58 protein-coding genes (2 of these 58 only partly in view) are annotated in these 54341 nt (G+C 73.4%); 29 read left to right on the top strand and 29 right to left on the bottom strand.

Annotated features, from left to right (window positions below):
* A protein-coding gene (locus tag IF04_RS0112960; RefSeq protein ID WP_030255166.1) for a pyridoxal-phosphate dependent enzyme crosses the window boundary here: on the top strand, positions 1-198 show its final stretch. Its footprint begins 765 nt before the window's first position; only the last 198 of its 963 coding nucleotides appear in the window; the start codon falls outside the window, past its left edge; its stop codon occupies positions 196-198.
* Between the two features lie 29 nt (positions 199-227).
* On the opposite strand, the gene IF04_RS0112955 is transcribed toward IF04_RS0112960, so the two are convergent.
* From IF04_RS0112955 to IF04_RS0112890, 14 genes are all read right to left on the bottom strand, one after another.
* Positions 228-1412: a zinc-dependent alcohol dehydrogenase gene (locus IF04_RS0112955; protein WP_030255162.1), complete on the bottom strand. Its 1185-nt coding sequence runs from the start codon at positions 1410-1412 to the stop codon at positions 228-230.
* 45 nt (positions 1413-1457) lie between these two features.
* Positions 1458-2006, bottom strand: coding sequence for a type 1 glutamine amidotransferase domain-containing protein (locus tag IF04_RS0112950; RefSeq protein ID WP_030255159.1), 549 nt, complete (start codon positions 2004-2006; stop codon positions 1458-1460).
* 145 nt (positions 2007-2151) lie between these two features.
* The gene (locus IF04_RS0112945) at positions 2152-3111 is read right to left on the bottom strand and encodes a glycosyltransferase family 2 protein (RefSeq protein ID WP_078600243.1); all 960 of its coding nucleotides are present in this window, start codon (positions 3109-3111) and stop codon (positions 2152-2154) included.
* Positions 3108-4061, bottom strand: a complete 954-nt coding sequence (locus IF04_RS0112940) for a glycosyltransferase family 2 protein (protein ID WP_051831187.1) — start codon at positions 4059-4061, stop codon at positions 3108-3110. The genes IF04_RS0112945 and IF04_RS0112940 overlap by 4 nt, the downstream gene beginning before the upstream one ends.
* Positions 4058-5185 (bottom strand): glycosyltransferase family 9 protein, encoded by a 1128-nt coding sequence (locus tag IF04_RS0112935; protein WP_063829474.1) that lies wholly within the window; start codon positions 5183-5185, stop codon positions 4058-4060. The genes IF04_RS0112940 and IF04_RS0112935 overlap by 4 nt, the downstream gene beginning before the upstream one ends.
* The gene (gene rfaE2, locus IF04_RS0112930) at positions 5185-6666 is read right to left on the bottom strand and encodes a D-glycero-beta-D-manno-heptose 1-phosphate adenylyltransferase (RefSeq protein WP_030255146.1); all 1482 of its coding nucleotides are present in this window, start codon (positions 6664-6666) and stop codon (positions 5185-5187) included. The genes IF04_RS0112935 and rfaE2 overlap by 1 nt, the downstream gene beginning before the upstream one ends.
* Positions 6663-7289 carry a D-sedoheptulose-7-phosphate isomerase gene (locus tag IF04_RS0112925; protein WP_051831186.1) on the bottom strand — a complete coding sequence of 209 codons (627 nt, stop codon included), beginning with the start codon at positions 7287-7289 and terminating at the stop codon, positions 6663-6665. The genes rfaE2 and IF04_RS0112925 overlap by 4 nt, the downstream gene beginning before the upstream one ends.
* A complete protein-coding gene (locus IF04_RS0112920; RefSeq protein WP_030255139.1) occupies positions 7286-8515 on the bottom strand; it encodes a glycosyltransferase in 1230 nt (409 codons plus the stop codon). The genes IF04_RS0112925 and IF04_RS0112920 overlap by 4 nt, the downstream gene beginning before the upstream one ends.
* Positions 8512-9474: a glycosyltransferase gene (locus tag IF04_RS0112915; protein ID WP_030255136.1), complete on the bottom strand. Its 963-nt coding sequence runs from the start codon at positions 9472-9474 to the stop codon at positions 8512-8514. Before IF04_RS0112915 ends, IF04_RS0112920 begins: the two co-directional genes overlap by 4 nt.
* A complete protein-coding gene (locus IF04_RS0112910; protein ID WP_030255134.1) occupies positions 9471-10478 on the bottom strand; it encodes a glycosyltransferase family 9 protein in 1008 nt (335 codons plus the stop codon). The genes IF04_RS0112915 and IF04_RS0112910 overlap by 4 nt, the downstream gene beginning before the upstream one ends.
* Positions 10475-11101, bottom strand: a complete 627-nt coding sequence (locus tag IF04_RS0112905; RefSeq protein WP_051831183.1) for a D-glycero-alpha-D-manno-heptose-1,7-bisphosphate 7-phosphatase — start codon at positions 11099-11101, stop codon at positions 10475-10477. The genes IF04_RS0112910 and IF04_RS0112905 overlap by 4 nt, the downstream gene beginning before the upstream one ends.
* Complete coding sequence (locus IF04_RS0112900) at positions 11098-12156, bottom strand: glycosyltransferase family 2 protein (protein ID WP_078600241.1); 1059 nt, start codon at positions 12154-12156, stop codon at positions 11098-11100. Before IF04_RS0112900 ends, IF04_RS0112905 begins: the two co-directional genes overlap by 4 nt.
* Complete coding sequence (locus tag IF04_RS0112895; protein WP_030255127.1) at positions 12153-13796, bottom strand: carbamoyltransferase family protein; 1644 nt, start codon at positions 13794-13796, stop codon at positions 12153-12155. The genes IF04_RS0112900 and IF04_RS0112895 overlap by 4 nt, the downstream gene beginning before the upstream one ends.
* A gap of 12 nt (positions 13797-13808) precedes the next feature.
* Positions 13809-14855, bottom strand: a complete 1047-nt coding sequence (locus IF04_RS0112890) for an NAD-dependent epimerase/dehydratase family protein (RefSeq protein ID WP_078600239.1) — start codon at positions 14853-14855, stop codon at positions 13809-13811.
* Between the two features lie 159 nt (positions 14856-15014).
* Between IF04_RS0112890 and IF04_RS0112885 the strand changes: the two genes are divergently transcribed.
* From IF04_RS0112885 to IF04_RS0112875, 3 genes are read left to right on the top strand one after another with little or no spacing between them, the layout of a single operon-like run.
* Positions 15015-15956: a polysaccharide pyruvyl transferase family protein gene (locus IF04_RS0112885; RefSeq protein WP_051831181.1), complete on the top strand. Its 942-nt coding sequence runs from the start codon at positions 15015-15017 to the stop codon at positions 15954-15956.
* A gap of 41 nt (positions 15957-15997) precedes the next feature.
* Positions 15998-16120, top strand: coding sequence for an LPFR motif small protein (locus tag IF04_RS40115; RefSeq protein ID WP_281179659.1), 123 nt, complete (start codon positions 15998-16000; stop codon positions 16118-16120).
* Between the two features lie 24 nt (positions 16121-16144).
* A complete protein-coding gene (locus IF04_RS0112875; protein WP_030255118.1) occupies positions 16145-16795 on the top strand; it encodes an HhH-GDP family DNA glycosylase in 651 nt (216 codons plus the stop codon).
* 81 nt (positions 16796-16876) lie between these two features.
* On the opposite strand, the gene IF04_RS0112870 is transcribed toward IF04_RS0112875, so the two are convergent.
* A complete protein-coding gene (locus IF04_RS0112870; RefSeq protein WP_037959372.1) occupies positions 16877-18190 on the bottom strand; it encodes an MFS transporter in 1314 nt (437 codons plus the stop codon).
* A 692-nt stretch (positions 18191-18882) separates the two neighbouring features.
* Between IF04_RS0112870 and IF04_RS0112865 the strand changes: the two genes are divergently transcribed.
* Genes IF04_RS0112865 through guaD form a run of 3 tightly spaced genes read left to right on the top strand, consistent with a single transcriptional unit; the run spans position 18883 to position 21331 of the window.
* A complete protein-coding gene (locus IF04_RS0112865) occupies positions 18883-19377 on the top strand; it encodes a DUF5709 domain-containing protein (RefSeq protein ID WP_030255112.1) in 495 nt (164 codons plus the stop codon).
* 27 nt (positions 19378-19404) lie between these two features.
* The gene (locus IF04_RS0112860; protein ID WP_030255108.1) at positions 19405-19914 is read left to right on the top strand and encodes a MarR family winged helix-turn-helix transcriptional regulator; all 510 of its coding nucleotides are present in this window, start codon (positions 19405-19407) and stop codon (positions 19912-19914) included.
* Positions 19915-19954: 40 nt separating this feature from the next.
* Positions 19955-21331 (top strand): guanine deaminase, encoded by a 1377-nt coding sequence (gene guaD, locus IF04_RS0112855; RefSeq protein WP_037959256.1) that lies wholly within the window; start codon positions 19955-19957, stop codon positions 21329-21331.
* 4 nt (positions 21332-21335) lie between these two features.
* Here the strand turns inward: guaD and IF04_RS0112850 are convergent, their stop codons facing one another.
* The 8 genes from IF04_RS0112850 to IF04_RS0112815 all read right to left on the bottom strand — a co-directional run bounded on the left by IF04_RS0112850 (position 21336) and on the right by IF04_RS0112815 (position 31568).
* Positions 21336-21668 (bottom strand): hypothetical protein, encoded by a 333-nt coding sequence (locus tag IF04_RS0112850; RefSeq protein ID WP_030255102.1) that lies wholly within the window; start codon positions 21666-21668, stop codon positions 21336-21338.
* Positions 21669-21737: 69 nt separating this feature from the next.
* The gene (locus IF04_RS0112845; RefSeq protein ID WP_051831179.1) at positions 21738-23624 is read right to left on the bottom strand and encodes a glycoside hydrolase family 15 protein; all 1887 of its coding nucleotides are present in this window, start codon (positions 23622-23624) and stop codon (positions 21738-21740) included.
* Between the two features lie 47 nt (positions 23625-23671).
* Positions 23672-24799 carry an enolase C-terminal domain-like protein gene (locus IF04_RS0112840; RefSeq protein WP_030255097.1) on the bottom strand — a complete coding sequence of 376 codons (1128 nt, stop codon included), beginning with the start codon at positions 24797-24799 and terminating at the stop codon, positions 23672-23674.
* On the bottom strand, positions 24799-26622 hold the full coding sequence (locus IF04_RS0112835; protein ID WP_037959366.1) for a thiamine pyrophosphate-requiring protein: 1824 nt from the start codon (positions 26620-26622) through the stop codon (positions 24799-24801). The genes IF04_RS0112840 and IF04_RS0112835 overlap by 1 nt, the downstream gene beginning before the upstream one ends.
* 18 nt (positions 26623-26640) lie before the next feature.
* Entirely contained in the window at positions 26641-29763 is a 3123-nt protein-coding gene (locus IF04_RS0112830) for an FAD-binding and (Fe-S)-binding domain-containing protein (protein ID WP_078600237.1), read from the bottom strand.
* Between the two features lie 127 nt (positions 29764-29890).
* On the bottom strand, positions 29891-30307 hold the full coding sequence (locus tag IF04_RS0112825; RefSeq protein WP_030255088.1) for a CBS domain-containing protein: 417 nt from the start codon (positions 30305-30307) through the stop codon (positions 29891-29893).
* A 45-nt stretch (positions 30308-30352) separates the two neighbouring features.
* Positions 30353-30913 carry a hemerythrin domain-containing protein gene (locus tag IF04_RS0112820; RefSeq protein WP_030255086.1) on the bottom strand — a complete coding sequence of 187 codons (561 nt, stop codon included), beginning with the start codon at positions 30911-30913 and terminating at the stop codon, positions 30353-30355.
* 268 nt (positions 30914-31181) lie between these two features.
* Entirely contained in the window at positions 31182-31568 is a 387-nt protein-coding gene (locus tag IF04_RS0112815; protein WP_051831177.1) for a DUF2267 domain-containing protein, read from the bottom strand.
* A gap of 174 nt (positions 31569-31742) precedes the next feature.
* Between IF04_RS0112815 and IF04_RS0112810 the strand changes: the two genes are divergently transcribed.
* From IF04_RS0112810 to ku, 4 genes are all read left to right on the top strand, one after another.
* Entirely contained in the window at positions 31743-33287 is a 1545-nt protein-coding gene (locus tag IF04_RS0112810; RefSeq protein ID WP_030255080.1) for an FAD-dependent oxidoreductase, read from the top strand.
* A gap of 80 nt (positions 33288-33367) precedes the next feature.
* On the top strand, positions 33368-34408 hold the full coding sequence (locus IF04_RS0112805; RefSeq protein WP_030255078.1) for an NAD-dependent epimerase/dehydratase family protein: 1041 nt from the start codon (positions 33368-33370) through the stop codon (positions 34406-34408).
* Positions 34409-34607: 199 nt separating this feature from the next.
* The gene (locus IF04_RS0112800) at positions 34608-35021 is read left to right on the top strand and encodes a DUF2795 domain-containing protein (protein WP_030255075.1); all 414 of its coding nucleotides are present in this window, start codon (positions 34608-34610) and stop codon (positions 35019-35021) included.
* A gap of 241 nt (positions 35022-35262) precedes the next feature.
* On the top strand, positions 35263-36087 hold the full coding sequence (gene ku, locus IF04_RS0112795; protein WP_030255074.1) for a non-homologous end joining protein Ku: 825 nt from the start codon (positions 35263-35265) through the stop codon (positions 36085-36087).
* 5 nt (positions 36088-36092) lie between these two features.
* Here the strand turns inward: ku and IF04_RS0112790 are convergent, their stop codons facing one another.
* Positions 36093-37250, bottom strand: a complete 1158-nt coding sequence (locus IF04_RS0112790) for an FUSC family protein (RefSeq protein ID WP_030255071.1) — start codon at positions 37248-37250, stop codon at positions 36093-36095.
* A complete protein-coding gene (locus tag IF04_RS0112785) occupies positions 37250-38179 on the bottom strand; it encodes an SDR family oxidoreductase (RefSeq protein ID WP_051831173.1) in 930 nt (309 codons plus the stop codon). The genes IF04_RS0112790 and IF04_RS0112785 overlap by 1 nt, the downstream gene beginning before the upstream one ends.
* A gap of 257 nt (positions 38180-38436) precedes the next feature.
* Between IF04_RS0112785 and IF04_RS0112780 the strand changes: the two genes are divergently transcribed.
* The 10 genes from IF04_RS0112780 to IF04_RS0112735 are packed head-to-tail and all read left to right on the top strand — an operon-like array spanning position 38437 to position 43389.
* On the top strand, positions 38437-38745 hold the full coding sequence (locus IF04_RS0112780; RefSeq protein WP_030255065.1) for a gas vesicle protein GvpO: 309 nt from the start codon (positions 38437-38439) through the stop codon (positions 38743-38745).
* A gap of 2 nt (positions 38746-38747) precedes the next feature.
* Complete coding sequence (locus IF04_RS0112775; protein ID WP_030255062.1) at positions 38748-39194, top strand: gas vesicle structural protein GvpA; 447 nt, start codon at positions 38748-38750, stop codon at positions 39192-39194.
* Positions 39194-39946, top strand: coding sequence for a GvpL/GvpF family gas vesicle protein (locus tag IF04_RS0112770; protein ID WP_030255060.1), 753 nt, complete (start codon positions 39194-39196; stop codon positions 39944-39946). The genes IF04_RS0112775 and IF04_RS0112770 overlap by 1 nt, the downstream gene beginning before the upstream one ends.
* Positions 39946-40194 carry a gas vesicle protein GvpG gene (locus tag IF04_RS0112765; protein WP_030255056.1) on the top strand — a complete coding sequence of 83 codons (249 nt, stop codon included), beginning with the start codon at positions 39946-39948 and terminating at the stop codon, positions 40192-40194. Before IF04_RS0112770 ends, IF04_RS0112765 begins: the two co-directional genes overlap by 1 nt.
* 24 nt (positions 40195-40218) lie before the next feature.
* Entirely contained in the window at positions 40219-40803 is a 585-nt protein-coding gene (locus IF04_RS0112760) for a hypothetical protein (RefSeq protein ID WP_030255053.1), read from the top strand.
* The gene (locus IF04_RS38685) at positions 40796-41584 is read left to right on the top strand and encodes an SRPBCC family protein (RefSeq protein WP_030255051.1); all 789 of its coding nucleotides are present in this window, start codon (positions 40796-40798) and stop codon (positions 41582-41584) included. Before IF04_RS0112760 ends, IF04_RS38685 begins: the two co-directional genes overlap by 8 nt.
* Positions 41585-41595: 11 nt before the next feature.
* Entirely contained in the window at positions 41596-41973 is a 378-nt protein-coding gene (locus tag IF04_RS0112750) for a gas vesicle protein (protein WP_030255048.1), read from the top strand.
* Positions 41970-42860: a GvpL/GvpF family gas vesicle protein gene (locus IF04_RS0112745; protein WP_051831171.1), complete on the top strand. Its 891-nt coding sequence runs from the start codon at positions 41970-41972 to the stop codon at positions 42858-42860. Before IF04_RS0112750 ends, IF04_RS0112745 begins: the two co-directional genes overlap by 4 nt.
* Complete coding sequence (locus IF04_RS0112740; protein WP_030255043.1) at positions 42857-43108, top strand: gas vesicle protein; 252 nt, start codon at positions 42857-42859, stop codon at positions 43106-43108. Before IF04_RS0112745 ends, IF04_RS0112740 begins: the two co-directional genes overlap by 4 nt.
* Positions 43105-43389, top strand: coding sequence for a gas vesicle protein K (locus IF04_RS0112735; RefSeq protein ID WP_030255039.1), 285 nt, complete (start codon positions 43105-43107; stop codon positions 43387-43389). Before IF04_RS0112740 ends, IF04_RS0112735 begins: the two co-directional genes overlap by 4 nt.
* Positions 43390-43477: 88 nt before the next feature.
* Here IF04_RS0112735 and IF04_RS0112730 read toward each other — a convergent pair whose 3' ends face one another.
* On the bottom strand, positions 43478-44032 hold the full coding sequence (locus IF04_RS0112730) for a hemerythrin domain-containing protein (RefSeq protein ID WP_030255036.1): 555 nt from the start codon (positions 44030-44032) through the stop codon (positions 43478-43480).
* A gap of 90 nt (positions 44033-44122) precedes the next feature.
* The gene (locus IF04_RS0112725) at positions 44123-45931 is read right to left on the bottom strand and encodes a glycoside hydrolase family 15 protein (protein WP_030255034.1); all 1809 of its coding nucleotides are present in this window, start codon (positions 45929-45931) and stop codon (positions 44123-44125) included.
* A 162-nt stretch (positions 45932-46093) separates the two neighbouring features.
* Here IF04_RS0112725 and IF04_RS0112720 point away from each other — a divergent pair, with 162 nt between their 5' ends.
* The 8 genes from IF04_RS0112720 to ligD all read left to right on the top strand — a co-directional run bounded on the left by IF04_RS0112720 (position 46094) and on the right by ligD (position 53510).
* Complete coding sequence (locus IF04_RS0112720) at positions 46094-46903, top strand: SAM-dependent methyltransferase (RefSeq protein ID WP_030255032.1); 810 nt, start codon at positions 46094-46096, stop codon at positions 46901-46903.
* A complete protein-coding gene (locus IF04_RS0112715) occupies positions 46900-49038 on the top strand; it encodes a putative bifunctional diguanylate cyclase/phosphodiesterase (RefSeq protein ID WP_051831169.1) in 2139 nt (712 codons plus the stop codon). Before IF04_RS0112720 ends, IF04_RS0112715 begins: the two co-directional genes overlap by 4 nt.
* Before the next feature lie 325 nt (positions 49039-49363).
* Positions 49364-49699, top strand: a complete 336-nt coding sequence (locus IF04_RS0112710) for a hypothetical protein (protein ID WP_030255028.1) — start codon at positions 49364-49366, stop codon at positions 49697-49699.
* 12 nt (positions 49700-49711) lie between these two features.
* Positions 49712-50548, top strand: a complete 837-nt coding sequence (locus tag IF04_RS0112705; protein WP_030255025.1) for a polysaccharide deacetylase family protein — start codon at positions 49712-49714, stop codon at positions 50546-50548.
* A 113-nt stretch (positions 50549-50661) separates the two neighbouring features.
* Complete coding sequence (locus IF04_RS0112700) at positions 50662-51102, top strand: SPW repeat protein (RefSeq protein ID WP_030255023.1); 441 nt, start codon at positions 50662-50664, stop codon at positions 51100-51102.
* A gap of 243 nt (positions 51103-51345) precedes the next feature.
* Entirely contained in the window at positions 51346-51753 is a 408-nt protein-coding gene (locus tag IF04_RS0112695; protein ID WP_211259797.1) for a VOC family protein, read from the top strand.
* Between the two features lie 93 nt (positions 51754-51846).
* Positions 51847-52491 carry a DNA polymerase ligase N-terminal domain-containing protein gene (locus IF04_RS0112690; protein WP_030255017.1) on the top strand — a complete coding sequence of 215 codons (645 nt, stop codon included), beginning with the start codon at positions 51847-51849 and terminating at the stop codon, positions 52489-52491.
* A 2-nt stretch (positions 52492-52493) separates the two neighbouring features.
* The gene (gene ligD / locus IF04_RS0112685) at positions 52494-53510 is read left to right on the top strand and encodes a non-homologous end-joining DNA ligase (RefSeq protein ID WP_030255014.1); all 1017 of its coding nucleotides are present in this window, start codon (positions 52494-52496) and stop codon (positions 53508-53510) included.
* Positions 53511-53532: 22 nt separating this feature from the next.
* On the opposite strand, the gene IF04_RS0112680 is transcribed toward ligD, so the two are convergent.
* Entirely contained in the window at positions 53533-54204 is a 672-nt protein-coding gene (locus IF04_RS0112680; protein WP_051831168.1) for a chemotaxis protein CheB, read from the bottom strand.
* Positions 54205-54229: 25 nt separating this feature from the next.
* Positions 54230-54341, bottom strand: partial view of a cytochrome P450 gene (locus IF04_RS0112675; RefSeq protein ID WP_030255008.1) — the 3' end only. 1121 nt of this gene lie beyond the right edge of the window; only the last 112 of its 1233 coding nucleotides appear in the window; the start codon falls outside the window, past its right edge; the stop codon is at positions 54230-54232.

The following is a 54341-nucleotide window of genomic DNA, read 5'->3' as shown; positions in this document are numbered from 1 at the left end:
GCGGTACGGGGCGTCCTGGACCTCGCGGAGCATGCGAAGGTCTGGGCCGAGCCGGCCGCCGGCGCTCTGCTGCCGGCGGCCCGTCAGGTGATCGAGCGGGCCGGGGACGAGGCCCGGATCGGGCTGGTGCTGTGCGGCGGGAACGCCGCGACCGGGGACGTCATGCGCTGGGCCGGGGAGTTCGGCCTCTTGGACTGACGCCACCAGCGCGTTGTGACTTCACCGCCTCACGGCTGCAGCAGCGTCTTGACCATGCCGTCCCGCTTGGCCTGGAACGTGGCGTACGCGTCCGGGCCCTCCTCCAGCGGGAGCCGGTGGGTGGCGAAGTCCTCGACGCCGAGGACGTCCGCGTCGTCGAGGAGCGGCAGGATCTCGTCCACCCAGCGGCGGACGTTCGCCTGCCCCATCCGGATCTGGAGCTGCTTGTCGAACATGGTCAGCATCGGCAGCGGGTCGACGTTGCCGCCGTAGACCCCGGAGATGGAGAGGGTGCCGCCCCGGCGGACCGCGTCGATCGCGGTGTTCAGGGCGGCGAGCGGGTCCACTCCGGCGCGTTCGGTGATCTTCTCGGCCACCGCGCTCGGCAGCAGCCCGACGGCCTGCTGGGCGAGTTTCGCACCGGGCGTGCCGTGCGCCTCCATGCCGACCGCCTCGATGACGGCGTCGGTGCCCCGGCCGTCGGTGAGCCGGCGGATCTCGTCGGCGGTGTGCTTGCCGAACTCGTTGAGGTCCAGGGTGTGCACGCCACGGTCCCGCGCCCGCGCGAGGCGGTCCGGTACCAGGTCCACGCCGATGACTCTCGACGCGCCGCGGTGCAGCGCGATCCGGCAGGCCATGTCACCGATCGGCCCGAGGCCGAGGACCGTGACGGTGCCGCCGGTCGGGATGTCCGCGTACTCCACCGCCTGCCACGCGGTGGGCAGCACGTCGGAGAGGTAGACGAAGCGGTCGTCCGGCGGCCCGTGCGGGACCTTGATCGGCAGCTGGTCGGCGAAGGGGACGCGCAGGAACTCGGCCTGCCCGCCCGGCACTTGGCCGTACAGCTTGGTGTAGCCGAAGAGCGAGCCACCCTTGCCGCGCTCGCGGTTCTGGGTGGTCTCGCACTGCGACTGCAGGCCCTGGGAGCACATCCAGCAGGTGCCGCAGGAGACGTTGAAGGGCACGACGACCCGGTCCCCCGGCCTGAGTGTGGTGACCTCGGGGCCGATCTCCTCGACGACGCCCATCGGTTCGTGGCCGAGGATGTCACCGGGCTCCAGGAAGGGGCCGAGTACTTCGTACAGATGCAGGTCCGAACCGCAGATGCCGGTGGAGGTGATCTTCACCAGCACATCGGTCGGATCCTGGATCTTCGGGTCGGGGACGGTGTCGATCCGTACGTCCCGCTTCCCGTGCCAGGTGAGGGCGCGCATCGCTGCCTCCTGCTCGGAAAGAGCTGTGTCAGGAGTGGGGGACGCTCAGGACTGGTGGTCCTGAGCGGTGAATTCCTTGACCAGCGCGCCGTTGAAGGCGCTCAGGTCGTCCGGCTTGCGGCTGGTGATCAGTGTGTTCGGGCCTCCGGTGCAGACCTTGACCTGCTCGTCGACCCAGGTGCCGCCCGCGTTGCGGATATCGGTCCGCAGGCTGGGCCAGGAGGTCAGGGTGCGGCCGCGCAGCACGTCCGCCTCGACCAGCGTCCAGGGCGCGTGGCAGATGGCGGCGACCGGCTTGCCCGCGTCGAAGAAGCCCTTGACGAAGGCGACCGCCTGCTCGTCCATGCGCAGGAAGTCGGGGTTGGCGACGCCGCCGGGCAGCACGAGGCCGCCGTAGTCCTCGATCCGCGCGTCGGCGACGGCGGAGTCCACTTCGAAGGTGTCCGCCTTGTCGAGGTGGTTGAACGCCTGGATCCGCCCGGACTTGGTGGAGACCAGCCGCGGGGTGTGCCCGGCGTCCTTCACGGCCTGCCACGGCTCCGTCAGCTCGACCTGCTCGACGCCTTCGGGGGCCACCAGGAATGCGACCTGCATTGCGCTCACGTCCTCACGGAATGATCGGAATAAGAGGGTGATATGGGGGGTGTTATGGGTGCCTTGTCCAGGGTTCCACGCTGGTGACGGACCATGCGTGTCCTGCTGGGCCGAACGCGCCGCGCCGCCGCTGGGACGGGCCGTTTCACCCCACGTACCGCCGCGCCCCGGATCCCCGCCGCGCCTCCTCCAGTGCCGCGATCCGCGCCTCCGTACCGGCGGAGACGGCGGCCCGCTCCCGCAGCACCCAGGGCAGCCCGGCCAGGGCACGGCCGAAGGCGCGCAGCGAGGCGCGGTCGTGCGGGACGGTGCGCGCCAGATGCGCCGTGCGCCGCACCGCGGGCAGCAGCGGCCGCCGCAGCCAGGTGAACCACAGTGTGTTCCGCAGCCCCAGCACCCGCCGCTCCGTGCTGTCCCGGGCGGTGGACGCCGCATGATGGATCGTCAGCCGCTCGTCGTACGCGAGCCACCAGCCGCGTTCGATGAGGTCCGTGGCCAGCAGCTCCTCCTCGCCGCCGAGCCACAGCCCCGGGTGGAAGCCGCCGCCCTCGCGGAACGCTTCGGTGCGCAGCACGGTCGCGGCCGCGAGGAACGAGCCGAGCGCGGGGCCCGGCAGCCAGTCGGGTCCGGACAGCGGGGAGTCGCGCAGCTCGGCGACCACCGGGTCTTCGGTGCCGTCCGGTTCCACGACGATTCGGGCGGTGACCGCCGCCAGCCGCGGCCGGGCGTCGAGGACGTCCGCCGCGTGCCGCAGCGCGCCGGGGTCCCACCAGGTGTCGTCGTCGCAGAACGCCACGTAGGGCGTGTCGGCGAAGTGCACGGCGAGGTTGCGGCCGATGGCACCGAGGTTGCGGCCCGGGCGCAGCAGCCGTACCTCGGGGAACTCGCGCGCCACCGCCTCCGCGGTGCCGTCGGTGGAGGCGTTGTCCGTGACGATGACGGGCGGCCGCTCCGGCAGTGCGCGCAAGGAGCGGAGCGTACGCAGGAGTTCGGTACGGCGGTTGTGGGTGATGACGACGACGGTCGTGCGGCCGTCCGGCCCGGCTTGCTGCTTGGCCAGGTCAGCGGGCGCGGTCACTGTGTTCGGCCCCTCGTGCTGTGTCATGGCTGATGTGTCCCTGGTCGTACGGCGGACGGAGTGCGGGCCGGGCGCTCCAGGAGGCCGATGGCGTGCTCCACGTCGGCGGGCAGCGGCCGGCGCTTGGCGAGCGCGGGCGGGATGCGGGCGAGCAGGCCCAGGAGAGCGGCCGCCGCTCCCGGTTCGCCGCGCGCGGCCGCGCCGGCCAGCGTGCCGGTGCGCCGCAGGGCGACGCGCAGCGGGCGGCGCAGCCAGCCGGTGAGCGCTTCGTTGCGCTGCAGCAGCGGGGAGCGGCCGGGCCGCGCGGTGGCGTCCGGGTGGTGGTGGGCGGTGAGTTCAGGGATGTACGTCACGCCCCAGCCCGCCGCCGTCAGGTCGTAGGCGAGCAGCGTCTCCTCCGCGCCGAAGAAGAGCAGCGGGTGGTAGCCGCCGACGTCGAGATACGCGTCGCGGCGGACGACGACGGCGCAGGCCAGGAAGCCGAGGACGGGACGGCCCGGGAACCGGTCGGAGGGCGGCAGCGGCGAGTCGGCGAGTACGGCGTTCAGCGGGTCCTCGGCGTTGTCCGGCCCGACGAGGGTGCGCGCCGCCACCAGCCCGAGGTCCGGGTGGTCGTCCAGCAGCCGCGCCGCGGTGGTCAGGGCTCCGGGGGCCCACCACGAGTCGTCGTCGCTGAAGGCGACATAGGGGGTACGGGCGTGCCGCACCGCGAGGGTCCGGCCGAGCGCGCCCGTGTTGCGGCCGGGGCACAGTACTTCGGCGCCGGCCGGATGTGCGCGGACGGCGTCGGCCGTGCCGTCGTCGGAGCCGTTGTCCACGACGATCACCGGGGGCCGTTCGGGGAGTTCGGCCAGCCGGTCCAGGGTGTGCAGGACGCCGTCGCGGCGGTTGCGGGTGATGATCGCGACGGTGGTGCGGGAGGTGGGCGGCGTGTTGTCCCCCGTGCGCCCGGAGACGGCGTGTTGGTCAGTGGTCATGGACGGGCCTCCCCGGTGGTCCGGGGCCGGGCCGCGCCGGGTGCGCTGTGGTACGGGACCGCGCCGGGGGCCCGCAGCCTGCGCCGCAATCGGGAGCGGCCGGACGGCGCGCCGCCTGTCTCGGTGACGCGGGGCATGGGGGCGATCTCGCGGTCGTGCCAGAACACCGCCTCCAGTACCTCGTCCACGCCGATCCGCAGCAGCAGCGGGTCCGGCTCGGTGCCGTGCGGGTCGCCGGGCGGGCCCGGGTGCCACAGCGCGGTGTGCCGGTCGCTGGGCGGCGGGCCCCACAGGCGCGGCGGGACCGGGCCGAAGAGGGTGACCGAGGGCGTGCCGTGGGCGACGGCCAGGTGGGCCGTGCCGGTGTCGCCGCTGACGAGCACGGCGGCGTGCGCGACCAGCGCGGACAGCTCGCCGAACGGCAGCCCGCCGGTGAGGACTTCGCCGGGGCCGAGCCCCGCGGCCTCCGCGACGCTCAGCGTCAGGTCCTCCTCCCCCGGGCCGCCGAGCACCACCACGCGCCGACCGGCGGCGCGCAGCCGCGCGGCGACGGCGCCGAAGCGGCGGGCCGGCCAGCGGCGGGAGCCGGCGTCGGCCCCGGGATGGATGACCACGGCACCGGGCGCCGGGGAGGGCTCCTCCGGGGCCGGGACGCGGTAGTCCTCGGGGTCGGCGGCGATGCCGTACGCGCCGAGAACGCTGCACCAGCGGGTACGTTCGTGTTCGCCGCGCTCCCAGATCTCCAGCGCGGCGGCGGGCGAGTCCCGCGCGGCGTAGGCGATGAGCCGCCCCGGGTGCAGTTCGGCGAGCACATCGGCGCTGGCCGGGCCGTTGCCGTGCAGGTCGACGGCGACGTCGGGGGGCGCGCCGGGCCAGTGCCGCAGGGAGGGCACGCCGCGGGCCGGCGCCTGCGCGGCGAGCACGGCGTCCACGGCGCCGGTGGCCAGCGCCGCGTCGGTAAGGCCCGGCGGCGCGGCCAGCACGATCGCGTGGCCGGGGAAGTGCCGGCGCACGCCGCGCAGCGCGGGCACCCCGGCCAGCAGGTCGCCCAGGCCCAGCGCGCGCAGCACCAGCAGGCGGGGGCGGGGCGAGGCGGGTCCGGTCGGTACGTCGGCGGAGGTCATCACACCACCCTGTCGGCCGCGGCGCCGGGCAGCGGGTCGCCGTGCGGCTCGGCGAGCCGGCCGGCGGCGCGCTCGGCCAGCTTGGTGCTGGACCGTCCGTCGAGGTACGGCAGCAGCATGACCTGGCCGCCCCAGCCCTCCAGTACCTCCGTCTCCGGCATCCGGGTCAGGGCGTAGTCGCCGCCCTTGACCCAGATGTGCGGGCGGAGTTCCTGGAGTACCTGTTCGGGCGTGTCCTCTTCGAAGACGGTGACGGCGTCGACGCAGCCCAGCGCCTGGAGGACGCGTACCCGGTCGGCCTCGGGCACGATGGGCCGTTCGTCGCCCTTGCGACGGCGTACGGACGCGTCGGAGTTCAGGCACACGATGAGGCAGTCGCCGGCCCGGCGTGCGGCCTGGAGCAGCGCGACGTGGCCGGCGTGCAGCAGGTCGAAGCAGCCGCCGGCCGCGACGACGGTGCCGCCCGCGGCGCGTACCCGGGCCGCGAGTTCGGCCGCGCTCTCGCCGCCGCCCTGTGGTGCGGCCGCGGCGGTGAAGTGGGTGGTGAAGCCGTGTGCGCCGCCGTCCTCGACGAACCGGGTGGCCGCGTGGACCGCGCCCTGTACGGCGTCCTCGGGCAGCGCGTCGTCGGCCAGCAGCCCGGCGGCGCAGGCGGCGAAGCAGTCCCCGGCGCCGCAGGCGTCGCCCTGCGCGTTCCACGGTGCGGGCACCAGCATGGGCGCCTCACCGTGCGTCAGCAGCGCGCCGCGCTCCCCCATCGTCACCGCCACCGAGGCGGCCTTCCAGGACCGCAGCAGCGAACGGGCGTCGGCCGCCGCCTGGGCGAGCTGGACGCGCGCGCCGTCGGAAGCCGGCTCGTCGCGGCCGGACCGGGCACGGGTCACCGGACGGGCGTCCTCGGCGAGCGCGGTGGCGAAGGTGCGCGCCTCGGCGGCCGCCGGGGTGGCCAGCTTCACGCCCGGGACGGGCGGCTGCCCGTTGGGGTGCGGGTCCCAGACGAGGGGCACGTGCCGGGCGGCGCGGGCGAGCGCGCCGCGTACGGCGTCGGCGGTGCCCCGGCCGTAGTCCGCGACGAGCACGGCGCCGGCGGCGGCGATGGCCTGCTCGGCCTCCTCCGTGGCGCCGCCCGCCCGGCCGTCGCCCTCGTCCAGGCGGAGCAGCGGGCGGTCCCGTGCCATCAGCCGGGTCTTGCTGGACAGCGCGCCGGACAGCGGGAGTTCGACGAGCCGGACCCGGTCGGAGAGCAGCCGGCGCAGGGTACGGCTGGTCTCGTCGTCGCCGAGCGCGGTGACGAAGGTGACCTCGCGGCCGTCCTCGGCGGCCAGGCAGGCGGCGAGCGCCGCGCCGCCCGGCCGGACGGTGCGGCGCAGTCCCTTCAGCACGGGTACCGGCGCGTCGGGCGCGAGGCGTTCGGCGCGTCCGGAGAGGTCGTGGTCGAGCAGACTGTCGCCGACGACGAGCAGTGGGGCGTTACGGCTCATGCTTCCTCCACCCGTACGGTGTCCAGGACCGGTTCCTGGCGTACGGCGCCCTCCTGCCGGGCGACGGTCCGGTCGAACGCCTCGCAGATCATGTGGACGGCGACCAGGTGGAGTTCCTGGACGGTGGCGGGCACCGGCGCGTCCACGCACAGCGCCTCGTCCCCGGCCGCCTCCAGCGGGTTGGGGGCCGGTCCGGTCAGTGCCCAGACGGTCATGCCGATGCGGCGGGCCTCGGTGGCGGCGGTCAGCAGGTTGGCGCTGGCGCCGCTGGTGGACATCAGCAGCAGGACGTCGCCGGGGCGGCCGTGGGCGCGGGTCTGCCGGGCGAACACCTCCTGCACGCCGTAGTCGTTGGCGATGGCGGTGGTGGAGGAGGTGTCGGCGTGCAGTGCGAGCGCCGAGTAGGCCGGGCGGTCCTCGCGGTACCGGCCGACGAGTTCGGCGGTGAGGTGCTGGGCCTGGGCCGCGCTGCCGCCGTTGCCGGCGACCAGCAGCCGGGCGCCCCGGCCGAGGCGGTCGGCGAGGCGGCTGCCCCAGGATTCGATGCGGGAGGCGGAAGCGCGGAAGCGGGCCAGCGCGTCCTGCAGTTCGTCGCAGTGCCGGCCGTCGTCGAGTGCGGTCATCGGGCCACCCCCGAGAGTGCGGGTACGGAGAGCAGGCCGTCGTAGACGGCGGAGACGCCTTGCGCGACGCGCTCCCAGGTGTAGCGGTCCAGGGCGCGTTCGCGGCCCGCGGCGCCGAGGCGGGCGAGCAGTTCGGGGTCGGCCAGCAGGTTCCGGATGATCCGGTCCAGGCCGTGCTCCTCGACGGGCGGTACGAGGACGCCGGTGACGCCGTCGACGACCGTGTCGAGGTGCCCGCCGACGGCGGTGGCGACCACCGGGGTGCGGCAGGCCATCGCCTCGATGGGGACGATGCCGAACGGCTCGTAGCGCGGCAGGGAGAGCACCAGGTCGGCGCTGGACATCAGGGCGGGCATCTCCTCGTGCGAGACCCGGCCCAGCAGCCGTACCCGCTCGCCCACGCCGTGCTCCTCGGCCACCTTGCGCAGCCGGTTCGCCTCGGGGTCGTCGAAGAGCAGCGGCTCGTCCGGCCCGCCGGCGATGAGGAGTTCGGCGTCCGGGATGCCGGCCAGGGCGCGGATGGCCCGGTCGAAGCCCTTGCGGGGGACGAGCCGGCCGACGGCGAGCAGCCGTTTGGGGGCGTCCGGGCGCCGGGCTCCGGGGACGGGCGCGAAGTGGGTGGTGTCCACGCCGCACGGCACGACGCGTACGTGGTCGCGCGGGATGCCCATCGCGAGCAGTTCGCCGACCTCGTCGGAGCAGGTCGCGAGGACGCGGCGGCAGCTTCTGCCGATCCGGGCCTCGGTCTCGATGCGCTCGGGCGGGCTGGTGTCGTCCGAGCCCTGATAGCGCCGCTTGACGGTGCCGAGCGCGTGGTACGTCTGGACGACGGGGATGCCCAGGTCGCGGGCGCCGGCCAGGGCCGCCGTGCCCGACATCCAGAAGTGCGCGTGCACGAGGCCGGGCGGCGCGGCGGCCCAGGTGCGCGCCAGGTAGCGGCCGAACTCCGGCATGTGGGCGGGGAGTTCGTCCTTCGGCACGGGGGCCGGGGGGCCGGCCGGTACGTGCACGACCTTGAAGCCGTCGTGGGTGGTGACCGTGTGCGCCAGTGCGGGATCGTCACGCCGGGTGTAGACCGTGACGTCGTGCCCGCGGCGGACGAGGTGCCGGGCGAGCTGTGCCACGTACACGTTCTGACCGCCCGCGTCCGGACCGCCGAGTGCGGCCAGCGGGCTGGCGTGCTCGGAGACCATGGCGACGTGGGGGGCGGATGCTTCGTGCTTCATCGCGTGACCTCTTTCATGAGTTGATCCCAGTCGTCCAGGAAGCGCCCCACCCCATAGCGGGCCTGTACGGCGGCCCTCGCTTCCCGGCCCGTCCGTTCGGCGAGGTCCCGGTCGGCGGTGAAGGCGCGGACCGCGTCGGTCAGCGTCTCCAGCCGGTTCGAGACCACGCCGGCCCCCTCGGGGACGGCCTCGCGTACCTCGGTGGTGTCCAGTGCCACGACGGGCATCCCGAGGAACATGGCTTCCAGCAGGGAGAGCCCGAGCGAAGTCCACCGGATCGGGTGCACATACACCCGGCAGCGGGCCAGCACCGTGTGGAGCTCGTCCTGCGGCAGGTCACGGGTGCGGCACCGGTCCGGTGCCAGGCCCAGGTGGCGGGCCAGCCCGTCGGTGCGCATGCCGAAGACGTCCAGCGGCGCCGCGGCGGCGAACCGCGGCAGCAGGTCGGTGCCGGTGGTACGGCCGCGCCGCACCGGTTCGTTGACGACGACGGCGGCCCGCCGCTCCGCGCCGGTCCAGCGCGGGCCCGGGTCGATGATGCCGTGCTCCACGACGGTGGTCGGGGCGCGGCCGTTGTCCCACATCAGCCGGTTGAAGTGGGTCACGTGGACGAGCGGGATGTCGTCCCGGTCGGCGAGCGGATGACGGGTGTCCACGGGCGTCTCGTGCGGGCTGTTGTGCTCGACGTAGACCGCGGGGACGTCGCGTCCCGGGCGCCGCCCGGTCCATTCGTACGCCAGCTCCACCTCGTGCGGGCGTTGCAGGACCATCAGGTCGATGTCGGCCTCGCGCAGCTGCTCCGGGGAGAGTTCCTGGACGGAGGCCGGCCAGTCCCAGGTCCGGGCGCGGCCCAGGCCGTCCGGGCCGCGGTCCGGTGTCACCGGGACCAGGTAGGTGTGCGCCCCCTGGACGAATGCGGTGATCCAGGAGCCGTGCACATGCCAGATGAGGATGTTCATGTGCTCTCCTTGAGCAGTTTCTGCACGGCGAGCACCACGTCCGTCGCGGTGACGTCGTCCAGACAGGGGTGTCCTGGCTGCGGGCAGTGCCGCGCGCGGGTCCCGGCGCACGGCGCCTGCTGGTCGCCGAGGAGGATCGTCGGCACTCCGTACGGCGCCCACCGCTCGGCGGGTACCACGGGAGCGAACAGCGACACGACGGGCGTGCCGACGGCCGCGGCCAGGTGCGCGGGCCCGGTGTTCCCGCTGACCACGACGTCGGCGGAGCGCAGCACTCCGGCCAGGCTCCGGGAGTCGGTGCGGCCGCCGAGGTCGCGTGCCACCTCGCCGCTGACCTCCCGGGTCAGTCCGATCTCGTCGGGGCCGCCGGTGACGATGACGCGGTGGCCCGCGTCGGCGAGCGCGGCGACCGCCTCGGCGCAGCGGTACGGGCTCCAGGCGCGGGCCGGTGCGCTGGCGCCGGGGTGCACCACGACGTACGGGCCGTTGCCGGTGAGGCCCACGGTGTCCGGCGGCGGCAGCACGCGCAGTCGGCCGTCGTCGCGGGGCTCGGGGACGAAGCCGAGCGCGGCCGCGGTGTCGAGCGCGGCCTCGGCCTCGTGCCGGTCCGGCAGCCGCCGGTGGCGTACGTCCAGCAGCCGCCCGGGATGGTCGCGGCTGTCGGCGCCGATCCGGCCGACGTGCGCCATCCGCAGCAACAGGGCGGCGGGCAGCGGGCTCTGATGGAACGAGGTGAGGATGAGCGCCGTGTCGTACGCGCCCTCGCGCACCCGGCGGATCAGGCCGTCCACATCGGCGTCCTCGACGCTCGGCGGGCTGAAGCCCTCCCAGGGCGCCTCCCACACCAGTACCTCGTCGACCCCGGGCAGCATTCGCGCCGCGTCCTCACCGCGCGGCCCGCACAACATGGTCACGTGCTCGGACTGCGCGGCGACGGCCCGGACGGCCGGGCCGGCCAGCAGCACGTCGCCGAAGCTGTCGAGGCGTACCACGAGTGATCTCACCGGTCCCACCCCCAGGTCTCCGCGACGGGGACGGGCGCGGTCTCCGGGCCGTGGCCGAGCAGCAGCCGTACGGCGCTGAGCACGTCGGGCGCGGTGTGCGGCGCGGCGGTGATCTCCTCGGCGCGGGTGACGGCGTTGGGTACGAGGACAGCGCGGGCACCGGCCGCCTGTGCGGCCAGCACGTCGGCGCCGATGTCCCCGATCACCACGCACTTCTCGGCCGGCACGGCGAGCCGCCGGGCCGCCTCGATGACCAGGCCGGGCTTGGGCTTGCGGCAGTGGCAGCCGGCCTCGGGGTGGTGCGGGCAGTACACCCACGTGCCGAAGCCGCCGAGCGCGTCGTCCACCCGGGCGTTGACCAGGCGTACCTGATTCTCGGTGAGCAGGCCGCGGCCCACGCCCGACTGGTTGCTGACGACGGCGGTGGGGATGCCGGCGGTGCGCAGCAGCCGGAGCGCTTCGGGCACGCCGGGCAGCACGCGGACCAGCCGCGGGTCACTGTTGTAGGGCACGTCCTCGATGAGGGTGCCGTCCCGGTCGAAGAGGACGGCGGCGGGCCGCTCGTGCCGCCCGCCGGGCGTATCCCCCGCGGGGAGCGTGTCGTCGTGGCGCGGATCGCTCATGCGGCACCTCGCCAGGGCGCCGCGCGCCGGTGCGCCAGCTCGCCGCGCAGACGGTGGGCGACGGCGAGCGGCGGGATGACCGCGCTGGTGCAGAGCATGGTGGTGACCTCGTGCCGGGTGCGCGGGCCGGGGGCGATGCGGGCCCAGGCGAACTCGGCGGTGCCCAGCGCCCACAGGGACCCGGCGAGCGCTGCGGCGCGCGGGCGGCGGGCCAGCGCCAGCGCTGCCGCTGCCGTCGCGGCTGCGGTGATGACGGCGTGCCGGGCGAGCCGGCCGCGCGGCGCGTCGGCGCGGTGCCACCAGTCGCCGCCGTGCAGCCGCCGCATCAGCGCGTCGTCGGCGTTGCCGCGCTGGACGCGTACGGAGACCCAGCGGTCGGCGGGGCGTACCGGGTGGTGGGTGACGCGCTCGCCCCGGCGCAGGGTCCAGCCCGCGTCCATCACGCGCAGCGCCAGGTCGGCGTCCTCGCGGAAGGCGCGCGGGAACCGCTCGTCGAAGCCGCCGACGTCGCGGAGGGCCGCGCTGCGGTAGGCCATGTCGGCGGTCGCCCAGGCGGCGCCTTCCAGGCCCGCGGTGCCGCGCTCCCAGTCGGTGTGGCGGCGGCCGGCGTCGAGGGGCACGTGGAGACGGCCCTGCACGCCGCCTGTGCGGACATCCGACGCGGCGAGGTCGGCGGTGAGCCGGCGGCTCCAGTCGGGCGTCACCCGCACGTCGTCGTCGAGGAAGACGACCCAGGGGGTGCCGACGGCGGCCAGGCCCGCGTTCCGGGCGGCGGCGGGGCCGCGCCCGCCGGCGGCCGTCGTACGGATGCGGTCCTGGAGCGGGCCGGCGGCCTCCAGCGGCAGCGGCTCCCCCGGCTCGGGCCGGTCGTCGACCAGTACCACCTGGTCGGGCCACGGCTCGCCGGCCTCGGCGAGGGACCGCAGGCAGTCCTTCAGGCAGGGCCTGCCGAGGGTCGGTATGACGACGGCGTAGGAGACGTCCGCTCCGGCGGCGCGGTGCGCGGGATCTGCGGTGTCGGTCGCGGTACTTGCCGGGGTGCCAGGGGGTGTCATGCGAACGCCCTCCCCCGGCGGACCGCGAACGGCCCGATCGCCAGCAGGTCGACCGGCGCGCTGCCGAAGCACTCCAGCGCCTCGCGCGGGCTGTCGACCATGGGGCGGCCCGCCGTGTTCAGGCTGGTGTTGACCACGACGGGGATGCCGGTGCGCCGGTCGAAGGCCGCCAGCATGCGGGCCACCAGTGGTTCGGTGCGCTCCTCGACGGTCTGCACGCGGGCCGTGCCGTCGACGTGCACCACGGCGGGGATCTTCGCGCGCCACGGCTCGCGGACGTCGTGCACGAAGAGCATGTACGGGCTGGGCAGCGGCCCGCCCTCGAACAGCTCGGCGGCCCGGTCCTCCAGAACCATCGGCGCGACGGGCCGGAACTCCTCGCGGCCCTTCACGGCGTTGAGCCGTTCGAGGTTGTCCGGGTGTCCGGGGTGGGCGAGCAGGGAGCGGTGGCCGAGCGCCCGCGGGCCGTACTCGCTGCGGCCCTGGTACCAGGCGACGATCCCGTTGTTCGCGAGCTCCTCGGCGACCGCCTCGGCGATGTCGTCGGGCTCCTCGTACGGGACGGCGGCCTCCTCCAGGACGGCGCGCAGCTCCTCGTCGGACCAGCCGCGGCCGAGCGCCGCGGTCGGCATCGGGGAGACGGGGGCCGCTTCCTGTTCCTGGGCGACGTGCAGCGCGGCGCCGAGCGCCGTGCCGGCGTCGCCGGCGGCGGGCTGGACCCAGATGTCCTCGTACGGACCGTCCCGGTACAGACGGGAGTTGGCCACGCAGTTCAGCGCGACGCCGCCGGCCATCGACAGGGTCCGCCGGCCGGTTTTGTCGTGCAGCCAGCGGCCGAGGTCGAGCGTCATGTCCTCCAGGCACGCCTGGGCGCTGGCGGCGAGGTCGGCGTGGTCGGAGGTGATGCGGCGGCCGGAGAGCCGGCGCGGCACCATCCGCTCCCAGGGCACGTGCTCGGCGACGTAGCCGCCGGTGCCGTCGGCGTAGACGTACTCGCGGAGCTGGTCGCGGAAGCGGGGCGTGCCGTAGGAGGCGAGCGCCATCACCTTGTACTCGTCGCTGCTGCGCAGGAAGCCGAGGTGGTCGGTGAGTTCTTCGTAGAACAGGCCGAGGGAATGCGGGAGTTCCTGGGCCGCGAGGACCTTCAGCTCGCCTTCGGAGTAGGCGCCCGCGAGGTGCGAGGCGCACTCGCCGCGACCGTCGAGCACCAGGACGGCGCTGTCGTCGTACGGGGAGGCGAGTCCGGCGGAGGCCGCGTGGGCGACGTGGTGGGCGACGAAGCGGACGCGTTCGGGCTTCAGGCCCGGCAGTGCTTCGGCGAGGAACTCCGGTGCCCGGCGGGCGTACTCCTGGCGGAGGTGGTCCCAGGGGTCGTCCAGGCCCATCATCTCGGCGGGGCGGGAGAGTTCGGGGTCGTAGGAGTAGGCGACGGCGTCGAGGTCCGCGGGGGTCAGGCCGGCCTGTTCCAGGCACCAGCGGGCGGAGAGCTCGGGCAGTTCCCAGGCGGCGAAGGGGACCGGACGCTTGCCGTGCTTACGGCGGCTGAAGCGTTCCTCCTCCGCGGCCGCGACGGTCCTGCCGTCGATGACGAGGGCTGCTGCGGGGTCATGAAAGAGAGCGTTGACACCAAGGACGCGCATGGAGTGATCCGTTCACGGGTGCGGGGCTTCTTCGGGCGGGGCGGCGTGGGCGGGAGGAGCCGCTGCCGGCTGCGCGGTGAGCCGTTCAAGGGGGTCGCGGCTCGCGAAGTAGCCGATGGTGCGCTTGATCCCTTCCTCCCACGCGACCTTCGGCTCCCAGCCGAACATCTCGCGGGCCAGCGAGGTGTCGGGCCGCCGCCGTTCGGGGTCGTCCTCGGGCCGTTCGATGTACCGCAGCTCCGACCGGGAGCCGGTCAGCGCCACGATGCGGCGCGCGATCTCGGCGATGGGCGTCTCGTCGCCGCCGCCGATGTTGACGGGGCGCACCGCGCGGCTCGCGGCCACCAGCAGCACGCCGTCGACCGTGTCGTCGACGTAGCACAGCGAGCGGGTCTGCTCGCCGCTGCCGGCCACGGTCAGCGGTTCGCCGGCCAGCGCCTGGCAGATGAACGTGGGAACGGCGCGGCCGTCGTGGGCCCGCATCCGCGGACCGTAGGTGTTGAACATCCGCACGATGCCGGCGTTGGTGCCCTTGGCGCCGACGTGCGCCGTGACCAGTGCCTCGGAGAACCGCTTGGACTCGTCGTACACGCTGCGCGGGCCGACCGGGTTGACGTTCCCCCAGTAGTCCTCGCGCTGCGGGTGCATGAGGGGGTCGCCGTAGACCTCGGAGGTGGAGGCGAGGACGAGGCGTGCGCTGTCGCGGTGCGCGATGGCCAGGGCGTTCCGCGTCCCGAGGCTCCCGACGTCGAGCGTCTCCAGGGGCATCCGGAGGTAGTCGGCCGGTGAGGCGGGGCACGCGAAGTGCAGGACCAGGTCGTAGGGGCCGCGGAGTTCGTCGACGCACTGCGGGAGGCAGACGTCCCGGTCCAGGAAGCGGAAGCCGGGGCGGCCGAGCAGGTGCTCGATGTTGTCCATCGATCCCGAGGACAGGTTGTCCACGCAGTCGACCTCGACGTCGCTCTCCAGCAGGCGTTCGCAGAGGTGGGAACCGAGGAAGCCGGCACCTCCGGTCACGACGGCACGCCGCCACGTCGGTCGCAAGGGCAGGGCAGTCACGCGTCGTCCTCCTTTCCGTGCGGCATGGCACTGGGTGGCACGGACCTTGAGTGTCCTATTTCCATGCTTTTACACATCTCCGTCCGTTCTACCGGCGACGGTCCGGGTACGCCTCTTGAGTGCGCGTCCTGAGTGCGCGCAAACGCGAAGGAGTACGGCATGCGAGAGCCCCTGACCACCCTGACCGACGACCTGCTCGCCCGTCCCGGAGGACCCGGACGGACGCTGCTGACCGGGTGGTTCAGCTTCGACGACGGCGAGGTCACGGTCGGCGACGCGCTGGCCCAGCGCCGGGTCTCCCAGGCGCTCACGGCGTGCGGCATCGCGCACGACACCGCCTGGAGCCGTGGCTTCGCGCCGGACCGTATGCCGCTGGACGCCGCCGACCCCGCCGCGTACGGCCACGTCGTCTTCACCTGCGGCCCGGCACACGGGGAGCAACTGCTGCGGCTGCACCGGCAGTTCAGTGAATGCCGGCGGCTCGCCGTCGGCGTGAGCGTCATCGACCCCGGCGACCCCGCGGTGACCGGCTTCGACCGGGTCTTCGCCCGGGACGAACCGGCCGCCGCACCCGCCGTCGACCTGGCCGCGGCGGCACCGCTGCACTCCGTGCCACCTCTGGCCGGGGTGGTGCTGACGTACGGGCAGGGCGAGTACGCGGAGCGGCGGCGGCACGACACGGTCGGCGGAGCGCTGATCGAGTGGCTCACCCGGCTGGACTGCACCCGGGTGGCCGCCGACACCCGGCTCGCCATCGACGACTGGCGGCACTGCGCGACCCCGGAGCAGTTCATGGGACTCGCCGCCCGGCTCGACACCGTGGTCACCAACCGGCTGCACGGCATGGTGCTGGGGCTCCGGGCCGGGACGCCGGTACTGGCCGTCGATCCCGTACTGGGCGGCGCGAAGGTGACGGCTCAGGCGCGGGCGCTGCGCTGGCCCGCGGTGATCCCGGCGGACGAGGTGACGCCGAAGACGCTGGACCGGTGGTGGGAGTGGTGCCTCAGCCCCGCCGGCCGGGCAGCGGCCGGGCGGCGGGCGCGGCTCATGGCACGGTCCGCGGGCCCCACCGGCCATGATTACGTTCCGCGATTCCGGTAACCCGAGGGACAGGAACAGTTCCCCGTATATGAGGAGGAATCGTGCTCAGCGCCATCGCCGACGTACTGCGGGCCATCGGCAGCACCCTTGCCGCCGTGGTGACCCTCCCCTTCCGCGCGCTCGCCCGGCTCTTCGGCGGCGCCTCGCGAGGCGCCCACCGCTAGCCCCTCCCGAAGGAGTACGAGCCGATGACGGGTGACCGGCGGAAGACCGTGCAGGCCCTGCTGGAGACGCACGGGCAGACCTACGCGGCGGAAGCGGGCATCACGCTCCGTGACACCCCGCAGCCGCTGTACCAGCTGCTCGTGCTCTCCTGTCTGCTCAGCGCGCGCATCCGGGCCTCGGTGGCGGTGGCCGCGGCGCGCGAGCTCTTCGAGGCGGGGATGAAGGACGCCCGGTCCATGCGGGACGCGACCTGGCAGCAGCGGGTCGACGCCCTGGGGCGGGGCAGCTACCGCCGGTACGACGAGCGCACCTCCACCCAGCTCGGGGACGGCGCGCAGCTGCTGCTGGACGAGTACCACGGCGACCTGCGGCGGCTGCGGGACGAGGCCGGCGGGGACGTGGAGCGGCTGAAGGAACTGCTGCAGCAGGTTCCGGGGCTCGGCCCGGCCGGCGCGGACATCTTCCTGCGCGAGGCCCAGGCCGTGTGGCGGGACCTGGCCCCGTACATCGACAGCAAGGCCCTGCAGGGCGCGGAGCGGCTCGGCCTGCCCAAGAAGCCCGAGGAGCTGGCGCGGCTGGTGTCCGACGACGATACCGCCACGCTGGCCGCGGCGCTGGTCCGGGCAGCGCTGGAGAAGTCCGTGGTGGAGGACGTCGAGGAGGAGACGTCGTAGCGAGGTGAAAGACACGTCTGAGCGACGCCGAAGGGCCGGGACTCATGGTGAGTCCCGGCCCTTCTCGCGTGTACATACCTGTCAGGCAGCCGTCCGGTAGGCCGCCGCCGTGGCCGGCGCGGTCCGGATCGTGCCCTTGCGGACGTGCAGCACAGCGCCCAGGCCGGTCACGGCCGCGATGATCAGGCCGCCGGCCACCAGTGCGCCCCGCGCACCGGCCCACTCCATGAGGAGGCCGAGCAGCGGCGGGGCCACCAGGCCCCAACCCGTGCTCAGGCTCCGCCAGACGCCGAGCACACGGCCACGCATGTTCGCGGGCGGGTCGGTCTGCAGCACAGTCGTGCCCGCGGTGTCGGAGACCGACTCCACCACCGACATCGGCAGCACGAGGACCAGCAGCAGGATGAGCGAGGGCGAGAGCCCCGCGACGGCCTGGAGCAGTCCACCGGCGGCGGCCAGCGCGCCGACGAGCTTGACCGAGGGCTTGCGCAGCCGCGCGGCGAGGATCGCGCCGACGATGCCACCGGCCGCGAGGACCGAGGAGACCGTGCCGAACGCGCCGGCGCCCGCGCTGAGCGGCCCGGTGACCAGGACGGCCAGGGTGAGCTGGTAGTTCCGGCCGAAGATGGCGCTCAGGCCGGTGATCACGGCCAGCGCGACCAGCCGCGGGCGGCGCATGAAGAAGGCCACGCCCTCGCGCGCCGTCATGGCGGGCTCGGGGTCGGCTTCCACCGGCTCCGCCACAGACTCTGCCGCGGGCTTCGGCGCGTTCTCGGCCTTCGCGGCCTTCTCCAGGCTCACCGGCGCCCGCCGATCGTCGGAGGCTTCGCCGCGCGACCGCAGCGCCTGGCTGACCGGCCGCAGGAAAGGGATCACCGCGGCGACGAAGAGGAAGGAGAGACCGTTCGCGGCGTACGCGGCGCCCGTGCCGAGCACGCCGACGGCCACACCGGCCAGCGCCGTACCGCCGAGCCGGCCCACGCTGTGCACCAGCGAGCCGACCGCGATCGCCGAGGGCACGTCCTCCTTGCGTACCAGGTCATTGCCGAGCAGCGAGGTGGCAGGGCCGTCGACCGTGGCGATGATGCCGGTGACGGCGGACAGCGCCATGAGAATGCCGTAGTTGAGCTGGTCGGTGGCCACCAGGAAGGCGGTGGCGAACGCGACCAGGCCCAGCATGGACTGGCTCACCGCGGCGGTGACCTTACGGGGCCAGCGGTCCACGACCGCACCGCCGAACAGGCCCATGAGCAGGCCGGGGCCCGCCTGTACGGAGAGCGACAGACCGGTGGCGGCGGCGGACCCGGTGAGCTGCAGCACCAGCAGGTTCTGGGCGGTCAGCTGCATCCAGGTACCGGCGTTGGAGACCAGGTTGGCCACCGACCACCAGCGCATGCTGCGGTAGCGCAGCGAGCGCCACGGTGCGTGGCCGCCGCCGGAGCCGCCCGTACGGCCGCGCCCGAAGAGGTACTTCAGGTTCGCGGTGTACCGGCGTACGGCGGAGGGGGCTTTGCCGCCCCGTGGATCACCGGCCGGATCGGCCGGGTCGGCGGTATCGGCGACGGGATCGGCGGTGACCGCGGAGTCGGCGGCGGTCGCACTCTCGGGTGCGGTCGCCTGCGCGGGGATGCGGCCGGGAGCATGAACGGGAGAAGGCACAGCAGAACACTTCGTGAAGAGCCCGTCAGGCTCGGAAAGCGGCTCGGCGGGCGCGCGGGCACGGCTGTGTGCGGTGGCGGGCCTGGAGTGCCGAGAATCGGTCGGTGCCGGGCCGGAGGAGAGCGCTGCTGCGCACGCCCCGGGCACGACAAGGTTCGACTTTCACACAACGGTGCGGCCGGGGAAACGCTCTTGGGGTGCGATCGCCGTCACCCTGCCGCGGATGCCCTGTGGATCCCTTGCGCCCCAAGGGATCCGCCGAGTGGGTGCGCATTCTCACAGTGGGCGGTGAGCCGGTGACACACGGGTACTCGCTGACCGCCCGAAGTTGCGTTTGCACGAGGTGTGACGGTTCCGCAGGGTGGGTGCAGCGGTGCAGAAACGGGCACCCGTGCTGCGGAACGGCAGTCCAGGAGAGGAGAGCGGCCATGTCCGACGAGGCGATGGGTGACGAGGTGTACCAGCCGCCCGCCTACGACGTGTCGGCCAAGCCCGACGACCTCGACATGGAGGACGCCCTCGACGAGCCGGATGCCGACCAGCAGCTCGACGAGGGCTACTCGCCGCCGGAGAAGCCGTTCGCGGTGAACCAGACGGGTACGACGGCGAACGAGCAGCGCGCGGGCGAGAGTCTGGACGAGCGGCTGGCCAAGGAGGTGCCGGACGTGGCACCGCCCGAGGGCAACGGCATCGGTGACCTGCCGGACGGCGACGGTGAGCCGGTGGACGAGCAGGCCGGCGAGGAGCGTGCCGGGCGCCTCGTCAGCGGCGACCAGGGCTTCCCGGACCACGGCCGGAACGCCAACGACGTCATCGCCCGGGACGTGGGCATCGACGGCGGCGCCGCGGGTGCCGAGGAGGCGGCGGTGCATGTCGTGGACGACGAGAACGTCAACGACGACGAGTCCCCGCCCCTGCCCTGACGCGGTGGAACAGCGTAGAAAGGGGGCATGACCGAGGACGCCGGGCAGGCACCGGACGACGTGGACGCGGTGACCCGTACTGTGCTGACCGCATCCCGCGTGCTGGTGGCCGTCTCGGCGCGCTCGCTGGCCGCGGTGGAGGGGACGGTGACGCTGCCGCAGTTCCGGCTGCTCGTCGCGCTGTCCGCGCACGGCGCCGCGAAGCTCGTGGTCGTCGCGGAGCTGCTGAGGGTCAATCCGTCCACGGCGATGCGCATGATCGACCGGCTGATAGCGGCCGGTTTCGTGGACCGCAGGGTCAATCCCGGCAACCGCCGCGAGACGATAGTGCAGTTGACCGTGGCGGGACGGCACCTCGTCGAGGACGTCACCGAGCGGCGGCACGCCGAGATCGCGGAGATCGTCGAGCGGATGCCCGCCGCCCAGCGCGCCAGCATCGTGGCGGCGCTGACCGCCTTCGCCACCGCGGCCGGCGAACCCCCGGCCGCCGGATCCGACCCGTACCCCTTGGGCTGGTCCGCCCCGAGCACGCCCTGAGCGCGCGCCGGGCCCGGGTCCGCCCCCGGAGGTGTCCGCCATGACCACCGCCACCGACGCCGACGCGGGTACCGGCCCGGCCGTCACCGCCGTACGCGGGCCGCTCGTCCGCTTCCCGGCCGACCCGTTCCGCGCCGGCCGCGACGAGGCGCTCTCGTACACGGAGGACGGGCTGCTGGTCTGCGCGGAGGGCCGGATCACGGCGGCGGGCGAGTACGCCGCGCTGCGCCACCTGCTCCCCGCGGACGTCAGCCCCGCCCACTACCCGGACCACGTCATCCTCCCCGGGTTCGTCGACACCCACGTCCACTGCGTGCAGACCGATGTCATGGCGGCCTTCGGCGCCGACCTGATGGGGTGGCTGGAGCAGCGCGCGTTCCCGGAGGAGGAGCGGTTCGCGGACGGCCGGTACGCGCGCGAGGCCGCCGCCGTCTTCTGCGACGCGCTGCTGCGCAACGGTACGACCACCGCGCTGGTCTTCGGCTCGGTCCACCCGGAGTCCGCCGACGCGCTGTTCGAGGAGGCGGCCCGGCGGAATCTGCGGATCGCCTGCGGCAAGGTCCTGATGGACCGCAACTCGCCCGCCGCACTGCTCGACACGGCGCACAGCGGTTACGAGGAGTCCAAGGCGCTGCTCACCCGCTGGCACGGCAAGGGCCGCGCCCAGTACGCGATCACGCCCCGCTTCGCGCCCAGCAGTACACCGGAACAGCTCGAAGCGGCAGCCGCGCTGTGGCGGGAGCACCCGGGCACCCTGCTGCACACCCATGTCTCGGAGACGCCCGACGAGGTCGAGTGGGCCCGCTCGCTCTTCCCCGGCCGCGCCGGCTACCTCGACATCTACGACCACTACGGGCTGCTCGGGCCGGGTGCGGTGCTCGCCCACGGCGTCCACCTCTCCCCCGCCGAGCGCGCCCGCTGCGCCGCCACCGGCACCGCGCTGGCCCACTGCCCCGGCTCCAACCTGGCCCTTGGCAGCGGGCTGTTCCCGGCGCGCGAGACCGCGGGCGGCCCGCACCCGGTGACCGTCGGGCTCGGCACGGACGTCGGCGCGGGCCCCACCTTCTCGATGCTCTCGACGGTGTACGAGGCGTACAAGGCCGCCGCGCTGTGCGGTGCCCCGATCGACGCGGTACAGGCGTATTACCTGGCCACGCGGGGCGGCGCCGCGGCGCTGGGTCTCGCGGACACCGTCGGCTCCCTCGCCCCCGGGCAGGAGGCGGACTTCGTGGTGCTCGATCCCCGGGCCACTCCGCTGCTCGCCCGGCGCGCGGCGCGCGCCGAGGACATCGAGGAGCTGCTGTTCGTCCTGGCGGCGATGGGCGACGACCGTGCGGTGCGCGCCACGTATGTCGCGGGGCGGCGCGCCCACGACCGGGACGCCGCACCGGCCGGGCGCGGCGCGGGCGGTCTGTGACCGATCAGCGGCCGAGGGCCTTGGCCAGTTCGTCCTTGCTCATCGAGGAGCGGCCGTCGATGTTCTTCTTCTTGGCCTCGTTGTAGAGCTGGTCCTTCGTCGGGCCCTTGGGGCCGGTGCGGTTGCCGGAGCGCTGGCCGCCGCGCTGCGACGCCGACTTGCTGTCCTGCGTGGAGGACTTGCTCGCCGTCTTCGACTCGCCGGTGCGGGCCCGCTCCTTGTTGACCGTGCGCGCGGCGATCTCCTTCGCCCGGCCGGTCGAGGTGCCCCGCTTCTGGGCGCCTTCCTTGATGTGCTCGTACTGACGCTCGCGCTTGTTGCTGGAACCTCGCGGCATGTCACGTCTCCTCGTGGTCGTCCCCGGCCCGCCGGGAGTGCGGACCGGTGGCACGTTCCACTCCACTCCTCAGGTCCGGTCACCGCGAGAGGAGGTGGGCCGTTCGGGCACGCCGTCCGCGCCGGCCAGCCGGACCGCGCACTCCAGCATCATCGCGTGCACGAAGGACTGCGGCAGATTGCCCCGCAACTGACGCTGTGTGATGTCGTACTCCTCGGCATACAGCCCGGCCGTGCCGCACGCGGCGCGGTTGCGCTCGAACCAGCGGTACGCCTCGGTCTCCCTCCCCTGCTGGTGTTCCGCCAGCGCCACCGCGAAGCCGCAGAGCACGAAGGCGCCTTCCGCCTCCGCCAGCGGCCGGTCGTCGTGCCGGAAGCGGTACGCGAAGTGGCGGTCGGTCAGCCGCTCCTGGTAGGCCCGCAGCGTGGCGCGGGTGCGCGGGTCGTCGGCGGGCAGCGTGCCGCGCAGGGCCGGTATGAGCAGGGCCGCGTCCAGCGCCGGGTCGTCGGCGGCGCGCTGCCAGTGGCCGTCGGGGTGCAGCGCGGTGGCGGTGGTGACGTCGAGGAGGGTGTCGGCGAGCGCGCGCCACTTGCGGGCCTGCGGTCCGGGCGGCCCGGCCGCGGCCATCGCGCGCAGCCCGCCGGAGCAGATGAGGCGGCTGTGCGTCCAGGCGCGCGCGTCCAGTTCCCAGATGCCGGCGTCCGGCTCCCGCCAGCGGCGCGCCACGGCGTCCGCGGCGATCTCCGCGGCCTTCCAGCCGTCGCCGTCGAGTCGGTCCGCGCGGGCCGCGGCGGCGAAGAGCAGCAGCGCCTCGCCGAAGGCGTCGAGCTGGAACTGCCGGTTGACGCGGTTGCCGATCCGGTCGTAGCCGCCGGGGTAGCCGGCCAGGTCCAGTTCCCGCTGGTCGGGTACGGGGCCGCCGTCGACCGTGTACGCGGGGGCGATTTCGGGCCCGTCGTCGTGCAGCCGCGCGCCGATGAAGCGGACGGCGGCGTCGAGCAGCGGGTAGTGCCCCGCCGCCGCCATGGCCTGGCCCGCGTAGCACTGGTCGCGGATCCAGACGTACCGGTAGTCGTAGTTGCGGCCCTCTTCGGCGCGTTCGGGCAGGCTGGTGGTGGCCGCGGCGATCATTCCGCCGCGGGCGCCGGTCATGCCGCGCAGCACGGCGTAGGACTGCCGGGCGTCGCCGGCGGCGACGGTGTGATCCAGCGCGGGGACCGCTTCCCGCCAGGCCCGTTCGGTAGCGGCCCAGGCGGTGTCGGGCTCCGGTGGGGGGCCGTCCGGCGGGGTGCGGCCGATCTCCAGGACGAAGTCGTGCTGCCGGCCGGGGTCGAGGCACAGGTCGAGGACGAGCCGGGTGGCGCGGCGGCGGTCGAAGTGCCGCTCGGTGCCGGGGTCGTTGCCGGTGCCGGGGTCCGCGTCGGGGCCGGGGTCCGTCGGTTCGTCGGTGATGCGGGCCTGCGCGCCGCCCGTCCAGCGGAGGTGCAGGCCGCCCGCTCGGGCGGTCCACACGCCGTGTGCGTCGCGGTGCGGCTCGTGCAGCGGCTCGGCGCCGTAGTCGGCGAGCGGGTGCAGGACCACCCGCAGCCGGGCCGGGCCCTCGCACGCCTCCACGCGGCGCAGCAGGACGACGCGGTCGGGGTCGCCCGGGAACGCCAGCGCCTCCCGGCACTCGACGATGCCGCTCTGGGTGATCCAGCGGCTGCGCCAGATCAGCGTGCCCTCTTCGTAGTGGCCGCCGGGCACATAGCGCTCCCGCGGCGTCACCGCGTAGACCCCGCCGCCGCCGATGAGGGTGGCGAAGACCGCCTCGTCGTGCCAGCGCGGGGCGCACAGCCAGCAGATCTCGCCGCGCGGGCCGACCAGCGCCGCGCGCTCGCCGTCGGCCAGTACGGCGTAGTCGCGCAGCACCTGTGGCGGATAGGCGTGGCTCTCGGGCAGTTCGATGGCGGTCATCGGTCTCCGTGGGGGGTGTCGCGCGGTGCTCCGTACCGGGTGTGCGGTCAGCCGGTGCGGTACTGCTCGGCCAGGTCGGCGCGGAGCGTGAGCCCGTGTCCGGGCGCGCCGTCGGCGCCAGGCCGGATGCTGCCGCCGGACGGGTCGAGGGCGCCGTCGAAGAGCAGGTTCTCGATGCGCACGTGGTCGTGGAACCACTCCAGGTGGCGCAGGTTGGGCAGGGCGGCGGCCGCGTGGGCGTGCACGTGCGGGGCGCAGTGGCCGGACAGCTCCAGCCCGTTGGCCTCGGCGAGGGCCGCGGCGCGCAGCCAGACGGTGAGGCCGCCGCAGCGGGTGGCGTCGGCCTGCAGGCAGTCCACCGCGTCGGCGCGCAGCATGTGCCCGAAGTACGGAAGGGTGTAGCCGTATTCGCCGGCGGTGACGTCCGGCGTGACGGCGGCCCGGATGTGCGCGAGCCCGGTGAGGTCGTCGGAGGAGACCGGTTCCTCGAACCAGGTGACGCCCTGGTCAGCGAGGTGGGCCGCGACGCGGACGGCCTGCTTGCGGGAGTAGCCGCCGTTGGCGTCGACGTAGAGGTCGGCGGTGCCGCCGATGGCGCGGCGGGCCGCGGTGACGCGCTCGGCGTCCCGCCACGGGGCGCTGCCCCACGACTCACCGATCTTGATCTTGACGCGCGGGATGCCCTGCTCGTCGACCCAGTGCCGCAGCTGGCGCTCCTGCTGCTCCGCGTCGTACGTGGTGAAGCCGCCGCTCCCGTATACGGGGACCTCCGCCCGGCACGCGCCGAGCAGCCGTACCAGCGGCAGGTCCAGCAGCCGCGCCTTGAGGTCCCACAGCGCGAGGTCGACGGCCGAGATCGCGCCGGCGACGAGGCCGGGCCGCCCGGCGTTGCGGACGGCCCGGTTCATCGCCTCGTTGGTGCCCGGCACGTCCAGGGCGCAGCGCCCGGTCACCACGTCCGCCAGTTGCCCGCCGACGACCTGTGCGGTGGCGGGCGCGCCATAGGTGTATCCGAAGCCGGTGGTGCCGCCGGACCGCACGGTGACCAGCACCAGCGTCGTGGAGTTCCAGGTGAGCGTGCCATCGCCCTCCGGGGCGTCGGTCGGGACGGTGTAGACCGCCGTCCCGACCGACTCCACCGGCGGTCCGTCGTGCTCCTCTTGCTCGTCCGTCATCAGGCGTTCTTGCCGTCCTCGGTGCCGGGCCGGTCCTCGCGGTGCCGGTGGCCCGGCAGCATCTCCTGCACCTTGGCCTTGAAGCCCTGCTTGATCACGTCGGCGCGGTCGCTGTCGCCCTTGAGGATCGCGGTGGCCGCGGCCTCGATCTGGTCGAAGCTGGCGTGCGGCGGGATCGGCGGCACGGCCGGGTCGGTGCGGAAGTCGATGACGAACGGGCGGTCGGCGGAGAGCGCCTGGCGCCACGCCGACTCCACGTCGCCGGGCTTCTCCACGCGGACGCCGCCGAGGCCGATGGAGCGTGCGAAGTCCGCGTACGGCACGTCCGGGATGTGCTGCGAGGGCTCGAACTGCGGCGCCCCGGACATCGCGCGCATCTCCCAGGTGACCTGGTTGAGGTCCTCGTTGTTCAGGACCGCGATGATGAGCCGCGGGTCGGACCACTGCTGCCAGTACTTGCGCGCGGTGATCAGCTCGGCCATGCCGTTCATCTGCATCGCGCCGTCGCCGACGATGGCCAGCGCGGGCCGCTCGGGGTGCGCGAACTTGGCGCCGATGACGTACGGCACGCCGGGGCCCATGGTGGCCAGGGTGCCGGACAGCGAGCCGCGCATGGCGCCGCGCATCCGCAGGTGGCGCGCGTACCAGTTGGCGGCGGAGCCGGAGTCGGCGGCGAGGATCATGTCGTTCGGCAGCAGCGCGTCCAGGGTGTGCACGACGTACTCGGGGTTGATCGGGTCGGCGTCCACGGCGGCGCGCCGCTGCATGACCTCCCACCAGCGCTTGGTGTTCTTCTCGATCTTCTTGCGCCAGTCGCCGTGCTTCTTCCGCTTCAGCTGCGGCAGCAGCGCCCGCAGCGTCTCCTTGGCGTCACCGACGAGGTTGACCTCGAAGGGGTAGCGCATGCCGACCATGTGCGGATCGATGTCGATCTGGACGGCGCGCGCCTGGTCCAGCTCGGGCATGAACTGGGTGTACGGGAAGCTGGAGCCGATCACCACGAGGGTGTCGCAGTCCATCATCAGCTCGTACGAGGGCCGGGTGCCGAGCAGGCCGATGGCGCCGGTGACGTAGGGCAGGTCGTCCGGCAGCGCGTCCTTGCCGAGCAGCGCCTTGGCGACGCCGGCGCCGGTGACGTCGGCCAGCTCCTCGACCTCGGCGCGGGCGCCGCGGGCGCCCTGCCCGATCAGGATCGCGACCTTCTCGCCCTCGTTGATGACCTTCGCGGCGCGGGCGACCTCGGGGTTCGCGGGGACCGGCGCGTACTGGGCCATGCCCAGGCTGGAGGGCACCATCTTGAACGCGTGCTGGGGCGGGGAGTAGTCCAGCTCCTGCACGTCGGCGGGGATGATGATGGCGGTGACGGTGCGCCGGGCGATCGCGGTGCGCATGGCCCGGTCGATGACGTTGGGCAGCTGCTCGGGGACGGTCACCGTCTCGCAGAAGTCGGAGGCGACGTCCTTGTACAGGCTCGCCAGGTCGACCTCCTGCTGGTAGGAGCCGCCCATGGCGCTGCGGTTGGTCTGGCCGACGATGGCGACGACGGGGACGTGGTCGAGCTTGGCGTCGTAGAGGCCGTTGAGGAGGTGGATGGCGCCGGGCCCGGAGGTCGCGGCGCAGACGCCGACCCGGCCGGAGAACTTGGCGTAGCCGACCGCCTCGAACGCGGCCATCTCCTCGTGCCGCGCCTGGACGAACTCCGGCTTGTTGTCGGCCCGCCCCCAGGCGGCCAGCAGGCCGTTGATGCCGTCACCCGCGTAGCTGAACACGTGGTCGACGTCCCACTCGCGCAGCCGCTGGAGAACGTAGTCGGACACCTTGATCGACACTGGGATTACCTCTCATTTCGCATGGGTGACGTGCGGTGCGGAACGGCGGGCCGCCGACCGGCCGACGACGGCGGCGGCGACGCCGAGCGCGGCCAGCGCGCCCGCGGTGAGCAGCCGGGCGTCCCGGGTCCGGGCGACGGGCCGCTGGGCGAGCACTTCGGGCCCGGTGGCCGGCAGCGGCCCGTCGATGCCGAGCGCGAGGGCCTCGGCGAGGTGCAGCGCGCGCCGCCCCGTACCGCCCTGCTCGATCTGGGTACGGCAGCTGAACCCGTCGGCGATGACCAGGGCGCTGGGCGCGGCGTCCCGTACGGCGGGCAGCACGCCGAGCTCGCCGACCTTCATCGACAGGTCGTGGTGGCCGCGTTCGAAGCCGAAGTTGCCGGCCAGCCCGCAGCACCCCTCGTCCAGCACGTCGGCCTGGATACCGGCCCGGCGCATCAGCTCCCGGTCGGCGTCGTCCTTGAGGACGGCGTGCTGATGGCAGTGGGTCTGCACGGTGGCGATACGGGCCAGCCGGGGCGGCCGCCAGTCCTCGGGCGCGTGGTTGAGGAGCTGCTCGGCGAAGGTGCGGAACTGCTCGGCCAGCCGCTGGACGTCCTCGTTCTCCGGCATCAGTTCGGGCGCGTCGGCGCGGAAGACGGCCGCGCAGGACGGTTCCAGGCCGATGACCGGCGTACCGGCCGCCAGCCAGGGTTGCAGCGCGTCGAGGGTGCGCCCGAGGACGCGCTTGGCGGTGCGGAGCTGCCCGGTGGAGATCCAGGTCAGGCCGCAGCACACGGCCCGGGTCGGCACGGCGACGCGGAAGCCCGCGTCCTCCAGTACGCGCACCGCCGACTTGGCGATGGAGGGATGGAAGTACGTACTGAACGTGTCCGGCCACAGGAGGACCGTGCGGGGGTCGGCGGGGTCGGGCTCCGGGGTGCCGCGCGCCCGCCACCACTGGACGAACGACTCCTCGGCGAAGACCGGCGCCGCGCGCTCCCCGGTCACCCCGGCCGCGAGCTTCCCGAGCCGTCCGATGCCGGGCGCGCTCAGCGCGGCGTTGACCAGCCGCGGGGCGGCCCGGGAGAGCCGGGCCCACAGCGGCAGCCAGCCCAGCGAGTAGTGCGCGGCGGGCCGCAGCCGGCCTTCGTAGTGATGGGCGAGGAACTCGGCCTTGTAGGTGGCCATGTCGACGCCGACCGGGCAGTCGGACTTGCAGCCCTTGCAGGCCAGGCAGAGGTCCAGGGCGTCCTTGACCTCGGTGGAGCGCCAGCCGTCGGTGACGGGCGAGTCACCGTGCCCGCCGAGCATTTCGAAGAGCAGCCGGGCGCGCCCTCGGGTGGAGTGCTCCTCCTCGTTGGTCGCCCGGTACGAGGGGCACATCACGCCGCCGGCGTGCGCACGGCAGTTGCCGATGCCGACGCAGCGCATGACGGCCCGGGTGAAGGAGTGGTCGTCCTCGGGGTAGCCGAAGTGCGTGTCATGGCTCTCCGGGCTCCAGTGCGCCCCGAGCCGGAGGTTCTCGTCGACGCGATACGGGGCGACGACCTTGCCGGGATTCATCCGGTCGTCCGGGTCGAACAGCGCCTTGACCTCGCCGAACGCGGTGACCAGCCGCTCGCCGAACATCTTCGGCAGCAGCTCGCCGCGGGCCTGCCCGTCCCCGTGCTCGCCGGAGAGCGACCCGCCGTAGGAGGCGACGAGGTCGGCCGCGCGGTGCACGAACGCCCGGAAGTCGGCGACGCCCTCGGCGGTCTTGAGGTCGAAGGGAATGCGGGTGTGCACGCAGCCCTGTCCGAAGTGCCCGTAGAGGGACGGGTGGTCGTACTCGAACTCCGCGAAGAGCTGCTTCAGATCGCGCAGATAGTCGCCGAGTCGGCCGGGCGGTACGGCCGAGTCCTCCCAGCCCTCCCAGGTCTCCCGGTCGTCCGGCGGGCGCGCGGTCACACCGAGCCCGGCCTCGCGCGCCTTGAGCATCTTCTGTTCGCGCTCGGGGTCGTCGGAGAACGCCACGTCCGGGTCGTTCTCGCCGCGGCCGATGGCCCGCAGCAGGTCGCACGCCTGCCCGTCGACGTCCTCCCGGCTGTCGCCGCTGAACTGCAGCAGCAGCCAGCTCTCGCCTTCGGGGAAGCGTTCCAGGGAGTCCAGGAACGCCCCTTCCTCGCGCATGAGCTGGGCCATCCGCCCGTCGATCGCCTCCAGCTGGCTGGGCCGGCAGTGCTCGAGCAGCCGCGGTACGTCGTCGGCCGCGGCGCAGATGTCGTCGTACCCGAGGACCACCATGGCCTCGTAGGGCGGTACCGGCACCAGGTCCAGCTCCGCGTGCAACACGGTGACCAGGGTGCCTTCGCTGCCGATGAGGAGGCGGGCGAGGTGGAACTCGTTCTCCGGGAGCAGCGCGTCGAGGTTGTAGCCGGAGACGCGGCGCGGGATGCGCGGATAGCCCCGCCGGATGTCGCCCATGTAGCGGTCGGCGATGCGGCGCAGGCCCTGGTACAGCTCGCCCTTGCGTCCGCCGCCGGCCACGGCCTCCTCGTACTCCGTGTCCGAGGTGGCACCGACCCACATCCGGATGCCGTCGTAGGTGAGCACCTCCATGCGGCGTACGTTGTCGGCGGTCTTGCCGTACGCCTGCGCGGAGGCGCCGCAGGAGTTGTTGCCGATCATGCCGCCGAGCGCGCAGTGGCTGTGCGTGGACGGCTTGGGCCCGAACTTCAGCCCGTGCTCCGCCAGTTGCCGGTTGAGGTCGTCCAGCACGATGCCGGGCTCGACGACGCAGGTGCGGCGCTCCAGGTCGACAGAGACGAGGTGGTGGCAGTACTTCGTCCAGTCGATGACGACGGCGGTGTTGGTGCACTGGCCGCCCAGGCTCGTGCCGCCGCCGCGGGAGAGCACCGGAGCGCCGAACTCCGCGCACACGGCGACCGCGTCGGCGCCCGCCCGCACGTTCCGGGGCGCGACCACGCCGATGGGCACCTGCCGGTAGTTCGAGCCGTCGGTGGCGTACGCGCCGCGGCTGCCCGCGTCGAAGCGCACCTCCCCGTCGACCCGCTCGCGCAGCGCCCGTTCCAGGGCCGCCGCGTCCAGGTCCGCGACACCGCCCGCCGCCGCACGCTTGCGATCGGTGAGCGCCGCTTGCTCGTTCGGTGCCATGGTCACCTTCCTCGTCCGTCCGCCGCCTCGGCTGCGGTGCCGGCGCCCGTACGTGCATACGCCCGCCGGTGACACCGGTACGCCCGGCCGTACGGACGGGCGTACCGGGAACCGGCGGGTCGGCGCTTCAGTCCGTCGAGAGCGCTTCCAGCAGATCCCCGGCCTGCGGGTCGGGCAGCGCGCGGGCGACGTCCGCCAGCGCGACCATGCCGACGAGGCTGTGGCCGTCGATGACGGGCAGCCTGCGGACCTTGTGGTGCGCCATGGTCGCGAAGATCTCCTCGGCGTCGTCGTCGGCGCCGATGGTGACCGCCTCGCCCTGCGCGAGCTCGCCCGCCGTGGTCTTCTCCGGGTCCTTGCCGGCCCCGAGCACCTTCACGACGATGTCGCGGTCGGTCAGCATGCCCTTGAGCTTGTTGTCCGTGCCGCAGATCGGCAGTGCTCCGACACCGAGCGAGGTGATCCGCCGGGCCGCCTCGATGACGCTGTCCTCGGCGCCGATGCACTCCGTGCCGGGGGACATGATGTCGCGTGCGGTAGGCATGTGTGCTGGTCTCTCCTCTGGGACGTGGTTACTTCTGCGTCGTGGTTACTTCTTGCCGCGGCCGGTGACGAAGTCGCGGGCCCGGTCGACCAGCCCCGCGCCGGGTGCCAGCAGCTTGTTGGCGGGCGGCGTGGTCGGGGACTTGGGGTGCGGGCGGGTGGGCGCCGACTTCTTCGCGCTGCGGATCTTCTCGCCGAGCGCGTCCAGCTCCTCCTGCGGGCAGGCGTCCTTGAGCTGCGGGAAGAGCCGGCCCTCCTCGTCCCTGACGTGCTCGGTGACCTCGCTGCGCAGCTTGACGACGAGGTGGTTGAAGTCGGGGTGCTCGGCGTCCGTCTTCTCCAGGTTCTTCAGCAGTTCCTCCACCCGGCCGTGGTCGGCGATCTCCTTGTCGGCGAGCGCGTTGCCCTCGGGCAGGTGCTTGCGCACCGCCGGGTACAGGTGCTGTTCCTCGGCCACCGAGTGCCGGACCAGCTCGATCGTCAGGTGGTCGGCGAGGCGCTTGCGCTCGTCCGAGCCGGGCGTGCTGCTCTCGATCTGCTGGAAGAGCTCGGTCACCTCGCGGTGGTCGGTGGTCAGTTCTTCGATGACGTCGCCGCCGTGACCCATGAGTGCTGCCACCTTTCGCGAAAGCGGCGCGGCCGGACCCTCCGGGCGCCATCGGACGAGTTCCCGTTACCTCAGTCCCGTAACGCCGCAACTCGACCGATCAGGCAGGATTGGGCCGAATGGCTCACATTCATTCGTTTCCGGACAGGGGTGCGCGCCGGGCCGGTACGACGGTCCCGGCCCGGCGCTTTTCCCATCCCCATGGAGCCCATGGCCCGGCGCACGAGTGCCATGCGAGGGCACGGCCAAACGTCTCGATCGAGGCGAATCAGGCGGTGGGGGTGAGATCGGCGCGGCCGAACAGCAGCGCGTAGCCCCGGGGCAGCTGCGCCAGCACCCGCTGCAGCAGCTCCTCGCCCAGGTGGGCGCCGATCGCGGTGAGGACGGTGCTGGCGTCCCAGCGCGCGGTGGCGTGCGTGGCGCCCTCCGTGCGGGCCGCCACGCTGTCCACGAACTCGCACGCGGTACGGCGCCGCTCGTCCCTTATCCCGCCGGCGATGAGCCCGGGCGGCACCGACCTGAGGAACGCGCGCCGTTCCTCGCCGGTGAGCTGGCCCGCGAAGGCCGCCAGTACGTGCTGGACCGCTCGCTCGGCCTCGGCGACGGTCCGGTAGCGCCCCGAGGTCCGCACCGCCGCGAGCAGGTCGCCGCCCATGTGCTGCCTCCTCACCCCCGGTCGCTCCCTCCCATGGTCCGGCTTCCGGCGGAACCCGCAACACCGGGCGGGCCCGGTGACCGCACCGCCTTCCGGCGGCCGCGGCCCGTCCGTACGGGCGCATCACCGGAACGGCAGGCTTCGGCCAGGGCCGGCAGGGGCACCCGTCCCCGCATGTCCCACACTTCAGACCTTCCCGGCATCGACGAGTCGTACTGGATGGCCAGCGCGCACACCACGTCGTACGCCCCGCTGACCGAGGACACCGAAGCCGACGTCACGGTGATCGGGGGCGGCATGGCGGGGATCAGTACGGCGTGGGAGCTGTCCCGGACGGGGCGCCGCGTCATCGTCCTCGAGGCGGACCGGATCGCCGCCGGCGTCACGGGCTACACCACCGCCAAGCTCACCGCGCTGCACACGCTGGTCTACGACAAGCTGCGCCGCACCCGCGGCGGCGGCGCGGCGCTGCAGTACGCGGTCTCCCAGCAGGGCGCCGTGGAACGCGTCGCCGAGGTCGCGCAGGAGCTGGGCATCGAATGCGAGCTGGAACGCTTCCCCGCGTACACCTATGTCCGCGACCCGGCCGGCACCGACGCGCTGCGCGCGGAGGCCGACGCGGCGCGGGAGGCGGGGCTGCCGGCCGCCTACGTCACCGAGACCGGGCTGCCGTTCGAGGTGGCCGGCGCGGTGCGCGTCGAGGACCAGCTGCTCTTCCACCCCCGCAAGTACCTCCTGGCGCTCGCGGAGGACCTGCGGGAGCACGGCGGCGAGGTGTACGAACGCACCCGCGCCACCGGGCTGCACGAGGGCGCGCCGTGCCGGGTGACGACCGAGACCGGCGCGACGGTCACCTCCCGTGAGGTGGTCGTGGCCACGCACTATCCGGTGTTCGACCGGGCGCTGCTCTTCACCCGGCTCTCGCCCCGCCGGGAGCTGGTGGTCGCGGCCCCGATCGAGGCGGACCGCGACGTGCAGGGCATGTACATCACCGAGGAGGAGGGCAAGCGCTCGGTGCGCACCGCGCCGTACGGCACGGACCGGCGGCTGCTCGTGGTCACCGGGGAGCAGTTCCCGCCCGGCACGGGTGACGCCGTCGCGCGGTTCCGGCGGCTGGCCGAGTGGACCGAGCGGCACTTCCCCGGTACGGACGTCGCCTACCGGTGGGCGGCCCAGGACAACGACTCCACCGACACGGTGCCATTGATCGGGCCGTTCCACCCGGGCGCCCGGCACACCTATGTCGCCACCGGCTTCGGCGGCTGGGGGCTCAGCGGCGGCGCGCTGGCCGGGCGCCTGATCGCCGGGCTGATCAGCGGAGATCCCCCGCCGTGGGCCAATCTGTACGACCCGCGACGGCTGTGGGGCCCGGTCCGCGAGGCACCCGCGTTCCTCAGCCACCAGGCGAAGGTCGCCCAGCACTTCATCGGCGACCGGCTGCGCACCACGCACGTCGACTCCGTCGACGAGATCCCGCCGGGGACCGGCGCGGTGGTACGGATCGGCGCCCGGCGGTGCGCGGTGTACCGGGACGAGGACGGCACGGTACAGGCCGTCTCGGCGCGCTGCACCCACCTGGGCTGTCTGGTCGCCTTCAACGCGGCGGAGACGGCGTGGGAGTGCCCCTGCCACGGGTCGCGGTTCTCCACGGAGGGCACGGTGCTGAACGGCCCCGCGCTGCGCCCGCTGGAACAGCTCGACATCGGCTCCGACGTGTAGCGACGGGCGCGCGGGGGCACCCGGGACGGGTCCGTCCACGCGTCGGCGCGGCGCGCCCGCGGCAGGAGAGGAAGCAGCTCATGAGCAGTGCCCCCGAGCGGCGGGTCGTGGTGACCGGCGCCACCGGCAACGTCGGCACCAGCGTGGTCCGCATACTGAGCGAGGACCCGCAGATCGACGTGGTCCACTGCATCGCGCGCCGCACGCCGCGCGACGCGCCCCCGAAGACCACCTGGACCGCGGCCGACATCGCGGACGAGGAGTGCGACCTCGCGGCGGACTTCGCGGGCGCGTCGGCCGTCGTGCACCTCGCCTGGGCCTTCCAGCCCACCCACCATCCGCCGCAGACCTGGCGCACCAACGTCCTCGGCTCCCTGCGGGTCTTCGAGGCGACGGCGCGGGCCGGGGTGCCGGCCCTCGTCCACGCCTCCTCGGTCGGGGCCTACTCCCCCGGCCCCAAGGACCACAAGGTGGACGAGTCCTGGCCGACGCACGGCTGGCCGGACGCCGCGTACTGCCGCGAGAAGGCATACCTGGAACGGGTCCTGGACGGCTACGAGCGTGAGCACCCGGACATGCGCGTGGTGCGGATGCGTCCGGCGTTCCTCTTCAAGGAGGAGGCGGCGTCCGAGCAGCGCCGGATCTTCGGCGGGCCCGCGACGCCCGCGCCGGTCGGCAAGCTGGCCCGCCCCGGGCTGCTGCCGTTCCTGCCGGACGTTCCGGGCCTGCGCTTCCAGGTGCTGCACACCGAGGACGCGGCCCGTGCGTACCGGCTGGCCGTCCTCGGCGACGCGCGCGGCGCCTTCAACCTCGCGGCCGAGCCGCCGGTGGACATGCCGTTCCTGGCGCGGCTGCTGAAGGCCCGTACGGTACGGATGCCCGCCGCGGCCGCCCGCGCCGCGCTCGGTACCGGCTGGCGGCTGCGGCTGGTACGCGCCTCGCCGCACCTGTTCGACGCGGTGCTGGGGCTGCCGCTGATGGACTGCGGCCGGGCGCGCGAAGAGCTGGGCTGGCGGCCGGAGAGCACCGCCGCCGAGGCGGTGGGCGCGCTGCTGAGCGGCCTGCGGAAGGCGAGCGGCGCGCACACGCCGCCGCTGTCGAGCACCCCGAAGACCGCCTGAGCGCCGCCGCCCGGGCCGTCGTCCCGGCCGTCGTCCGGGCCCGCTGCGCCGTTGGGCCGAAGCTGATCATTTCGGGTTTCCGGTACCGCGACGACGGGCACTCCGGAGGCGCCGCGGCAGGTCACCGCGTCCACCGTGACGCGCGTCCCGGACGGCCCTGCGGCACGCAGCCCATCAGCACCGACCTCTGGAGGAAGACATGGCCGAGAAGGGGAGCGGGCCGGACAGCCCGCTGCAGGACGACGAGGTGAAGAAGCGCCTGGAGGGCGAGCTGCGGGCAAATCGTGGCATCCGGGTGGAGGAGGAGCACGAGCCCGAGCCGGCGGGCGAGGACCAGCCGGCGGTGCGCCGCTCGCCCGAGGGGACCCTGGAAGGCGGCACGCCCCCGGGGATGTCCGCCGAGGACGTGGAGATCCGCTCGGACCTGGCCCGCCACCTCGACCCCAGCATCTACCCCGCCGACCGGTCCGCCGTGCTGGACTCCCTGCGGGACAACCACGCGCCGGACCGCGTCCTCGCGCGGGCCGAGAACCTCCCGGGCGGGCAGCAGTTCGCCAATGTGCAGGACATCGTCCGGGCGCTCGGCCTCGGTGTCGAGGAGCGCCGTACCTGACCACGCGCGGGGCGGCCCTTCGCGGCCGCCCTCCCCCCTGGCATGGTTGCGCCGGGCCGGATTCTCCCCTCCGGCCCGGCGCCTTTCCATCTCTCCCATGACCGGCCGCTCGGCCGGGGAGCCGAGTGCCACGCTCACGGGTCCCCAAACCTCCGCCCTCCCCGGGCGTGCTCCGTACGGCGCATACAGGGTGCGGACCCCGCCGGTACGGGGTGCGATGGGAGGCGAGGAGGTGGCGGACGTGGCACACGCAGTCTGGGCCGGTGCGCTCTCGTTCGGGCTGGTCTCCCTGCCGGTACAGCTGGTGACCGCGACGGAGAGCCACACAATCCACTTCCACCAGCTCCAGCGCGGTACTTCGGACCGGGTGCGCAACAAGCGGGTCAATGAACGCACCGGCAAGGAAGTCGCGTTCGACGACATCGTCAAGGGCTATGACGCCGGGGACGAGTACGTGCTCGTGGAGCCGGAGGAGCTGGACGAGATCGCGCCGGGCCGGTCCAAGTCCCTGGAGATCACCGGTTTCGTCGACCTCGACGAGGTCGCGCCGATCTTCTTCGACAAGACGTACTACCTCGCGCCCAAGGGCAAGGAGTACGCCAAGGTCTACGGCCTGCTGCGGGAGGCGCTGGCGAAGGCGAACAAGGCCGGCATCGCCACCTTCGTGATGCGCAACCGCGAGTACCTCGTCGCCGTCAAGGCCGAGGACGACATCCTCGCCCTGCACACGCTGCACTGGGCCGACGAGGTCCGCGACCCGCACAAGGAACTGCCGACGCTGCCGGGGCGCACCAAGCCGGACAAGAAGGAGCTGGACACCGCGGTGCAGCTGATCGACGCGCTGTCCGTGGACTGGGACCCGGACGAGTACCACGACACGTACCAGGAGAAGGTGCAGCAGCTCGTGGAGGCCAAGCGCACCGGGGAAACGGTGGAGAAGGCCGAGCCCGCGCCGAAGGCGACCAACGTCATCGACCTGCGCGAGGCCCTCCAGGCCAGTGTTGACCGGGCGAAGGGCGGCAAACAGAAGTCCGGCGGCGGCCGGAAGAAAAAGAAAGCGTCCTGATTCCTTCACGCCGCCCGGGACCGCAGCGCCAGCTGCGGTCCGAGCGCGTACAGCAGCCGCTGCATGTCCGCGACCAGGCCGCCGAGCGAAACGGACGAGTCCCCGTCCAGCTCCGGCAGCCAGTTCTTGAGCCGGCCATGCGCCTCCCACGCGCGGTCCAGGTCCGCGGCCCGCCGGCCCTCGCGCTCCTCCCCCGGCCCCTCGTCGAGCAGGTGCAGGTCGTGTTCGCAGACGTCCCCCGCCGCGTCCAGCACATCGGCGGCCAGGCCGAGCGCGCCGTGCGGCGGCGGGGCCAGGTCGTGCTGGTCGGGGGCCGCCTCGCGCAGCGTCCGGGTGAGCGTCTTGAGGTGCTCGCTGATGCCGTCCCAGGTCTCGTCCCAGTCCGCGGGCGGCGCGGCGCGGCCGCGGCGGCGCAGCCGGTAACCGGGGTTGAGGCGGTAGCTCTCCTGGTCCCAGCTACGCGCGGTGTGCAGGTCGGTGACGGCGTTGGCGAGCCGCCGCGCCCGGTCCTGCCAGGTATCGGCGTCCTGGTGGCTGTACCCCTCGTCGCCCGCCTCCCGCAGCGCTTCGGCGATGGTGTGCAGCAGGTAGGCGCTGTCCCGCGGCAGCGTGTAGAGCATGTGCCGCACGCTGCGGGCGTGCACCGGCGGGAGGACCAGGGCGTTCACCGTGATCCCGATGGCGGCGCCGATGACCGACTCCAGCAGCCGGTGCCCGATGTCGTACAGCGAGTACGAGCCGTAGGCCAGCACGAACAGCGCCGTCGTGGACGCGTACATGCCCTGCTGCCCGAAGCGCGCGTAATTGCCCAGCAGGACGGTGAGCGGCAGGGCGAGCACCATCGCGGCCATTTTGTTGCCGGTCAGTGTCGCCGCGCCCGCCGCGATGACCGTGCCGGCCGCGATCACCGCGAGCTGCTGCAGCCCGGACCGGACCGACCGGTAGACGGTGCTCTCCACGAGCACGACCGCCGTCCACGGCGCCATCAGCGCCATCGGCGCGCCCCACCACCAGCCCGTCACGGCCCAGGCGAGCGCGGCGGCGGCCGCCGCCTTCAACGACTGCACCGCCGCGTCCCGCTCGGGCCCCGGGCCGGTCACCGCGCCGCGCGCGGCGCGCAGGACGGCGGCGACCTCCCACTTGAGCCAGCTCCACCAGGCCATCAAGGCAGCGGGGTGCCACCGGTCGCGTTCACGATCTCAGCGGTGATGAACGCGGCGTGCTCGGAGGCGAGGAACACATAGGCGGGCGCCATCTCGGCGGGCTGCGCCGGGCGGCCCAGCGGCGCCTGCTTCCCGAACTCCACGGTGTCCGGCATCGTCGCCGGGATCAGCGGCGTCCAGACCGGCCCCGGCGCGACGGCGTTCACCCGGATGCCGTCGGAGGCGAGCATCTGGGCGAGCCCCTGCGTGAAGGTGACGATGGCGCCCTTGGTCGTCGCGTAGTCCAGCAGGTGCGGACTGGGCTTGTAACCCTGTACGGACGTGGTGTTGATGATCGAGCCGCCCTTGGGCATGTGCGGCAGCGACATCTTGCACAGCCAGAACATGCCGTAGAGGTTGGTGCGCAGCACCCGGTCGAACTGCTCGGTGCTGATGGCCTGGATGCCGTCCGGCTGGGCCATCTGGTACGCCGCGTTGTTCACCAGGATGTCGATCCGGCCGAACTCCGCGACCGCCCGCTCGACGAGCCGGCGGCATTCGGACTCCTCGCGGATGTCGCAGGAGACCGCGACGGCCTTCCGGCCCGCCTCCTCGATGAGCCGGGAGGTCTCGCGGGCCTCGTCGGCCTCTTCGGGCAAATAGGTGAAGAGCACATCGGCGCCCTCGCGCGCGAACGCCAGCGCCACCGCGCGGCCGATGCCGGAGTCGCCACCGGTCAGCAGCGCCTTGCGGTCCGTCAGCAGCCCGCTGCCGCGGTAGGAGTCCTCGCCGTGGTCCGGTGGCGGGTCCATCGGACCGGTCCAGCCGGGGTGCTCCTGTTCCTGTGCGGGGAAGTCGGGCTGCGGGTGCTTCTCCCTGGGGTTCTGCGGCCGCCCGTTCGGGGCGCCGCTCCCCGCGTTGTCGTGGTGGTCGTGGGGTTGCGCGGCCACTGATGCCTCCTGCTCCGCATTGACCATGGACCGGATCGGCTGGACAGCCGTCCCCTTCGGCTGATCACCGGGTCCCCCGCCCGGCGGACCTCAATCCATCATCGGGTCGCCCGCGAAGATCGGCGACCCGGCACCGGGACGGACAGTGCGAACCGGCCGGGGCACATGGGTTTCCCCTCGCCCCTCGGCGGTACTCGGTGCCCCATGGACTTCCCGGCGGAAACGCCCGGACGGAGAAGCCCGAAAGAAATGACTTCATGACGCACAAAGCACAGACACCGGATGAAGGCGACCGCCGGGGCCCCGCGAAGGGCCTGGCACTGCCCGAGCTGATGCGCGCGGCGCGCGCCCAGCTCGCCGAGCTCACCGGACTGCATCCCGAGACCGTGACCCGGTTCGAACGGACCGGGGACGGCTGGCTCCTGGAAACGGAAGTACTGGAGCTCTCCAGGGTGCCCGACACGATGAGCCTGATGGCGCTGTATGAGCTGACCCTCGATGAGGAGGGTGTGCTCATCGGGTACCGGCGCGTCGGCCGCTACGAACGCGCGAAAGGAAACCCGTAGACATGACTGTGGTTCCCGCCCAGCAAGAAGGAGGCAGCCGAGGAGGTGGTGGCACCAGCGGACTGTACGACGTGCTGGAGCTGGTGCTGGACCGCGGACTGGTGATCGACGCCTTCGTGCGTGTCTCCCTGGTCGGCATCGAGATCCTCAAGATCGACGTACGTGTCGTGGTGGCGAGCGTGGACACCTATCTGCGGTTCGCCGAGGCGTGCAACCGGCTGGACCTGGAGTCCGGCCCCAAGAAGGAGCCCGGACTGCCCGACCTGGTCGGCGAGATCACCGAGTCCGGCGCGCGCGGCAAGAGCAAGGGCGCGCTCTCGGGCGCCGCCGAGACCTTCGCCGACGCCATCGGCCAGGGCCGGGAATCGGCCTCCGGCAGGTCCGGCGACGAGGAGCCGCGCCGTCCGCGGCGCACCACCACCAGCTCCCGCAAGAAGGAGGAGAGCTGATGACCACCTACGTCTACGGCATCGCACACGCCGACCACCCCGCCCCCGAGCAGCAGGTGCTGGGCGTCGGCGACCCGCCGCGCCCGGTGCGGATCATACGGGCCGGCGAGCTCGCCGCCGTGGTCAGCGACTGTCCCGACGGGCTGCGCCCCAAGCGCCGCGACCTGCTGGCCCACCAGCACGTCCTCACCGAGACGGGCAACGCGGGCGCGGTGCTGCCGCTGCGCTTCGGCTCGCTCTCGACGGACGACGACGCGGTGCGCGGTGCGCTCGGCGAACACACCGAGCACTACAAGACGCAGCTCGCCGAGCTGACCGGCCGGGTGGAATACAACGTCAAGGCATCGCACCGCGAGGAGGAAGTGCTGCGGCTCGTCGTCGACGACGAGCCGGAGGTCCGCCGCCTCACGGAGGCCCTGCAGGCGTCCGGCGGGGGCGATTACCCCGAGCGGGTGCAGCTGGGCGAGCTGGTGGCCAATGCCGTACGGGCCCGCGAGGTGCGCGACGCGCACACGGTCGAGCGGACCCTGGCCCCGCTGGCGGAGCAGTCGGCTCCGGGCCCCGAGGGGACGGGCTGGCTGGTGAACCTCTCGTTCCTGCTGCCGCGGACGGAGACCGCGCCCTTCACCGAGGCGGCGCACCGGCTCGCCGAGGAACAGCCGCAGCTGGAGCTGCTGGTGAACGGCCCGCTGCCGCCGTACAGCTTCGTGCGTCCGGCCCAGCCGGCCGCCGAACACGCGGGCCGGGACTGATGGGCCTGCTCAAGGAAGTACTGCTGCTGCCCGCCGCACCGGTGCGCGGCACCGGGTGGGTACTGCGCCAGCTCGTCGCCGAGGCGGAGCGGCAGTACCACGACCCCGGGCTCATACAGCACGAACTGCGGGAACTGGAGCGGGAGTTGAACGACGGCCTGATCGACGAGGCGGAGTTCGACCGGCGCGAGGACGCACTGCTGGACCGGCTGGAGGCGGCGCGGGAGCAGCGGCACCAAGCACAGTGAGAAGAAGGACGGGAGACGGTTGAGATGAACAACCGGGCGGCACTGGCACTGGCCGTTGCCGGCGGATACGCACTGGGCCGCACGAAGAAGGCGAAGCTTGCCCTCACCGTCGGCGGCGTGGTCATGGGACGGCGGCTGCAGCTCGATCCGCAGCGGCTGCTGGGCCTGGTGGACGAGCGGCTGAAGGCCGACCCGCAGCTCGCGGAGCTGCGCGACCAGCTGCGGGAGGACCTGGGCGGCGTGGGCCGCGCCGCGGCGGGCGCGTTCGTCACCCGCCGCATCGACGGACTGGCGGACAGCCTGCACGCACGCACCGCGGGCGTCCAGGAACGGCTCACCGGCGGTACGCGGGAGACACGGGCCGAGGACGATGAGCCCGCCCCGCGGGAGGAGCCGGAGGAGCAACACGACAAGCCCGCCCCGCGCAAGAAGGCCACCACCAAGGCGACGCCGGCGGCCCAACGCGCCCGCCGCGCCAAGAAGGCCGAAACGGGCAGGACGGGCACGGCGAAGTCCGGGACCAGGACCGCCACCAAGCAGTCCGCCAAGCCGGCCGGCAAGCAGTCCGGGAAACAGCCGGGCCGGAGCCGGGAGCGTACCGATGGCTGACCAGAAGCAGGGCGGCGCCGCCACCCTCCTCAAGGAGAGCATCGCCGGCAGCCCGGCCACCGACCGGCTCAAGGAGGAGGCCGCCGCGTTCGCCGCGGCCCAGGCCCAGCGGCTGCTGATCGCCGGCGGCCGGAAGCTGGGCGCCGCGACCACCCGGCTGCAGGACATGGCGGAGGGCAACGGCCCCGGCATCGACCTCGGCCGGCTGATACGCGGCGGCGGCAGCGACGACAAGCGCGCCGGCACCGGGACCGGACGGTTCGTCACCATCGTCGAGGACACGGACGTCGGGGTGCCGCTGGGCACCGCGCACGATCAGTGGACCCGGTTCGAGGAGTCCAGTTCCTTCGCCAAGGTCCTCGCGGACGGCCGCAGTAAGGGCATCGTCACCTTCCACGAGCTGACGCCGGATCTGACCCGCGTCCTGATGGTCATCGAGTACCACCCGAAGGGCATCGTCCAGTGGACCGCCAACCTGTGGCGGTCCCAGGGACGGCGGGCCCGGCTCGACCTGCAGCACTTCCGCCGCTTCGTCATGCTGCGCGGCGAGGAGGACGAGCCGCACGAGGACGCGGTGGCCCGCGAGGAGGACGAGGAAACGGTCGACACGTACGAGGACGAGGGCGACGCCGAAGCGTACGAGGGCGACGAGGAAGAGGCGTACGAGGGCGAGGGCGAATACGAGGACGAGCCCGAAGCCGAGTACGAGTACGAGGACGAGGACGAGGAAGAAGGCGAGCCCGCCGACGAGTTCGAGCCCGAGCCGGAACGGGTGAGGTGAGCACGTACCCCATGTCCTACCCCTCCCCCGGCGCCGGCGGCGGCGCCAACCTCGCCGACATCCTCGAACGCGTCCTGGACCGGGGCGTGGTGATCGTCGGTGATGTCCGGATCAATCTGCTCGACATCGAACTGCTGACCATCAAACTGCGGCTGATCGTGGCCTCCGTGGAGCGCGCCGAGGAGATGGGCATCGACTGGTGGCGCGACGACCCGTCGCTGTCGTCCGGCGCCCGCCGCAAGGAACTGTCCCAGGAACGCCGGGACCGGAACCGGGAACAACGCGAACTCGCCCGCGAGAACGCCGAGTTGAAGGAGCGACTGGCCGCTCTGGAGAAACAGGCCCAGGACGGACGGGCCCTGGAGGAACGGAAGGAGGAGTCACCGTGAGCACGCGCCAGAACGGCCGGCTGACGTACGCCTACGCCGTCCTCCACCGCGGCGCCCGGCCGCCCGCCGGCCTGCTCGGCATCGGGGACGCGCCCGTGCGCACCGTGGCGGAAGGGCCGCTGGCCGCGCTGGTGTCCGATGTGCCCGCCGCGGAGTTCGACCAGCCGGGGGTGCGCGACCGCCTGGAGGACCTGACGTGGCTGGAGGCGACCGCGCGGGCGCACCGGCAGGTCGTGGACGAGACCGCGGCGGAGGTGGGCGTGCTGCCGCTGCGGCTGGTCACGGTGTACCGGGACGAGGACGCGGTACGGGCCGCGCTGGCCGAGCACGCGGAGCGGTTCGAGCGGCTGCTCAACCGGCTGGACGGCAGGCTGGAGTGGGGCGTGAGGGCGTACGCCCAACAGGCCCCGGACGACCGCAAGCCGGACGACCACAGGCCGGGCGGCGGGGAGGACCGTGAACCGGCCGAGGCCGAGTCCGGGCGGGAGTTCCTGCGGCGGCGGCTGCGGGACCGCAAGGCCGAGGGCGCCGCGCTGCACGAGGCCGACGGCCTGGCCCGGGAGGTGCACGACGCCCTCACGCGGGCCGCCGAGCACAGCCGGCTGCACCGCCCGCAGGACGGCCGGCTCGCCGAGGCCGTCGCCGCGTCCGGCGCGCCCGACGCCGCCGGCCGGGCCCCCGCAAGCACCCGCCCCGCCGTCACGCGCGGCCCGAATCTCCTCAACGGCGCGTACCTGGTGCGCCGCGAGGCAGCCGGCACGTTCGCCGAGCGGGTCGGCGAGCTGGCGGCCCGCTCCCCCGCCCTGCGGATCGAACTGACCGGCCCCTGGGCCCCGTACTCCTTCACCGACCTGCCGGACGACGAGGCCGGCCGGAGCACCTCATGAGTACTCCCGCCACCGCCCCGCAGACCCCCGTCGCGCTGATCGACCTGCTCGACCGGCTGCTCGCCGGCGGCGTGGTGATCGCCGGCGACCTCACGCTGCGCATCGCGGACGTGGATCTCGTACGGGTCGACCTGCGGGCCCTGATCAGCTCGGTGAACGAGAACGTCCCGTCGCCGTTCGCCGAACTCGGCCCGGACGGGGCGGGACCGGCGGAGCCGGTGTACGCGGAGGAGGCGAGGCGACCGTGACCAGGCGCGTGGAACTGGACGAGGAGAGCGTCGAGCGGGACCTCGTACGGCTGGTGCTGACCGTCGTGGAGCTGCTGCACCAGCTCATGGAGCGGCAGGCGCTGCGCCGCGTCGAACAGGGCGACCTGTCCGAGGACCAGGAGGAGCGCATCGGTACGACGCTGATGCTGCTGGAACGCCGGATGGACGAGCTCTGTGCCCGCTACGACGTGGGCCGCAACGAACTCAACCTCGACCTGGGCCCCCTCGGCTCCCTCCTCCCGCGGGAGGAGGACCGGTAACAACACATGACAACGCGAAGGCCGGTACGGCGGCCCCGCCGCGAGGGCGGGGCCGCCTGTGGGTGCGGAGACACTCCGGTACGGGTCGTTACTTGCCCATCGCCGCCCGTATCGCGTCCTTCGTGCGGTCCACCACCGAGGCCACCGGAGTGACGAGGAGGTTGGCGACCGCGGACTCGGCGCCCGGGTGCGGGTGGGTCGGCGCCACCGCTTCGGCGGCCTTGACCGCCTTGGCCATCCCCTCCAGGGCGCGCCGGTCGGAGACCGCGCGCAGGTGGGTGAACTCGGACTTCTCCTCCGCCTCGGCGTGCGCCCGGATGTCCTGGCTGACCGCCGCGAACTTCTCGTGGAACTCCGAAGAGTCGACGTCGATGTCCTCCAGCCGGCTCAGCACCTCCTTGGCGCTCTTCTCCTCCGCCGTCCGGTCCTTGACGACCTGTCCGCCGCCCTCGACGTGGTCGCGGACGTAGGGATGGACGACCTCTTCCTCGGCCGTCTCGTGCACGGCGAGCAGGCGCACCACGCGCTGGAACGCCTGCTTGCGCTCCTCACCCTTGTGGTTCACGACGTCGTCCAGGAGGCGGCGGATCTGCTGATGCTGCTGCTCCAGCAGCTCCACGACGTCCTGCTGCTTCTCGGCCATGTGCGGGCCCCTCTCGTCTCGTCGTGCGGGACCCCGGCCGGGTACCCGCCGACGGCCCCCCGAGACGGCGGGAACCGGCCTCGCGCGGCCTCACACCGGACTGTGGTCCGCGCCGGCCGCCGCGAGGTCGAACGCCGAGTTGACCAGGGCGACATGGGTGAACGCCTGGGGCACATTGCCCAGTTGGCGGCCGGCCGCGCCGTCCCACTCCTCGGCGAACAGGCCCAGGTCGTTGCCGAGGGCCAGGGTGCGCGCGAAGAGGGCGCGGGCCTCGGCGTGCCGGCCGGTGGCGAGCAGCGCGTCGGAGAGCCAGAACGAGCAGGCCAGGAAGGCGCCTTCGGTACCGGGCAGCCCGTCGCCCGACGAGCCGTCACCGGACGGGCCGCCGTTCGAGTAACGGCGCAGGAATCCGTCGTGGTCCAGTTCGGTGCGTACGGCGTCCACCGTACGGATCACGCGCGGGTCGTCCGGGGGCAGGAAGCCGGTCTTGACGATGAAGAGCGTGGCGGCGTCCAGCCCTCGGCCGCCGTAGTGCTGGACGAAGACGCCGCGGTCCGCGTCGTATCCGTGTGCGCAGACGTCGGCGTGCACGGTGTCGCGCAGCGTCCGCCAGCGCGCGAGCGGTGCGGGCAGGCCGGTCTTCTCGGCGAGGCGTACCGCCCGGTCGGCGGCGACCCACGCCATGACCTTGGAGTGCACGAAGTGGCGGCGGCCGCGGCGCATTTCCCACAGGCCCTCGTCCGGCTCCCGCCAGCGCTGCTCCAGGGCGTCCATGAGGGTGCGGAAGAGGGTCCAGACGCGGCGTTCCATGGGGATGCCGGCCGCCTGGGCGAGGTACAGGGTGTCGGCCACCTCGCCGTAGACGTCCAGTTGGAACTGGTCGACCGCCGCGTTGCCCAGCCGGACCGGGCCCGAGCCCTCGTAGCCGGGGAGCCAGGGCGCGGTGGACTCCGGCAGCCGGCGCTCGCCGGCCAGGCCGTAGAGGGTCTGGAGGTCCGCGGGGTCGCCGGCGATGGCGCGTACCAGCCAGCGCCGCCAGGCGGCCGCCTCCTCGTGGAAGCCGCCGCGCAGCAGTGCGGAGAGCGTCATGCTGGAGTCCCGCAGCCAGCAGAAGCGGTAGTCCCAGTTGCGCGGCGCGCCGATGGCCTCGGGCAGCGAGGTGGTGGGCGCGGCGACGATGCCGCCGGTCGGGCGGTAGGCGAGGGCCTTGAGGGTGATCAGCGAACGGAGCACGTCGGGGCGCCACCTCCCCTCGTACCGGCAGGTCGCCGCCCAGCGCTGCCAGCCCTCCGTGGTCTCCCGCAGGGCGCGTTCGGGGTCGGCGACCTGGACGGTGCGCACGTGCGAGGGCTGCCAGGTGAGGACGAAGGGGACCCGGTCGCCGGCCCGGACGGTGAACTCCGAGCAGGTGGCGCCGTCGGAGCCGAAGGTGTGCACGCCGGGCGGCACGCGCAGCCAGCCCGAGTCCGGGCCCGCGGTCGCGATGCGGTGGTGGCCGGTGCGGCGCACCCACGGCAGGACCCGGCCGTAGTTGAAGCGCAACCGCAGTGCGCTGTACATCGGGACCTCGCCGGACAGCCCTTCGACGAGGCGGATCAGCCGGGGTGCCCGCTCGCGCGGGGGCATGAAGTCCAGGACGCGGACCGTGCCCCCGGGGGTCTCCCAGAGTGATTCGAGGACCAGGGTGTTGCCGGTGTAGCCGCGGCGGGTGCAGGGCCGGGGCGCTCCGGCCGGGGCGATCCGCCAGTGGCCGTGCTCGTCGGTGCCGAGGAGGCCGGCGAAGGCGGCGGGCGAGTCGAAGCGGGGCAGGCAGAGCCAGTCGACGGAGCCGTCCCTGCCGACCAGGGCGGCCGTCTCCAGGTCGCCGATGATCCCGTAGTCCTCGATGCGTCCGGGCATGGTCCGTCCATTCTCGGGCGGTCCCCGCCGGCCTCGCGAGCCGCGGCCGCGCCTGCGCATATGCGGTGGACAGCGCATCCGTTTGCACGCCCATGGCCCCGCCATGAGAATTGTGTAGAGCTCTGAGGCTGAAGTCCCTGCCCGCTGCGGAAGGGGTCAGTGATGCAGCGGTCTTTGTCGTGGGTGCCACCGGGGACGGATCCGGACCGGCCGAACGCTGCCCGGATCTACGACTACTTCCTGGGCGGCTCGCACAACTTCCCCGCCGACCGCGAGATGGCCCGCCAGGCCATCTCCCTCTGGCCCGACCTGCCGATGATCATGCGGAGCAACCGGGCCTTCCTGCGCCGCGCGGTGCAGTACCTGGCCGGCGAGGGCATCACGCGCTTCCTCGACCTGGGCTCGGGCATTCCCACCTTCGGCGCGGTGCACGAGGTCGCCCAGGAGGTACGCCCGGACGCCCGGGTGGTGTACGTCGACATGGATCCGGTCGCCGTCGCGCACAGCAGGCTGCTGGTGCGGGACGATCCGCTGGTCGAGGTCGTCCAGGCGGACGTGCGGGACCCGCACGGGCTGCTCGCCCAGGCCCCCGTCGCCGAACTGCTCCGTCCGGGTGAGCCGGTGGCGGTGCTGCTGGTCGCGGTGCTGCACTTCGTCCCGGACGAGGCGGATCCGGCCGGCATCGTCGCCACGCTGCGCGACGTGCTGCCTCCGGGCAGCGCGCTGGCCCTCTCCCACGCGTCGCTGGAGGGCCGCCCCGACCAGGCCGGCCCGCACCAGGAGCTGTACGCCCGCACCCGCACCCCGCTCACGATGCGCTCCCGGGCGCAGATCACCGCGTACTTCGACGGGTTCGAGCTCGTCGAGCCGGGCGTGGTCTACCTGCCCGAGTGGCGGCCGGAGACGCCGGACGCGGTGGGGCCGCATCCGGAGCGGATGACGGGCCTGGCCGGCGTGGGGCGTCGCCCGTGAGTGCTGCGGAACCGGACCGCGGGGCGTCCGGACACTTCGAGGAGTCCTGGGCCGGGCTGCTCCGGGAAGGACTGGGGCTCACGGTGCAGCCCGGGGCGCGGCAGCGGCTGACCGCCCGGACCGCCGAACTGCTGCGCCGGGCCTGGCAGGGCGACCCGGTGTCCACGGTCGCGGCCGAGGAGGCCGGGACGCTGCTGGTCGACGCGCACTACACCGACCCCTCGGTGCTGGCCCGCGCGGTCGAGCTGCTGCACGCGCACCCGGTACCGAAGGGCCGCGGGCCCGCCGTGGCCGGTGCCTTCGCGGCCGGGTGGGCGGCGGCGCTGCGCGAGCGGACGCTGCGGGACCAGGAGGAGATCCGGGCCGCCACCGACACCGCGCGGCAGTCGGCCGAGCGTTCTCTGCGGGCGACCGAGGCCCGCTTCCGCGCGCTGTTCGAGAACGCCCCGATCGGCATCGGCATCGGCGACCTGCAGGGCAACATCCTGGAGGTCAACCGGGCGCTGCTGGACATCTTCGGCGGCCGCATGGAGGAGCTGCGCGGCCGCCGGGTCACCGATCTGGTGCACCCGGAGGACGAGCCGGGCACCTGGCTGGCGTACGACGAGCTGGTCCGGGGCGAGCGGGAGCGCTTCGAGTGCACCAAGCCGTATTACCGGAAGGACGGCGAGGTGGTCTGGACGCACCTGACGTGCTCGCTGATCCGGGACGAGGAGCTGGTACCGCACTACCAGGTGGCGCTGCTGGAGGACATCACCGACCGGTACCGGCTGGAGGAGCGGCTGCGCCACCAGGCCACCCACGACACGCTGACCGGCCTGCCCAACCGGGCGGCCTTCATCGACCGGCTCGAACGGCTCTTCCGGGCGCCCCGCGCCGACGCCCGGTTCGGGATCTGCTATCTCGACCTGGACGGCTTCAAGTTCGTCAACGACAGCCTGGGGCACGGGGCCGGTGACGAGCTGCTGGTCGCGGTGGCGCGGCGGCTGGAGACCGCGATGACGCCGCTGGGGCATCTCGTGGCGCGGCTGGGCGGCGACGAGTTCGTGGTGTTGCTGGAACGCTCGCGGGGGCAGCAGGACGCCGTGACGGTGGCGAAGGCCGCGCTGTCGGCGCTGGCCACACCGTTCCCGGTCGCCGACCGCCGGCTGTCGGTGCGGGCCAGTGTGGGCGTACTGGAGCGGTCGGTGGCCACGACGACGCCGGAGGCCGCGGTGCGCGCCGCGGATCTGACGCTGTACCGGGCCAAGGAGGCGGGCCGCGGCCGGTGGACGCTCTTCGACCCGGGCCACCACGCGCGCGAGGTGACCCGCTACGCGATGTCGGTACGGATGCCGGCGGCGCTGGAGCGGGGCGAGTTCTTCGTGGACTACCAGCCGCTGTGCACGCTGTCGGACGGCTCGCTGGCCGCCGTGGAGGCGCTCGTACGGTGGCGGCACCCGGACTTCGGCGTGCTGAGCCCGGACGATTTCATCGCCACCGCCGAGCAGACCGGGATGATCATGCGGCTGGGCCGCTGGGTCCTGGAGGAGGCGTGCGGGCAGGCGGCGGAGTGGGTGCGCCGGTTCGGGACCGCGGCGCCGCAGGTGAACGTCAATGTCTCGGTCCACCAGGCCAGGGACGCCCGGCTCGCGGCCGACATCGGCAGGGTGCTGCGCTCCTCCGGGCTGGACCCGAGGCTGCTCCAGCTGGAGATCACCGAGAGCGCCGTGCTGCGGTCCGACGACGACTCGATGCCGACGCTGCGCAGCCTCGCGGACGCCGGTATCACGCTCGCGGTGGACGACTTCGGCACCGGCTGGTCGGCGCTGGGGTACCTCGGTGAACTCCCGGTCTCCGGGCTGAAGATCGCCGGTTCGTTCCTCGCGGACACCCACCGCCCGGAGGCCGCCGCGCAGCAGAGCTGGCGGGTCATCGAAGGGCTGGTCTCGCTGGCGCGGGCGCTCGGCGTGAACGTGACGGCGGAGGGCGTGGAGACGGCGGCCGACGCGGAGCGGCTGCGGGCCATGGGGTGCGACTGGGGCCAGGGCTGGCACTTCGGCCGTCCGGCGCGGCCCGGCGAGATCACCCGGCGGATCACCCAGGAGCTGCGGCGCATGGCCGGGCACGAAGACACCGATTACTACAGCGAGTGACCAACAGCAGTCTCTTTCGCGATACTTACGGCATTTCACTCCCTTTACCTTGACTCTCGGTGAGGATGCTGCAAATGTGAGGACCAGGCTCCGCTTTTCCGGGCGGAGCGGCCCGCTCTCCAGCGGACCGCGCAGCCAGCCCCCGCGCCGTTCGCGGCGCTCGGGAAGGACCGGCGGCAGGGACATCCCGCCGCACCCAGCGCCTTCCCGATTTCCCAGGCCGTGCCGGGAGGGCACCGCCTTTTCATCCGGGCCATGCCCGACGGCCGACGACACCGCACGCCCGTACCGGGTCGGCCCCTGCCTCATACAGGAGGGGGAACTGATGCTCGGCTTCGGCCGGCGCACCGCGACGGCCTGCCCCTGGATCGCCGCCCGCGACTCGCTGGACACTCGCGTCCGCGTCGTCGAACCGGACCTGACCTCGCCCGGTGAGCCCCGCTCGCCGGTCGGCTCGGACGCCGGCGACATGGACGAGCGCGTGTTGGCGTGGGTGCGGCTGCACGGGCACCCGCTCGCTCTGGTGCACGCCACCGGCACCCCCGGCGACCGGGCCGGGCTCCGCCGGGCGCCGGCCGCTGCCGCCCCACTCGAACCGGCCGTACCGACGGGCCACCGCACCCGGGGGGGAAGCGGGCCCGGCGCCGCCGCCCGCCCCTGAAGGGGGCCCGCCATGACCCCGCACACGAACCCGGTACCGGTCTTCCTGTACCACTCGGTGTCCGACGACCCGCCCTCCTGGATCGCCCCCTTCACCGTCACCCCGCGCGTCTTCGCCGAACAACTGGACCGGATCATCGACAGCGGCCGCGCCGTGATCCCGCTGGAGCGGCTGGTCGCGGCGGTGCGCGGCGGCCCGCCACTGCCACCCTGGTGCGCCGTCCTCACCTTCGACGACGGGTTCGCGGACTTCTACTGGACGGTCGTCCCGCAGCTCACCGAGCGGGGGCTGCCCGCCACCCTGTACGTCACCACCGGGGCCGTGCACGCGCCCGGCGGGACCCCGGACGGCAGCCTGCTACCGCCGGCCCCGATGCTGAACTGGCGCCAGGTCGTCACGCTCGACGCCTGCGGCATCGCGATCGGCGGGCACAGCCGCACCCACGCGCAGCTCGACACCCTGCCGCGGCGGCGGCTGTGCGCCGAGATCTCGGGCTGCAAGCGCCGCATCGAGGACGTTGTCGGACACCCGGTGTCCGCGTTCGCCTATCCGCACGGCTACTCCAGCCCGCTGGTCCGCCGCGCGGTCGGCGCGGCGGGCTGGACCTCGGCCACGACGGCCCTGCGGGCCTTCAGCTCGCCCGCCGACGACCCGTTCCGCATCGCCCGGCTGACGGTCATGGCCGACACCCCGGCGGACCTCTTCCGCCAGTGGACCGAGGGTCGCGGCGCCCCCGCAGCCCCCTTCCGCGAGCCCCTCCGCATCGCGGCCTGGCGCCTCTGCCGCCGCACCCGGGCCACCCTCACGCGGCGCGCCGACCGCCCCCTGCCACCACAGCGCTCCTGCTAGGAGCACCGTCGGGCTCCCAACTACACATAAGGAGAAAATAAGCGCAAGATAGGGCTTGCAGGTGCCTGCCATGTCAGCGGTCGGGCCTGCGGAGATCGAAGGAGACGAGTCTGATGTCAGACGTCTCACACAGGAGAGGCGATATCGCCAGTCACCCCGATGTTCCCGAGATGCGGGACCGTTACGCCCGTATGCTCGGCGGTCGCGATGTGGCGCTCGTGGACGGGCCGGTGTTCCTCATCGGTCTGTACTGCGCCATCTCGCCATGGACACTCCACTTCACGACGAGCCAGCCCGCCCTGGTGACCCACAACCTCATTCTGGGCATCGCCATCGGCCTGCTGGCGCTCGGCTTCACCAGCACACCGGAGCGGATGTACGGCATGAGCTGGGCCATGTCCGCCATCGGTGTGTGGCTGATCCTGTCGCCGTGGATCGTCGGCACCGGCCCCGACGCCGGAGTGATCTGGAACAACATCATCGTCGGCGCCCTGACGGTCGTGCTCGGGCTGGTCTGCGCGGGCGCGGCGACGCGGAGCGGTAAGCGACCGTAACCGCCGGGAGAAGGGAGAAGCTCCACATCGACGTCATGGGAAGAGAACAGGAAAAGGAGTCCTCACGCGAGGACGCGAATTCGTCGGCCGGCCCGTGACCGCGGGCCGGCCGACGGGCGTCAGGGCTCGTCGGCCGGCCGCGCGCCCTGCGGTTCCGGGCATGAAACGGCCGCATACGGCTACTCGCACCGGCACCGCCCGGCAGTGGCCGGGCGGGCGGGTCTGTTCCGGGAGGGGCGTGTGATGACAGAGAACGCGGGGTCGAGGGAAGCCACCGTCTTCGTCGAGGCGGGAGTGATCGTCCTGGACTGTGCCGAGCCCGAGCCGGTCGCGGAGTTCTACGCGAAGCTGCTCGGCGCGAAGCTGCCGGCCGAGATGGGCGTCGAGCTCATCGAGATCTCGGGCGGTCAGGGGACGCGGATGGCGTTCCGCCGGGACCACGGCGCGGCGCCGCCCTCGTGGCCGCGGCCCGAGGACTCCCAGCAGTCCCACCTGCACCTGCTGGTGCCCAAGGACCGCATGGACGACGTGGAACGCCAGGTGATCGACTACGGCGGGCAGCCGATGGAAGCCGAGCGGCGCGAGAGCGGCGAGGAACTGCGGCTCTACTCCGACCCCGCGGGCCATCCCTTCTCGCTCCGCGCCGTCTGACCGCACCACCACCGCCGCACGCCGCTCCCGCGTGCGCCGCGCCGGCCCGTGGGCGACAGTGACAGCAGCGGCCATCAGCAGGAAGGGGTTGCCGTGAAGGGCGAGCGAGGGCTGTCGACGTACCAGGGCAAGCGCGACTTCGAGCGGACCCGTGAGCCGCGGGGCGAGGACGCCGCCGGGACACCGTCCGCCGACGGCGGCGACCCGGTCTTCGTCGTGCAGATCCACGACGCCTCGACCATGCACTTCGACTTCCGGCTGGAGGTCGACGGCGTACTGAAGTCCTGGTCCGTCCCGAAGGGCCCTTCCACCGACCCGCACGACAAGCGGCTGGCGATGCCGACCGAGGACCACCCGATGGAGTACCGCGAATTCGAAGGGGTCATCCCGAAGGGCGAGTATGGCGGCGGCACGGTGATCGTCTGGGACCAGGGCACGTACCGCCCGCTCCCGCCCAAGAAGCGCAAGGACCGCGACGCGTCCTTCGCCGAGCGGCTGGAGCACGGGCACATCACGTTCTGGATGAACGGCGAGAAGCTGCGCGGCGGCTACGCGCTCACCCGCTTCCGCACGGCGGAGTCCGAGGGCCGGGAGTCCTGGCTGCTGGTGAAGGAGAACGACGAGCGGGCCGGGCAGCGCGGCACACCGGACCCGCGCCGGGCCAAGTCGGCCCGGAGCGGGCGGACGCTCGGCCAGGTGGCGGCCGACGAGAGCACGGCCGACCAGGGCAAGGACTGAGCATGGCGGACCTGCTGGAGTCGCTGCCCGGCGAACAACGGCGGCTGCTGGCCGACGCCCCCTCGGGCGAGGAGCTGGCGGCCCACCCCATGCTCGCGGTGCTCTCCGACCGCCGGGACTTCGGCCCGGACTGGATCTTCGAGCGGAAGCTGGACGGCATACGCGCGCTGGCCGTACGCGACCGGACCCGCACCCGGCTGCTGTCCCGCACCGGCCGGCCCCTGAACGACACCTACCCCGAGATCGCGGACGCGCTGGCCGCCCAGACCGGCCGGGACTTCGCCGTGGACGGCGAGATCGTCGCCTTCTCGCAGGGCCGCACCGATTTCTCCCGGCTCCAGCAGCGGATGGGCATCATCGATCCCGCACAGGCCCGGGCCAGCTCGGTGGCGGTGACGTACTACGTCTTCGACCTGCTGCGCCTGGACGGCAAGGACCTCCGCGGACTGCCGCTGCGCACCCGCAAGTCCCTGCTCCGCCGCAGCCTGCGCTTCGTCTCCCCGCTGCGCTTCACCCCGCACCGCAACGAGGGCGGCCCGCAGCGGCTGGCCGACGCCTGCGAGCGGGGCTGGGAGGGGCTGATCGCCAAGCGCGCCGACGGGCCGTACGTACCGCGCCGCTCCGGCGACTGGCTGAAGCTGAAATGCGCCCGCGGCCAGGAGTTCGTGATCGGCGGCTTCACCGAGCCGGCCGGCAGCCGCGTCGGCTTCGGCGCGCTGCTGCTCGGCTACTACGCGGACGGCACGCTGCGGTACGCGGGCAAGGTCGGCACCGGCTACGACCGGGCCGCGCTGCACCGCATCCGCGGCCTCCTGGACGAGCGGGAGCAGGCCCGGTCCCCGTTCGGCGACCCGGTACGGGAGCGGGCCGCGCACTGGGTACGCCCCGCGCTGGTCGCCGAGGTCGGCTTCACCGAGTGGACCCGGGACGGGATGCTGCGCCACCCGCGCTTCCTGGGGCTGCGGGACGACAAGAAGCCGTCCGAGGTGGTGCGGGAGGAGCCGCGGGAGGCCGCCTGACGCCGGGGCCCGCACTACTACGTCAGCACGCCTCGCTGCCGCTCTCCGGTCCCTCCCCGGCCCCCTTCTCGACCGCCGTCGTCACATGCGCCTGGATCTCCTTGGCGATCTCCGTCAGCGGCAGCACCTTGTCCACCTCACCGGTGCGGATCGCCGCACCCGGCATCCCGAAGTGCGCCGAGGTCACCTCGTCCTGGGCGAGGGCCCGGCCGCCGCAGCAGGTGACCGCGCGGATACCGGACTGGGCGTCCGTGCCGACGCCGGTGAGGACCACCGCCAGCGCCCGAGGGCCGCAGGTCACGGCCAGGGTCGCCAGCATCATGTCCGCCGTCGGCCGCGGCGGGACCGCGCGCTCGCCGACGGCGATCAGCCCGATGCGGTTGTCGCTGACCACCAGCAGGTGGTAGCCGGGCGGGGTGACCAGCACGGTGCCCCGCTCCAGGGTGTCCCCGTCGCGGGCGGAGCGGACCGTCAGCCGGGTGCGGGCATCGAGGAGGTGCGGCAGCCTGTTGGGACGGTCGGGCTGCTGGTGCTGGGCCACCAGGACGGCCGCCGGCAGATCGGCGGGCAGCGGCCCGAGCACCTGGAACAGCGCGTTGAGCCCGCCCGCCGAGGACGCGAGCGCGACCACCGGGAACCGGGCCTCGGGCGCGAGGCCGGGCTCCCGGTCGAACTTCGAGACGTACGACGTCATTGCTGCCGCCTGCCCTTGCCGCCGGTCAGCGGACGCCGGTGACGACGAACCCGCCGCGTACCGTCGACGGGACGCGGTGCAGCGGCACCGTCAGGTCCTGCTCCGGCACGCGGTACTCCAGCCGTGCCAGGAGCGGT

The sequence above is a fragment of the Streptomyces violens genome (genome assembly GCF_000717745.1).
GTDB lineage: Bacteria > Actinomycetota > Actinomycetes > Streptomycetales > Streptomycetaceae > Streptomyces > Streptomyces violens.
The sequence above is the reverse complement of the archived record's forward strand: the minus strand, read 5'-3'. Positions and strand labels throughout refer to the sequence as shown.

Coding starts and splice junctions, on each gene's coding strand:
- IF04_RS0112955 (WP_030255162.1), bottom strand. CDS start 1,412: ATGCGCGCCCTCACCTGGCACGGGAAGCGGGACGTACGGATCGACACC.
- IF04_RS0112950 (WP_030255159.1), bottom strand. CDS start 2,006: ATGCAGGTCGCATTCCTGGTGGCCCCCGAAGGCGTCGAGCAGGTCGAG.
- IF04_RS0112945 (WP_078600243.1), bottom strand. CDS start 3,111: ATGACACAGCACGAGGGGCCGAACACAGTGACCGCGCCCGCTGACCTG.
- IF04_RS0112940 (WP_051831187.1), bottom strand. CDS start 4,061: ATGACCACTGACCAACACGCCGTCTCCGGGCGCACGGGGGACAACACG.
- IF04_RS0112935 (WP_063829474.1), bottom strand. CDS start 5,185: ATGACCTCCGCCGACGTACCGACCGGACCCGCCTCGCCCCGCCCCCGC.
- rfaE2 (WP_030255146.1), bottom strand. CDS start 6,666: ATGAGCCGTAACGCCCCACTGCTCGTCGTCGGCGACAGTCTGCTCGAC.
- IF04_RS0112925 (WP_051831186.1), bottom strand. CDS start 7,289: ATGACCGCACTCGACGACGGCCGGCACTGCGACGAACTGCAGGACGCG.
- IF04_RS0112920 (WP_030255139.1), bottom strand. CDS start 8,515: ATGAAGCACGAAGCATCCGCCCCCCACGTCGCCATGGTCTCCGAGCAC.
- IF04_RS0112915 (WP_030255136.1), bottom strand. CDS start 9,474: ATGAACATCCTCATCTGGCATGTGCACGGCTCCTGGATCACCGCATTC.
- IF04_RS0112905 (WP_051831183.1), bottom strand. CDS start 11,101: ATGAGCGATCCGCGCCACGACGACACGCTCCCCGCGGGGGATACGCCC.
- IF04_RS0112900 (WP_078600241.1), bottom strand. CDS start 12,156: ATGACACCCCCTGGCACCCCGGCAAGTACCGCGACCGACACCGCAGAT.
- IF04_RS0112895 (WP_030255127.1), bottom strand. CDS start 13,796: ATGCGCGTCCTTGGTGTCAACGCTCTCTTTCATGACCCCGCAGCAGCC.
- IF04_RS0112885 (WP_051831181.1), top strand. CDS start 15,015: ATGCGAGAGCCCCTGACCACCCTGACCGACGACCTGCTCGCCCGTCCC.
- IF04_RS0112875 (WP_030255118.1), top strand. CDS start 16,145: ATGACGGGTGACCGGCGGAAGACCGTGCAGGCCCTGCTGGAGACGCAC.
- IF04_RS0112870 (WP_037959372.1), bottom strand. CDS start 18,190: ATGCGCTGGTGGTCGGTGGCCAACCTGGTCTCCAACGCCGGTACCTGG.
- IF04_RS0112865 (WP_030255112.1), top strand. CDS start 18,883: ATGTCCGACGAGGCGATGGGTGACGAGGTGTACCAGCCGCCCGCCTAC.
- IF04_RS0112860 (WP_030255108.1), top strand. CDS start 19,405: ATGACCGAGGACGCCGGGCAGGCACCGGACGACGTGGACGCGGTGACC.
- guaD (WP_037959256.1), top strand. CDS start 19,955: ATGACCACCGCCACCGACGCCGACGCGGGTACCGGCCCGGCCGTCACC.
- IF04_RS0112850 (WP_030255102.1), bottom strand. CDS start 21,668: ATGCCGCGAGGTTCCAGCAACAAGCGCGAGCGTCAGTACGAGCACATC.
- IF04_RS0112845 (WP_051831179.1), bottom strand. CDS start 23,624: ATGACCGCCATCGAACTGCCCGAGAGCCACGCCTATCCGCCACAGGTG.
- IF04_RS0112840 (WP_030255097.1), bottom strand. CDS start 24,799: ATGACGGACGAGCAAGAGGAGCACGACGGACCGCCGGTGGAGTCGGTC.
- IF04_RS0112830 (WP_078600237.1), bottom strand. CDS start 29,763: ATGGCACCGAACGAGCAAGCGGCGCTCACCGATCGCAAGCGTGCGGCG.
- IF04_RS0112825 (WP_030255088.1), bottom strand. CDS start 30,307: ATGCCTACCGCACGCGACATCATGTCCCCCGGCACGGAGTGCATCGGC.
- IF04_RS0112820 (WP_030255086.1), bottom strand. CDS start 30,913: ATGGGTCACGGCGGCGACGTCATCGAAGAACTGACCACCGACCACCGC.
- IF04_RS0112815 (WP_051831177.1), bottom strand. CDS start 31,568: ATGGGCGGCGACCTGCTCGCGGCGGTGCGGACCTCGGGGCGCTACCGG.
- IF04_RS0112810 (WP_030255080.1), top strand. CDS start 31,743: ATGTCCCACACTTCAGACCTTCCCGGCATCGACGAGTCGTACTGGATG.
- IF04_RS0112805 (WP_030255078.1), top strand. CDS start 33,368: ATGAGCAGTGCCCCCGAGCGGCGGGTCGTGGTGACCGGCGCCACCGGC.
- IF04_RS0112800 (WP_030255075.1), top strand. CDS start 34,608: ATGGCCGAGAAGGGGAGCGGGCCGGACAGCCCGCTGCAGGACGACGAG.
- IF04_RS0112790 (WP_030255071.1), bottom strand. CDS start 37,250: ATGGCCTGGTGGAGCTGGCTCAAGTGGGAGGTCGCCGCCGTCCTGCGC.
- IF04_RS0112780 (WP_030255065.1), top strand. CDS start 38,437: ATGACGCACAAAGCACAGACACCGGATGAAGGCGACCGCCGGGGCCCC.
- IF04_RS0112775 (WP_030255062.1), top strand. CDS start 38,748: ATGACTGTGGTTCCCGCCCAGCAAGAAGGAGGCAGCCGAGGAGGTGGT.
- IF04_RS0112770 (WP_030255060.1), top strand. CDS start 39,194: ATGACCACCTACGTCTACGGCATCGCACACGCCGACCACCCCGCCCCC.
- IF04_RS0112765 (WP_030255056.1), top strand. CDS start 39,946: ATGGGCCTGCTCAAGGAAGTACTGCTGCTGCCCGCCGCACCGGTGCGC.
- IF04_RS0112760 (WP_030255053.1), top strand. CDS start 40,219: ATGAACAACCGGGCGGCACTGGCACTGGCCGTTGCCGGCGGATACGCA.
- IF04_RS38685 (WP_030255051.1), top strand. CDS start 40,796: ATGGCTGACCAGAAGCAGGGCGGCGCCGCCACCCTCCTCAAGGAGAGC.
- IF04_RS0112750 (WP_030255048.1), top strand. CDS start 41,596: ATGTCCTACCCCTCCCCCGGCGCCGGCGGCGGCGCCAACCTCGCCGAC.
- IF04_RS0112740 (WP_030255043.1), top strand. CDS start 42,857: ATGAGTACTCCCGCCACCGCCCCGCAGACCCCCGTCGCGCTGATCGAC.
- IF04_RS0112730 (WP_030255036.1), bottom strand. CDS start 44,032: ATGGCCGAGAAGCAGCAGGACGTCGTGGAGCTGCTGGAGCAGCAGCAT.
- IF04_RS0112725 (WP_030255034.1), bottom strand. CDS start 45,931: ATGCCCGGACGCATCGAGGACTACGGGATCATCGGCGACCTGGAGACG.
- IF04_RS0112720 (WP_030255032.1), top strand. CDS start 46,094: ATGCAGCGGTCTTTGTCGTGGGTGCCACCGGGGACGGATCCGGACCGG.
- IF04_RS0112710 (WP_030255028.1), top strand. CDS start 49,364: ATGCTCGGCTTCGGCCGGCGCACCGCGACGGCCTGCCCCTGGATCGCC.
- IF04_RS0112705 (WP_030255025.1), top strand. CDS start 49,712: ATGACCCCGCACACGAACCCGGTACCGGTCTTCCTGTACCACTCGGTG.
- IF04_RS0112700 (WP_030255023.1), top strand. CDS start 50,662: ATGTCAGACGTCTCACACAGGAGAGGCGATATCGCCAGTCACCCCGAT.
- IF04_RS0112695 (WP_211259797.1), top strand. CDS start 51,346: ATGACAGAGAACGCGGGGTCGAGGGAAGCCACCGTCTTCGTCGAGGCG.
- ligD (WP_030255014.1), top strand. CDS start 52,494: ATGGCGGACCTGCTGGAGTCGCTGCCCGGCGAACAACGGCGGCTGCTG.
- IF04_RS0112680 (WP_051831168.1), bottom strand. CDS start 54,204: ATGACGTCGTACGTCTCGAAGTTCGACCGGGAGCCCGGCCTCGCGCCC.